Annotated in this window: 54 protein-coding genes and 1 riboswitch (2 of these 55 only partly in view); of the genes, 27 read left to right on the forward strand and 27 right to left on the reverse strand. The window is 62.5% G+C overall.

The features are described 5' to 3' along the window. The 4 genes from CVS27_RS14680 to CVS27_RS14695 form a co-directional block, all read left to right on the forward strand. Positions 1–202, forward strand: partial view of an 8-amino-7-oxononanoate synthase gene (locus tag CVS27_RS14680; protein WP_243400203.1) — the final stretch only. Its footprint begins 944 nt before the window's first position; 202 of the gene's 1,146 nt are visible here — the last part of the coding sequence; its start codon lies beyond the left edge, outside the window; its stop codon occupies positions 200–202. Continuing rightward, positions 199–1,287: a cytochrome P450 gene (locus CVS27_RS14685; protein ID WP_103466580.1), complete on the forward strand. Its 1,089-nt coding sequence runs from the start codon at positions 199–201 to the stop codon at positions 1,285–1,287. Before CVS27_RS14680 ends, CVS27_RS14685 begins: the two co-directional genes overlap by 4 nt. Continuing rightward, positions 1,284–1,970, forward strand: a complete 687-nt coding sequence (bioD, locus tag CVS27_RS14690; protein ID WP_103466582.1) for a dethiobiotin synthase — start codon at positions 1,284–1,286, stop codon at positions 1,968–1,970. Before CVS27_RS14685 ends, bioD begins: the two co-directional genes overlap by 4 nt. 169 nt (positions 1,971–2,139) lie before the next feature. Next, positions 2,140–2,721, forward strand: coding sequence for a dihydrofolate reductase family protein (locus CVS27_RS14695; protein WP_103466584.1), 582 nt, complete (start codon positions 2,140–2,142; stop codon positions 2,719–2,721). A 128-nt stretch (positions 2,722–2,849) separates the two neighbouring features. Here the strand turns inward: CVS27_RS14695 and thiC are convergent, their stop codons facing one another. From thiC to CVS27_RS14710, 3 genes are all read right to left on the reverse strand, one after another. After that, positions 2,850–4,631, reverse strand: a complete 1,782-nt coding sequence (gene thiC / locus CVS27_RS14700; protein ID WP_103466586.1) for a phosphomethylpyrimidine synthase ThiC — start codon at positions 4,629–4,631, stop codon at positions 2,850–2,852. A 15-nt stretch (positions 4,632–4,646) separates the two neighbouring features. Further along, positions 4,647–4,754: riboswitch (TPP riboswitch) on the reverse strand. Positions 4,755–4,826: 72 nt separating this feature from the next. Then, positions 4,827–6,419 (reverse strand): glycerol-3-phosphate dehydrogenase/oxidase, encoded by a 1,593-nt coding sequence (locus tag CVS27_RS14705; protein ID WP_243400204.1) that lies wholly within the window; start codon positions 6,417–6,419, stop codon positions 4,827–4,829. Beyond that, positions 6,416–7,024, reverse strand: coding sequence for a TetR/AcrR family transcriptional regulator (locus CVS27_RS14710; RefSeq protein WP_103466590.1), 609 nt, complete (start codon positions 7,022–7,024; stop codon positions 6,416–6,418). Before CVS27_RS14710 ends, CVS27_RS14705 begins: the two co-directional genes overlap by 4 nt. Before the next feature lie 17 nt (positions 7,025–7,041). Here CVS27_RS14710 and CVS27_RS14715 point away from each other — a divergent pair, with 17 nt between their 5' ends. Together CVS27_RS14715 and CVS27_RS14720 are read left to right on the forward strand one after the other, a co-directional pair. Next, complete coding sequence (locus tag CVS27_RS14715; protein ID WP_103466665.1) at positions 7,042–8,718, forward strand: FAD-binding oxidoreductase; 1,677 nt, start codon at positions 7,042–7,044, stop codon at positions 8,716–8,718. Continuing rightward, positions 8,715–9,548, forward strand: a complete 834-nt coding sequence (locus CVS27_RS14720) for an SDR family oxidoreductase (protein WP_103466592.1) — start codon at positions 8,715–8,717, stop codon at positions 9,546–9,548. Before CVS27_RS14715 ends, CVS27_RS14720 begins: the two co-directional genes overlap by 4 nt. Positions 9,549–9,577: 29 nt before the next feature. Here the strand turns inward: CVS27_RS14720 and CVS27_RS14725 are convergent, their stop codons facing one another. The 5 genes from CVS27_RS14725 to CVS27_RS14745 all read right to left on the reverse strand — a co-directional run bounded on the left by CVS27_RS14725 (position 9,578) and on the right by CVS27_RS14745 (position 13,494). Further along, complete coding sequence (locus CVS27_RS14725) at positions 9,578–9,934, reverse strand: GntR family transcriptional regulator (protein ID WP_103466594.1); 357 nt, start codon at positions 9,932–9,934, stop codon at positions 9,578–9,580. After that, positions 9,931–10,647 (reverse strand): hypothetical protein, encoded by a 717-nt coding sequence (locus CVS27_RS14730; RefSeq protein ID WP_133162941.1) that lies wholly within the window; start codon positions 10,645–10,647, stop codon positions 9,931–9,933. The genes CVS27_RS14725 and CVS27_RS14730 overlap by 4 nt, the downstream gene beginning before the upstream one ends. Positions 10,648–10,943: 296 nt before the next feature. Continuing rightward, positions 10,944–12,140, reverse strand: a complete 1,197-nt coding sequence (locus CVS27_RS14735; RefSeq protein WP_103466598.1) for a Fic family protein — start codon at positions 12,138–12,140, stop codon at positions 10,944–10,946. A 60-nt stretch (positions 12,141–12,200) separates the two neighbouring features. Continuing rightward, positions 12,201–12,749: an FAD-dependent monooxygenase gene (locus CVS27_RS14740; protein WP_103466666.1), complete on the reverse strand. Its 549-nt coding sequence runs from the start codon at positions 12,747–12,749 to the stop codon at positions 12,201–12,203. Positions 12,750–12,849: 100 nt separating this feature from the next. Then, on the reverse strand, positions 12,850–13,494 hold the full coding sequence (locus CVS27_RS14745; protein ID WP_103466599.1) for a dihydrofolate reductase family protein: 645 nt from the start codon (positions 13,492–13,494) through the stop codon (positions 12,850–12,852). Positions 13,495–13,706: 212 nt separating this feature from the next. Here CVS27_RS14745 and CVS27_RS14750 point away from each other — a divergent pair, with 212 nt between their 5' ends. Both CVS27_RS14750 and CVS27_RS14755 read left to right on the forward strand, forming a co-directional pair. Next, positions 13,707–14,717, forward strand: a complete 1,011-nt coding sequence (locus tag CVS27_RS14750; RefSeq protein WP_133162942.1) for a hypothetical protein — start codon at positions 13,707–13,709, stop codon at positions 14,715–14,717. Further along, complete coding sequence (locus CVS27_RS14755) at positions 14,639–15,058, forward strand: LPXTG cell wall anchor domain-containing protein (RefSeq protein WP_370739517.1); 420 nt, start codon at positions 14,639–14,641, stop codon at positions 15,056–15,058. The genes CVS27_RS14750 and CVS27_RS14755 overlap by 79 nt, the downstream gene beginning before the upstream one ends. A gap of 112 nt (positions 15,059–15,170) precedes the next feature. On the opposite strand, the gene CVS27_RS14760 is transcribed toward CVS27_RS14755, so the two are convergent. After that, positions 15,171–15,632, reverse strand: coding sequence for a hypothetical protein (locus tag CVS27_RS14760; RefSeq protein WP_243400205.1), 462 nt, complete (start codon positions 15,630–15,632; stop codon positions 15,171–15,173). A 260-nt stretch (positions 15,633–15,892) separates the two neighbouring features. Further along, a complete protein-coding gene (locus CVS27_RS14765; protein WP_103466606.1) occupies positions 15,893–16,864 on the reverse strand; it encodes a DNA topoisomerase IB in 972 nt (323 codons plus the stop codon). A 671-nt stretch (positions 16,865–17,535) separates the two neighbouring features. Here CVS27_RS14765 and CVS27_RS14770 point away from each other — a divergent pair. The 4 genes from CVS27_RS14770 (at position 17,536) to CVS27_RS14785 (ending at position 20,327) form a co-directional block, all read left to right on the forward strand. Next, on the forward strand, positions 17,536–18,099 hold the full coding sequence (locus CVS27_RS14770) for a Dps family protein (protein WP_103466608.1): 564 nt from the start codon (positions 17,536–17,538) through the stop codon (positions 18,097–18,099). Positions 18,100–18,254: 155 nt separating this feature from the next. Next, positions 18,255–18,596 (forward strand): hypothetical protein, encoded by a 342-nt coding sequence (locus tag CVS27_RS14775; RefSeq protein ID WP_103466609.1) that lies wholly within the window; start codon positions 18,255–18,257, stop codon positions 18,594–18,596. A 56-nt stretch (positions 18,597–18,652) separates the two neighbouring features. Further along, a complete protein-coding gene (locus CVS27_RS14780) occupies positions 18,653–19,549 on the forward strand; it encodes an SDR family oxidoreductase (protein WP_103466611.1) in 897 nt (298 codons plus the stop codon). Between the two features lie 241 nt (positions 19,550–19,790). Next, a complete protein-coding gene (locus CVS27_RS14785) occupies positions 19,791–20,327 on the forward strand; it encodes a DUF6328 family protein (protein ID WP_103466613.1) in 537 nt (178 codons plus the stop codon). Here the strand turns inward: CVS27_RS14785 and CVS27_RS14790 are convergent. Then, on the reverse strand, positions 20,298–21,446 hold the full coding sequence (locus CVS27_RS14790) for a carboxylate-amine ligase (protein WP_165788161.1): 1,149 nt from the start codon (positions 21,444–21,446) through the stop codon (positions 20,298–20,300). The genes CVS27_RS14785 and CVS27_RS14790 overlap by 30 nt on opposite strands. Positions 21,447–21,675: 229 nt before the next feature. On the opposite strand from CVS27_RS14790, the gene CVS27_RS21305 reads away from it, so the two are divergent. Continuing rightward, positions 21,676–22,152 carry a hypothetical protein gene (locus tag CVS27_RS21305; protein ID WP_243400207.1) on the forward strand — a complete coding sequence of 159 codons (477 nt, stop codon included), beginning with the start codon at positions 21,676–21,678 and terminating at the stop codon, positions 22,150–22,152. A 54-nt stretch (positions 22,153–22,206) separates the two neighbouring features. On the opposite strand, the gene CVS27_RS14800 is transcribed toward CVS27_RS21305, so the two are convergent. From CVS27_RS14800 to CVS27_RS14810, 3 genes are read right to left on the reverse strand one after another with little or no spacing between them, the layout of a single operon-like run. After that, positions 22,207–23,613: an alanine racemase gene (locus tag CVS27_RS14800; RefSeq protein ID WP_207767538.1), complete on the reverse strand. Its 1,407-nt coding sequence runs from the start codon at positions 23,611–23,613 to the stop codon at positions 22,207–22,209. Between the two features lie 10 nt (positions 23,614–23,623). Beyond that, on the reverse strand, positions 23,624–25,258 hold the full coding sequence (locus CVS27_RS14805) for an FAD/NAD(P)-binding protein (protein ID WP_103466615.1): 1,635 nt from the start codon (positions 25,256–25,258) through the stop codon (positions 23,624–23,626). Further along, positions 25,255–26,217, reverse strand: coding sequence for a pyridoxal-phosphate dependent enzyme (locus CVS27_RS14810; RefSeq protein ID WP_165788318.1), 963 nt, complete (start codon positions 26,215–26,217; stop codon positions 25,255–25,257). Before CVS27_RS14810 ends, CVS27_RS14805 begins: the two co-directional genes overlap by 4 nt. A 331-nt stretch (positions 26,218–26,548) precedes the next feature. On the opposite strand from CVS27_RS14810, the gene CVS27_RS14815 reads away from it, so the two are divergent. The 13 genes from CVS27_RS14815 (at position 26,549) to CVS27_RS14870 (ending at position 40,034) form a co-directional block, all read left to right on the forward strand. After that, positions 26,549–27,625, forward strand: a complete 1,077-nt coding sequence (locus tag CVS27_RS14815) for an App1 family protein phosphatidate phosphatase (RefSeq protein ID WP_103466617.1) — start codon at positions 26,549–26,551, stop codon at positions 27,623–27,625. A gap of 48 nt (positions 27,626–27,673) precedes the next feature. Beyond that, entirely contained in the window at positions 27,674–28,609 is a 936-nt protein-coding gene (locus CVS27_RS14820) for a diacylglycerol/lipid kinase family protein (protein ID WP_103466618.1), read from the forward strand. Between the two features lie 133 nt (positions 28,610–28,742). Continuing rightward, complete coding sequence (locus CVS27_RS14825; RefSeq protein WP_103466619.1) at positions 28,743–29,543, forward strand: phosphatase PAP2 family protein; 801 nt, start codon at positions 28,743–28,745, stop codon at positions 29,541–29,543. Next, positions 29,540–30,349: a DUF1206 domain-containing protein gene (locus tag CVS27_RS14830; protein ID WP_103466620.1), complete on the forward strand. Its 810-nt coding sequence runs from the start codon at positions 29,540–29,542 to the stop codon at positions 30,347–30,349. Before CVS27_RS14825 ends, CVS27_RS14830 begins: the two co-directional genes overlap by 4 nt. Before the next feature lie 191 nt (positions 30,350–30,540). After that, positions 30,541–32,205 (forward strand): ABC transporter substrate-binding protein, encoded by a 1,665-nt coding sequence (locus CVS27_RS14835; protein ID WP_103466621.1) that lies wholly within the window; start codon positions 30,541–30,543, stop codon positions 32,203–32,205. Positions 32,206–32,230: 25 nt separating this feature from the next. Further along, positions 32,231–33,214: an ABC transporter permease gene (locus CVS27_RS14840; RefSeq protein WP_103466623.1), complete on the forward strand. Its 984-nt coding sequence runs from the start codon at positions 32,231–32,233 to the stop codon at positions 33,212–33,214. Then, on the forward strand, positions 33,211–34,104 hold the full coding sequence (locus CVS27_RS14845) for an ABC transporter permease (protein WP_103466624.1): 894 nt from the start codon (positions 33,211–33,213) through the stop codon (positions 34,102–34,104). The genes CVS27_RS14840 and CVS27_RS14845 overlap by 4 nt, the downstream gene beginning before the upstream one ends. Next, the gene (locus CVS27_RS14850) at positions 34,101–35,762 is read left to right on the forward strand and encodes a dipeptide ABC transporter ATP-binding protein (RefSeq protein ID WP_103466626.1); all 1,662 of its coding nucleotides are present in this window, start codon (positions 34,101–34,103) and stop codon (positions 35,760–35,762) included. Before CVS27_RS14845 ends, CVS27_RS14850 begins: the two co-directional genes overlap by 4 nt. A gap of 115 nt (positions 35,763–35,877) precedes the next feature. Then, complete coding sequence (locus CVS27_RS14855) at positions 35,878–36,564, forward strand: hypothetical protein (protein ID WP_103466628.1); 687 nt, start codon at positions 35,878–35,880, stop codon at positions 36,562–36,564. Between the two features lie 60 nt (positions 36,565–36,624). Continuing rightward, positions 36,625–36,840, forward strand: a complete 216-nt coding sequence (locus tag CVS27_RS21555; RefSeq protein ID WP_306418504.1) for an FAD-dependent oxidoreductase — start codon at positions 36,625–36,627, stop codon at positions 36,838–36,840. Between the two features lie 117 nt (positions 36,841–36,957). After that, positions 36,958–37,212 carry an FAD-dependent oxidoreductase gene (locus tag CVS27_RS21560; RefSeq protein ID WP_306418505.1) on the forward strand — a complete coding sequence of 85 codons (255 nt, stop codon included), beginning with the start codon at positions 36,958–36,960 and terminating at the stop codon, positions 37,210–37,212. A gap of 87 nt (positions 37,213–37,299) precedes the next feature. After that, the gene (locus tag CVS27_RS14865; protein ID WP_243400208.1) at positions 37,300–39,840 is read left to right on the forward strand and encodes an excinuclease ABC subunit UvrA; all 2,541 of its coding nucleotides are present in this window, start codon (positions 37,300–37,302) and stop codon (positions 39,838–39,840) included. Positions 39,841–39,854: 14 nt separating this feature from the next. Beyond that, positions 39,855–40,034 carry a hypothetical protein gene (locus tag CVS27_RS14870; RefSeq protein ID WP_103466631.1) on the forward strand — a complete coding sequence of 60 codons (180 nt, stop codon included), beginning with the start codon at positions 39,855–39,857 and terminating at the stop codon, positions 40,032–40,034. A gap of 5 nt (positions 40,035–40,039) precedes the next feature. Here the strand turns inward: CVS27_RS14870 and CVS27_RS14875 are convergent, their stop codons facing one another. The 11 genes from CVS27_RS14875 to CVS27_RS14920 all read right to left on the reverse strand — a co-directional run bounded on the left by CVS27_RS14875 (position 40,040) and on the right by CVS27_RS14920 (position 53,248). After that, entirely contained in the window at positions 40,040–41,116 is a 1,077-nt protein-coding gene (locus CVS27_RS14875; RefSeq protein ID WP_133162943.1) for an FUSC family protein, read from the reverse strand. A 134-nt stretch (positions 41,117–41,250) separates the two neighbouring features. Beyond that, positions 41,251–42,432 (reverse strand): glycoside hydrolase family 1 protein, encoded by a 1,182-nt coding sequence (locus CVS27_RS14880; RefSeq protein ID WP_103466633.1) that lies wholly within the window; start codon positions 42,430–42,432, stop codon positions 41,251–41,253. A gap of 33 nt (positions 42,433–42,465) precedes the next feature. Further along, positions 42,466–43,281 (reverse strand): alpha/beta fold hydrolase, encoded by an 816-nt coding sequence (locus CVS27_RS14885; RefSeq protein WP_165788319.1) that lies wholly within the window; start codon positions 43,279–43,281, stop codon positions 42,466–42,468. A gap of 53 nt (positions 43,282–43,334) precedes the next feature. Further along, positions 43,335–45,020: an ABC transporter ATP-binding protein gene (locus CVS27_RS14890; protein ID WP_103466635.1), complete on the reverse strand. Its 1,686-nt coding sequence runs from the start codon at positions 45,018–45,020 to the stop codon at positions 43,335–43,337. Then, complete coding sequence (locus tag CVS27_RS14895; protein WP_103466636.1) at positions 45,017–45,934, reverse strand: ABC transporter permease; 918 nt, start codon at positions 45,932–45,934, stop codon at positions 45,017–45,019. Before CVS27_RS14895 ends, CVS27_RS14890 begins: the two co-directional genes overlap by 4 nt. Continuing rightward, positions 45,931–46,911: an ABC transporter permease gene (locus tag CVS27_RS14900; protein ID WP_103466637.1), complete on the reverse strand. Its 981-nt coding sequence runs from the start codon at positions 46,909–46,911 to the stop codon at positions 45,931–45,933. Before CVS27_RS14900 ends, CVS27_RS14895 begins: the two co-directional genes overlap by 4 nt. A 3-nt stretch (positions 46,912–46,914) precedes the next feature. Beyond that, positions 46,915–48,546, reverse strand: a complete 1,632-nt coding sequence (locus CVS27_RS14905) for an ABC transporter substrate-binding protein (RefSeq protein WP_243400209.1) — start codon at positions 48,544–48,546, stop codon at positions 46,915–46,917. A 180-nt stretch (positions 48,547–48,726) separates the two neighbouring features. After that, positions 48,727–49,827: a LacI family DNA-binding transcriptional regulator gene (locus CVS27_RS14910; RefSeq protein ID WP_103466639.1), complete on the reverse strand. Its 1,101-nt coding sequence runs from the start codon at positions 49,825–49,827 to the stop codon at positions 48,727–48,729. A gap of 308 nt (positions 49,828–50,135) precedes the next feature. Further along, positions 50,136–50,267: a hypothetical protein gene (locus tag CVS27_RS21490; RefSeq protein WP_279325074.1), complete on the reverse strand. Its 132-nt coding sequence runs from the start codon at positions 50,265–50,267 to the stop codon at positions 50,136–50,138. Between the two features lie 1,065 nt (positions 50,268–51,332). Then, positions 51,333–52,364 carry an aldo/keto reductase gene (locus tag CVS27_RS14915; RefSeq protein WP_103466640.1) on the reverse strand — a complete coding sequence of 344 codons (1,032 nt, stop codon included), beginning with the start codon at positions 52,362–52,364 and terminating at the stop codon, positions 51,333–51,335. A 38-nt stretch (positions 52,365–52,402) separates the two neighbouring features. Then, the gene (locus CVS27_RS14920; protein WP_103466641.1) at positions 52,403–53,248 is read right to left on the reverse strand and encodes an NAD-dependent epimerase/dehydratase family protein; all 846 of its coding nucleotides are present in this window, start codon (positions 53,246–53,248) and stop codon (positions 52,403–52,405) included. Between the two features lie 302 nt (positions 53,249–53,550). On the opposite strand from CVS27_RS14920, the gene CVS27_RS14925 reads away from it, so the two are divergent. Next, the gene (locus CVS27_RS14925) at positions 53,551–54,654 is read left to right on the forward strand and encodes an FAD-dependent oxidoreductase (protein WP_103466642.1); all 1,104 of its coding nucleotides are present in this window, start codon (positions 53,551–53,553) and stop codon (positions 54,652–54,654) included. 18 nt (positions 54,655–54,672) lie between these two features. Here CVS27_RS14925 and CVS27_RS14930 read toward each other — a convergent pair whose 3' ends face one another. Both CVS27_RS14930 and araA read right to left on the reverse strand, forming a co-directional pair. Beyond that, positions 54,673–55,515, reverse strand: a complete 843-nt coding sequence (locus tag CVS27_RS14930) for an aldose 1-epimerase family protein (protein ID WP_103466643.1) — start codon at positions 55,513–55,515, stop codon at positions 54,673–54,675. 44 nt (positions 55,516–55,559) lie between these two features. After that, a protein-coding gene (gene araA / locus CVS27_RS14935; protein WP_103466644.1) for an L-arabinose isomerase crosses the window boundary here: on the reverse strand, positions 55,560–56,843 show its 3' portion. 243 nt of this gene lie beyond the right edge of the window; the window shows 1,284 of its 1,527 coding nt (coding positions 244–1,527); its start codon lies off the right edge, out of view — the gene reads right to left on this strand; its stop codon occupies positions 55,560–55,562.

Raw genomic sequence — 56,843 nt, forward strand, 5'->3', positions numbered from 1 at the left:
GGCCAGCCGGGCAGCCGAGTTGGCAGCGGAGCTGCGGGCACAGGGTGTCTCCGTGGGCTGCTTCCGCCCGCCCAGCGTGCCCGACGGCGTATCCCGGCTCCGACTGACGGCCCGCGCCAGCCTCACGGACACGGAATTGGAATGGGCTGCCAACACCGTGGCGCGTGCGCTGGCAGCCGGCAGGAACGGTGGTCCGTCTTGAGCTACACAGTCATTGGCGAGCCTGCCCAGGTGCGGGACATCATGCGCCGCACGGACGACTTTGCCCCGACCAACGCCCTGACCTCGGTGGTTCCGCTGGCCCCGGCCACTCTGCGCATTCTGAGCAAGGTCCGTTTTGCGCTGCCCCCGGTGCTGGCTTCTGCCACAGGGGCCCAGCACCGAGCAGTGCGCACCATGGTGGGCCGCTTTTTTACGCCCGCCAAGGTTGCCGCCATTGAACCGCGGGTCCGTGAGCTGGCACGGCACAGGCTCGCGGCCACCAGCATGGCGCTTGGGCAGGGCCCGGTGGATCTGGCGGAGCACGTGGGCAAGCACATCCCGCCCGTCGTCATGGCCGAGCTCACGGGGCAACCCACGCCGGAGCTGGACCTCTTGAAACGGTGGAGCAGGGATTCCCTGGAGCTGTTCTGGGGCTGGCCGGATCCCGAGCGGCAACTCCTCCTGGCCCACAGTGCCGCGGAATTCTACGTGTGGCTTCGGCAGGAGGCGGCAGCCGCCCGGGGCACTTCATCGCTGTTTGGTGTGCTCGACGCCGCAGGCCTCTCCAGCGCCGAGGTGTGTTCCCTGGGCTACTTCTTGGTCATTGCCGGCCAGGAAACCACCGCGCAGCTCATCAACACGGTGCTGTTCCGCGGGCTTGAATCCGCCGCCCGGGCAACCACCGGCAGCTGGGCCGCCCTGAGTGAACCGGAGGCCGCCCGCAACCATGTCCGCGCGGTGTTGGCCACCGAATCCTCCGTCCACACCTGGCGGCGCGCTGCCCTTCGCGACACCCAGGTGGCGGGGCAGGCCATCCCGGCCGGGGCGGAAATCTTGTTGGAATTGTCGGGACGGCACCCCGGGCAGGCGGCACCGACCGCCTATTCGCTGGCATTTGGCCACGGCCTGCACCGCTGCCTCGGCGCAAAACTGGCCGAACTGGAAACCGCGCTGGTCCTGGAGGAAACCGCCAGAGCCCTGCCCCTCCTTGAACCGGCCGGTGCCCCGCCGCAGTGGCTGCGGCTGCTTTCCTTTCAGGCCCCGCTCACTGTCACTGCCCAACTCTCCAGCAAGGAATTCCCATGAGCGTCACCTACATAACGGGCACCGACACCGAGGTTGGCAAAACGCTGACGACGGCGGCCCTGGCCGTGGCGCTGTCAGCCGCCGGGGCCGCCGTGGCCATCTACAAGCCGACCCAAACCGGAGTTTCCGGAAGCGAGCACGGCGACGTTGACGAGGTTTCCCGGCTCAGCGGCGTCCACTCGATTCATGAGGGCATCCGGCTCGGTGACCCCATGGCGCCACGTGCCGCCGCGGGCCGGGCCAATCGTGAATTGCCGGATCTGACTCACCATGTGGCCCGCATTGCGGAACTGGCCGCCAGCCATGACCACGTGCTGGTGGAGGGCGCCGGCGGATTGCTGGTGGAACTCGATGCCGACAGCCACACCCTGGCGGACCTCGCGGCGGCTGCCACGGGAGCCGCCCTGAGCCATTTCGTGGTGGTGTGCCGCAGTGGTTTGGGAACGCTGAATCACACCGCCCTGACAGTGGAGGCACTGCACCGCCGCGGCTTTGCCGGCCCGGCACTGGTGATCGGCTCCTGGCCGGCAACGCCGTCGGACGTTGAACTCAGCAACCGCGAAAGCCTGCGCGGAACTGAGGGAACGCAGTTTCTGGGCTGCCTGCCAGCCGGGGCATCCCGGCTGGCACCGCGGACATTCCGTGAACTGGCGACCCAGTGGCTGCACCTGCCTCACTGCTAAGAGATTGCGTTAGTTCTTCGCGGGCAGAACCAGTTCGCCTGTCTTGTCCGACGGCGACGATGGGCGAGGACGACGCGCTGACGACCGCCGCCGACAGCATCACACGTCGGCTATACCCTCACCTGTGGAGAGCTGCTAATGTGGGCAACCCAAAGCAAAGGAGGGCCCTGTGGGCAAGGTGGTCATGAACAGCTCGGTATCGGTGGACGGCTTCGTCGCGGACATGAACGACCAGCCCGGACCGCTGTTCGACTGGTTGCTCAGTGGTGACGTCCCGTTGGACGACAGCGGTGTGCTGATGGTCTCACAGACGTCCTATGACTACATCCGGCCGTACTGGGACCAGATCGGGGCGACAATCGTTGGCCGCCACGTCTTCGACATGACGGACGGCTGGGACGGGAAGCCTCCGGGAGGGGTCGACCACGTGGTCGTCGTGACGCACAGGCCCAAGCCCGAGGGCTGGGACCCCGAGGCGCCGTTTCACTTCGTCGACGGCGTCGAGGCAGCCGTGGCCAAGGCGCAGGAGCTCGCGGGCGACCGCATCGTCGAGGTCGCCGCTGGCGATGTCGGTGGCCAGGTGCTAGCCGCGGGCCTGGTCGAGGAGGTGCGCATGGACGTCGTACCCGTCGTGTTCGGGTCCGGCAAGCGCTACTTCGGGTCGGTCAACGCACAGCACCTGTTGGAGGATCCCGACGTGGTGATTCAGGGAAACCGGGTGCTTCACCTGCGCTATCGGGTGCGCCGTTGACCGATCTGAGCCGGTACGCGAAGCAGTCCGCCAGCCGACATCCCCCCATAAGGAAATAACCTCCCGTTTCCGAGAGGTTATTTCTTCACATCTGCAAACCGTTGCGCCCCGCCACCACTATCGTGGCTCTATGGCCGCAAAGGAACGGCGAGTTCCGGCAGGTACACCTTGCCCCCGGTTGCCAGAAACTCCTGACTCTTCTCACGCATGCCCGCGTACATATCGGCAATGGCCGCCTGCGACTCGGCCGAACCATACTCGTCCCTGATGTCCTGGCTGATGCGCATTGAACAGAACTTCGGGCCGCACATGGAACAAAAGTGGGCGGTCTTTGCCGGTTCGGCAGGCAGCGTTTCGTCGTGGAAGGACTCGGCAGTGACAGGATCCAACGACAATGCGAACTGGTCACGCCAACGGAACTCGAATCGGGCCTTGGACAAGGCGTCATCGCGCTCCCTCGCCCCGGGGTGCCCCTTGGCCAGGTCCGCAGCATGCGCGGCGATCTTGTAGGTGATCACCCCGGTCTTCACATCGTCCTTGTTGGGCAGGCCCAAATGCTCCTTGGGGGTCACGTAACAAAGCATGGCTGTGCCGTAGCGGGCAATCTCCGTCGCCCCGATGGCCGAGGTGATGTGGTCGTACCCAGGTGCTATGTCGGTAACCAGCGGCCCCAGTGTGTAGAAGGGGGCTCCCTTGCAAAGCTCCTGCTGGCGTTCAACATTTTCCCGGACCAGGTGGAACGGGATGTGTCCCGGGCCTTCAACCATGACCTGGACATCGTGTTCCCACGCCCGCTGCGTCAATTCGGCAAGGGTGTCCAGTTCTGCAAATTGGGCAGCGTCGTTGGCGTCGGCAATGGAGCCTGGGCGCAGGCCGTCGCCCAGCGAAAATGCCACGTCGTACTGGGCGAAGATCTCACACAGCTCGTCAAAGTGCGTGAACAGGAAATTCTCTTGGTGGTGGGCAAGACACCAACCCGCCATGATGGCCCCGCCGCGGGAAACAATGCCAGTCACACGATTGGCGCTCAAGGGGACGTAGCGAAGCAAGACACCCGCATGGATGGTCATGTAGTCAACGCCCTGCTCGCACTGTTCAATGACCGTGTCCCGGAAGATTTCCCAGGTCAGGGCGTTGGCTTCGCCGTTGACCTTTTCCAGGGCCTGGTAGATCGGCACGGTGCCGATCGGGACCGGGGCGTTGCGGATGAGCCATTCCCTGGTGGTGTGGATGTCATCGCCGGTGGACAGGTCCATGACAGTATCGGCACCCCACTGGGTTGCCCATTGCAGTTTGTCGACCTCCTCTGCGATGGAGCTGGTGACGGCCGAGTTGCCAATGTTGGCGTTGATCTTCACCAAAAAGGCCCGCCCAATGACCATGGGCTCGGACTCCGGGTGGTTGATGTTGTTGGGGATGATGGCCCGGCCGGCCGCCACCTCGCTGCGCACCAGTTCCACGTCGCAGTTTTCCCGGATTGCCACAAATTGCATTTCTGGGGTGATGATGCCGCGGCGGGCATAGTGCATTTGCGTAACGCGCTGACCGGCCCGTGCGCGGCGCGGCTCTGGAACCAATCCCTTCCACTCTGCTGAGGCAGCGCCCCGGCGCATCGCGGACTTGCCGTCGTCAAGCAAATTTCTGGTGCGCCCCCGGTAGATTTCCGTGTCCATGCGGGCACTGATCCAAGCACTTCGAAAGGGTTGAAGGCCCACTACCGGATCGCTGCCCGGCCCGGCCGTGCGGTAGACGCGAAACGGCGCGTTGGCCTGGCCGTTGGGAGACGGCTCCAGCGCGATTTCTGTGACTGGTACACGAATTCCTGACTCTGGATCCACATCAAAGGCCAGTGAATGTGATTTCAGGGATTGCGTTTCAGCCTGTTCCAAACCTTTGGGGGCAGGGGTCATTGTTATTGCTTTGGGGTTCACGGATTGCTCACTTCCTTCGCCGGCATTACCCGGACAGGTTCAACGGTCGCAGGCTGCTTCAGCCTGATCTCAGCCCCTGCAAGGGCTCCCGTGTGGTCGGAAGAAACGCTACCACGCACTACGGCCCACCGTTGGCCATGCAAGCTCAACCGGCGGCGGGGCCAGCGGCCAGGCTCACTCCCCCGCCTCGTTCCGTGCGCTTGTCTGCTCCCGGCTGGAAAATGACTCTGCCATGGCAAGGATCTGCTCCGCCCGCCCACGGGCCAGGGCCGCATCAGCGGGCACAAAGGCCAGACGGGTGCGCCGTTCCAACAGGTCCGCCATGCTGGCGGCCCCCTCAGCCTGAACGGCGAAAAACAGTTCCGCGCCGGTGATCTCGGTCCCGTCAAACAGCGGCTCCGCCAACCGCGGATCCTGCAGCTGGAGCGCCTGCACCGCAGCGGCTTCCGTGCCATATTTCGCCACGAGCCTGGCAGGTGCGTCAATGGTTCCGAGCACCGTGGCGGACGCGGCACCCACCAGCGGCAGGGTCTTGGTGCGGCAGGAGGCTTCGATCCCCAGCCGGGCCACCACTGCATCCACGGCGTCCTGGGCCATCCGGCGGTACGTGGTCATTTTTCCGCCCACCACCGTGATGGGCGCCCCGGGGACATCCCGGATCAGGTGCCGGCGTGAAATGTCGGCGGTACCGTCGGGACCGTCCCCGTGGGCGGCCTCCACCAAGGGCCGCAGTCCCGCGAAGGAACCCACCACATCCTCGCGTGTCAGCGGTACCGTCAAGGTGGCGTTGACAACGTCCAAGAGGAAGTCGACGTCGTGCTCCGGAACCTGGGGCCGGTGGCCGTCGGCGGTGTGGTCCGCCTCATCCGTGAGCCCGATGTACACCAGGCCGCAGGGCTGCGGCAGCACAAAGACGTAGCGGCCAAAGTGCCCGGGCACGCCAACCGTGTGCGCGGCATGGGGATTGCCCATCCGCTCCGCCCGTACCACCAGATGGGTGCCCCTGCTGGGGGTCACGCTCAGTTGCGGCTCGAAGTCGCCAGCCCACACACCAGTGGTGTTGACCACCGCGCGAGCCTGGATGGCAACGCGCGCCCCCGTGCGAGTGTCCACGGCCTCCACGGTTGTCGCGGTCAGGCTGCTGGCCTTGACGTCGCGCAGCACATGGGCCCCGTGCCGGGCTGCCGTGCGGACCACGCCGAGCACCAGCCGGGCGTCGTCCACGGCCTGTCCGTCCCAGTAGAGGTAGCCGCGGCGCAGTGCCGTGACGTCGAGTGCCGGCGCCAGTGCGGTCACCGCCTGGTTGGAGAGGAGCTGGGGCCGCGGCAGCGTTTTGCTGCCCAGTCCGGACAGTCTGCGCAGCACGTCGTAGATGACCACACCCAGCGCTGCAGCCGCGCCCTCCCAGGCCGGGGCGCTGCGGGCGTCCGGGATGACAAACCCCAGCGGGCGGACCAGGTGCGGGGCTATGTTGCTCATGAGCCAGCGTCGTTCCATGGCCGATTCCCAGGCCACGGCAAAGTCCATCCTGGCCAGATACCGCAGCCCGCCGTGGATGAGCTTGGAGCTGTAGCCGCTGGTTCCGGCGCCGAAGTCGTGGCTTTCAATGAGGGCCACGCTGAGTCCGCGGCTCACGGCGTCCAGGGCCACACCGGCGCCGGTGATGCCGCCGCCCACCACCACCACGTCTACCGTGTGGTGGGCCACGTGCTCGAGTGCCCGCTGGCGGCTTTCGCAGTTGATCCAGCTCGGGTTTTTCATGGTCATGCTCCGCTCTGCTGTGCACCGTTGTTCGACGGCGTGAGGTAGCGTTCCAGCATCTTGGCAAGTTCTGCCAGAGCGTCCTCGAAGGCGTCCGTTTTCAGGAGAACCCGTGAGGACAGGGCCACGCCCTGCAATGCCAGCAGCAGCGTGGTGGCTGTCCCCCCGGCCGCTTCGATGCTGCCGTCCGTCACGCCTGCGTCCAGAAGTGTGCGCAGCTGGTCGAGGATGAGCTGCTGGCTGGCACCAAATCGATCCGTCACATAGGGGATCAGGAATTCCGGGTCTCGCTCGGCGATGGACGCCAGCAGTTCTGAGGTGGCAAACACCCGGACGCTTTCCACCGCGAAGTGCACCAGCTCCTGGCGCCCGGTACCAGTGGGCGTGCCGATCCGTACGGTGTTCGCGTAGCTGCGGAACTCATGGGTGAGGGTTGCCAGCACCGCATTCTCCACCGAACCCATCCGGCGGTAGAAGGTCATGCGCGAAATGCCAGCCCGCTCGGCAATGTCGTTGGCAGTGGTTCGGCGGACACCGTGGAGCACCACTGAATCCCGGGTTGCGGAAAGGAGCGTGGCATCGGCCTGCACGTTGGTACGTTGTGACGTCATGTGTCACACTGTATCCCATGGTGACGAATCTCACAGAATCAGTTTCTCCCTCCGTGTGGCACGGCTGGGGGGACCCCAGCCACGCCCGGCCCCTGGGTGCAGGTGCACTGGAGTTTCTGCGCAGCACCCTCAAGCTCACCAGCATCGACGCCGGCCATCCACCCGTTGACCTGGCCGATGTTCGCGTGGGCCCGGTGGCGCTGGAGGAGGATGACCTGGACGAGATCCGGGCCATTGTTGGGACTCAACACGTCGCCACGGATGCCGTGGAACGCATCCTCCATGCAGGTGGCAAGAGCACCCCGGACCTGCTGCGACGCCGCAGCGGAGATGCACTCGAGGCCCCCGACGCCGTGGTGTTCCCCGGCAGAACCGAGGAAGTGGGGCAACTCTTGTCGCTGTGTGTGCGGCGGCAACTGGCTGTGGTGGCCTTTGGTGGCGGAACGTCGGTGGTGGGCGGGGTGGAACCACTGCGCGGCCGCTTTGCCGGCGTCGTCACCCTGGACATGCGGCGCATGAACCGGCTCCTGCAGGTGGATCCCGTCTCACGCACGGCTTCGTTTGAGGCCGGCATCCGGGGCCCTGCCATCGAAGCGGCACTCGCCCCGCACGGCTTCACGCTGGGGCACTTTCCGCAAAGCCACCAGGAAGCCACCCTGGGCGGATATGTGGCCACGCGCTCCGCCGGCCAGGCATCAACCGGCTACGGCCGGTCCGACGAGTTGGTCAAGACCGTCCACCTCGAGACCCCCGCAGGCCCGTTCGACGTCGGCTCCCTGGCACCGGGCACGGCTGCCGGGCCAAAGCTGCTCGACGTGGTGGTGGGCAGCGAAGGAACCCTTGGTGTCATCACCGCGGTCACCGTCAAGGTGTCCCCCACGCCCGAGGACAAGGTGTACGGATCCTGGTCCTTCCCGTCATTCGCCGCCGGGGCCGATGCCATGCGGCGCCTGCGCCACGACGGCCGCCTTGGCGACATGCCGCACGTCTGCCGCCTCAGCGACACTGATGAGACGGCGTCGACCTTCAAGCTGGGCGGCTGGAAGACAGGCCTGCTCTCCGGCTACCTGGCAATCCGAGGCCAGCAGACTCCCGCGCTGTCCCTCTTTGTCTGGGAGGGCGACCGTCGAGGGGCCAGTGCCCGGATGCGGCGCAGTGCGCGGATCCTGCGGCGCGCTGGCGGGATCCCGCTGGGTCCGGCGCCGGGGAAGTCGTGGGAGCATGGCCGCTTCAGTGGCCCCTACCTGCGTGACGAACTCCTGACCCGCGGCGTCTACGTGGAGACCCTCGAAACGGCGGCCACCTGGGGCCAGCTTGAGCCTACGTATCAAAGTGTCCGCCGGGCCATCCTGGACGCACTTGAGGCCCGCGGCGGCGCAGCCCATGTGCAGACGCATATTTCGCATGTTTACTCCGACGGCGCGTCCCTGTATTTCACTTTCCTGTCCGGGCTCGAGGAGGACTGGCTGGCCCAAAATGCGCGCGTCAAGGAAGCTGCCTCCAACGCCATCGTGGCGGCCGGGGCCACCATCACCCACCACCACGCCGTCGGCCTGGACCACGCACCTTACATGGGCGCCGAAATCGGGGACCTGGGCATCAAGGTCCTGGCCGGCATCAAAAACACCCTGGACCCTGCGGGCATCATGAACCCCGGCAAGCTCATCCCAACACCTTTGGAGACACAGCCATGAACAGCACTATTGGATCCCTCGCCCATGCAACCGTCCTCATTACCGGCGCCGCCATGGGCATGGGCAAAATGTACGCCCACCTTGCGGTCAAGGACCACGCCGCCCACGTGATTCTCTGGGACATCAATGCCGGGCTGTTGGAGGAGGCCGCCGCCGAGCTCAGGGGCAGGGGTTCGGAGATCCACAGCTACGTGGTGGACGTCAGCCAACTGGAGGACATTGAAGCTGCCGCGGAGAAGGTGCGCACCGACGTGGGCACCCCGGACATCCTGATCAACAATGCCGGCATTGTGCGCGGCAAGTACTTTTGGGAGCACGATCAGCGCAGCGACATCGCCGCCACCATGGCCATCAATGCCTTGGCCCTGATGCACGTCACCCGGGAGTTCCTGCCTGCCATGATCGACGGCGGACGGACGTCGCGGATCGTCAATGTGGCTTCGGCGGCCGGACTACTCGCCAACCCCCGCATGAGTGTCTACTCATCCTCCAAGTGGGCAGCAATTGGCTGGAGCGATTCCTTGCGGCTGGAACTAGCCCAAGCCGGACACCATCACATCAAGGTGACCACATTTTGCCCCTCCTACATCAAGACGGGCATGTTTGAAGGCGCCCGCGGCCCGCTCCTGACACCGCTGATGGAACCGGCCGCGGTGACGGAGCGCGTGTGGCGGGCCATGAAGGAAGGCACACCAATGCTGATGATGCCGTGGACAGTGAAACTGAGCACGGCACTGCGCGGAGTCCTGCCGGTCGCCGCCTGGGATGTGGTGGCCGGGCGAGTGTTTGGCGTTTACAAGTCCATGGAACACTTCACGGGACGCAAGTAGGGGTCCTGCGGCCCATGACCGGCTCATGGTCAATACTCGGGCCAGACGGCGCGTAGAACGCGAATAGCTTCATCCACGTCTACAGCTTCGCGCTTGCTCGCCTTGACGAGTTGCGTGGCTGCGGAGAGAACGTCGCGCGGTATGGCTGACGCTTTTGTGCTGACTCGTGTGCCACTGCCGATGCGCGTGACGAGGAAGTCTTCGCTTTCGAGTGTTCTATAGGCTTTTGCCACTGTGCCAGGTGCCACGCCGAGGTCGCTGGCCAATTGGCGCACGGAAGGAAGTCTTTGGCCGGCGGAAAGTAGGCCGGTCGTGATGAGCCCAAGAATTTGGTCCCGAATCTGGTCGACGAGTGGAGCGCCAGATTCGGTGAGAGTGATGATCATGCCAGCGCTGCCCTGCTGGTTTGTCGTGTACGGGCGGGTAGAACTGTCAGGAGAGTCGACCACCACATTGCCATGCCACAGATGAATGAGAGGAGAGAAGCAAGCTGAAGGGCGGGGCCGAGCGCCGCAAAGGAAGTGCCGAGCTCGAACCATCCTGCTTGCCCAGTGCGGAGGGAGGAGGTGTTGGAGAGTGATTGCAGCACCACACTGAGGTGGAGAAGGAGCCCTCCGGTGCTTACCGACAAGACGTTGCCAATGCGTGCAACTCTTACGGCAGTGTCGCGCTGTGAATCAACGGCAAGTGCTGGACGCGAGATCATTATCAGAGCGACCAATACGATCATGGCAATGACCGCGATCATGATCAAACACGGCGTCGAGAACCACCACCCGTAGATGGTTGTGCTGGCACTGGAGTTGGCGGAGGACCGCACCACGAACATCACATGCCTACCTCTCTCGTCGGGGCTCGAAGCCAATCCTGCGAAGAACGCAATCGAAGAGACCACAGCCATCACGCCGACCGCGGATCCCAGCCACGCCCGAGAAGTGAAGGTCATGAGTGTCCGAGGGGCAAGAGCGGCAGTGCCGCGCGGACCGGGAGCAGGCACCGGGACGATAAGTAAGACCAGCGCAACAACAGTCAGCACGAGCGGAGCAAGGTAACGGCCAAGCTGAAGAAACAGTACTGTGTCCTCGCTGACGTGTGGCATCCACCATGGAAAGACAGACCACGCGGTGAAGGTGATCATGAACCCGAGGGCGAGGACAATCCCAACGGACGTGAATTGCCGTACGGTTTTCGGCAGGACCACGTGTGATCGCCGACGGATGAAGGATACGCCGCACGCAAGAAGCAGTGCGACGACAGTAGGACCGAACTGGTACAGAAAAATGACCATGAACTCTAACCCCCAAAAGTGTAACAACCCAATGACACAAAGTGTGCCATATGAGTGGGACACTTTCCAGTATCTTGATCGCGTCGCCAAGAAAGAAAAGCGTTCCCCTAGCGGCGTCTCTTGGCGCGGGCGCCGAACTCGTCAAGAACCCGCACAACATCCTTCGCCAGCCAGATGCGGTTGCGTCTTCCCGTTGAAATTTGGATCAGTATGTCTGAATCAACCAGGCGGTTGATAGCGACTTGGGCATTGACAGCCGAAATGCCAAGCTCAGTTGCAGCGGCGGCACTGTCAATAACTGGCTGGCGAAGGAGGATGTCCACGAGTCGGTGGGCCGCGGAGTCTCGTCTGGCTTTAACGCGGTCGCGCCACTCTATCCGGACGGTTTCCAAGTCCTCTACGAGGATGCGACCATTGTGCACAGCCGCGAACGATGCCTCAGCAATGGAGCGGACTATCGGCGCGATGTCCCCGGAGCGGTATGCACCGAGGGCCTCAAAATAGCGACCCGTGTCGTGGAGCAAACCCGCAGAGACCGGAACGGCTACATTGCGCGTTAGCTGCCCCCCACGCAGCATGGCCTGGATGAGTGCTCTCCCGACTCGGCCATTGCCATCGGGGAATGGATGGATTGTTTCGAATTGGGCGTGGGCAATCGCGGTCTGCACAAGAACGGGAAGGTCGACTCGACTGGCGAAAGCGACCAGATCGTCCATGAGTGCGGTGACCCGCTCGTGATGGGGCGGGACGAACTGTGCAGTGTGGGGCCCCAGGTTCCCTCCTCCGATCCACACCTGCTGATCTCGCCAATGGCCGACGATGTCGGGGTTGCTTTGCTCGAGTAGCGCCCGGTGCATTTCCAGGATGGCGTGGACATCAATGGAGTCGGACAGTGCCAGAGCTGCTTGCATGGCTCTGACGTTGCCTACGATCAGCTGCGCATTCTTCGAGGCGTGCTCACCGAGTTCCGCCAAGGCGATTTGTCGCGCGCCGCTGCTTAGGTTCTCAATCTCAGAGCTGGAGGCACTTTCGGTGCGCAAGAGAATGGATGCGAAGGGTGCTGCAATCTGCCCTACTTCGGCATCGAAACGAGCGAGTTCACTGGCTGCTTCTTCAGTCAGTGCTTGCAGTTCGCCATCGAGGTGGATTTCCAGACCGGAAATGAAGGGGGGCACCGCCGCCAGATACGGTCCGGCGGCCCGGCGCCTTTGCGTGCGTGAGCCATACTCGTCTTGAACATTGCGCCAGGGCAGCTCTTCATAGCCGAGTGGTGGCCAGGCCACGTCCTGCTCAAACATTGACATGACACAAGCATACCAATGGTTATTTAATTAAGCATTGGTATGGGCCGTCGTTATTCTGATTTACGCCAGCGCCGCCGTCCGGCGGACGAATCGGGATTCTGGTGTCCCGCAAGCCGTTCCCCTGACGGGATCGATCCGGTCCGCCCATCCTGCAACGGACAGCTTGCTCCCCTGATCCAGCAAGATCCCGCGCCTGCCGTGCATGCGCTCGTAGAGGCGGCCGCTTGACAGCGGGATGTTGCGCAACCGACGCCCCAGCGGCTCCGGCCCCTCCCCGAAGTCGTAGCGGATCCCGGTGCCGCTGATCTTCTCGGCCAGAAATCTGCTGACGTCCGGAATTCGTCGAGGGTCGGTGGTCTCCACATCCACCCCATCCTGGTCTTGCTCAACAGCGCTCACCCGCGTGCCCCGGCGGATCTGGGCGCCGGGTTCGGCAGCGCGTTCGGCCAGGAGGCGGTCGGTGACAGGTTGCGGAATACCCAGGACGTAGCCGTGGGCGGTGTCCAGGACCGGTGGCACGGGCTTTTCGATTACGGCGAAGCGGCCCACACCATCGGGGTATTGCTGCCCCAGGGCCAGGAACCTTTCCAACAGACCCCGCTGGTCCATGATTTCGATGCTGCGGGGTGGAGGCCCAGCGAGCGTACTGTCTGGCTCGGCTCCTCCGCCGGAAATGATCACGTCAACCGCCAATCCATGCCGCTCACAGTCAGCTTGCGGAATTCAGGCGGTCATCACCGGACATGTCCCCCACCCCGGGCATTCCGTCTGCGAGCGCGTAGCGAAGCGTGACGGTGCCCGTTGGTGAGGTCACTGCCGGCTCCACCAGCACCAGGTTGCTCGGGACCACACCATCGGCGAAGACTTGCTTCCCGCTGCCTAGGAGTATTGGGTACACCCAGAGTGTGAGCCTGTCGAAGAGTCGTTCGGCGAACAGGGTTTGGACAAGGTTGAGGCTGCCGATGACGTGGATGTTTTGGTGCCGCTCGCGCAATTCGCGGATGGCGGCGGCAGTGTCCGGGCCCAAGTGGGTGGAATTGGCCCACTGAGGAGTCAGCAATTGGCGTGAGGCCACGTATTTGGGCAGGCTGTTGAAGAGCCGCGCAATGCTCCAATCCACGCCTTCCTCCTGGAAGGGCCAATATGCGGCGAAGATGCTGTAGGTACGGCGTCCCAGCAGGAGTGCGTCCATCCCAGCCATACCGGCGTTGATCTGTTCGCCCACAAGCTCGTCCAGTAGCGGCGCCTGCCAGCCGCCATAGGCGAAGCCGCCGTCGTTGTCTTCCTCTGGTCCGCCGGGTGCCTGGGCTACGCCGTCGAGGGTGGTGAACAGGTCTATGTGTATGAGTCCCATACCGCGCTCCGTCCGAGTTGACCGCCGTCGCCCCGGCTGCGGGACTACCCTCAAGGCTGGCACAGTGCCCCCCGCAAATCAATGGCCCCAAGTCGTCAAGGCGTTGATAAGTTTGCCGCAACGTCAGCAGCACCGTGCCTCGGCAGTGATCCCGCTAGAATTTGGGCCGGACACCAATGGGGCGTGCCATGTTCACACCCTTGGAGGGTTTCTTGTCCCCTATCAGTACACGCCAGCGCTCAGTCATGCTGGCGGCCTCCATCGCAGCTCTCGGCGCCGTTGCCCTGGTGGCGGGCTCCGCCTTGGCCGCTCCCGCCGTGGGCAGTGCACCAACGCCCTACGTTCCGGTGACCCACAGCGTTGATTTCGCCGCGGGAGCTGCGTCCACGTGGACGGTCCCGGCCAACATCTCTTCTATCAAGGTCACACTGTGGGGCGGCAACGGTGGAACCAACCGGGGCATGACCAAACCCAACGGCATCCCGGATGACAACGGCATCCCGGGCGGCACGGGGGCCGCGTTGGCACTGGATCTGTCTGTACAACCCGGTGAAGTGCTCAACCTTTCGGTGGGCTTTGCCGGCAACGATGCCAGCAACGTTGCGGCCGGCTCCACCGGTACCCAGCAGGCACCAGATGGCGCCGGCGGCTTCACAGCCTTGCGCGCCAATCCGGCCGGTGACATCTTCAGCCACGGCGGCGCAGGTGGCAGTGCAACGCTGTTGTTCACGTCCCCCTCCGGCTCGGGCACCCAGTCATTGATTGCCATCGCCGGTGGCGGCGGCGGGGCTGGCGGAAACATCGGCGGCAGCTCGGTGTCCCAAGGCGGCATGGGCGGCTCCTCCACTTTGGCAACTGCCAATGATGGGGATCCCGGTCCCAGCGGCGATGAAGGTTGCCCGCCAGTGGCCGGCGGCTTGGGTGGCCAGGCTGCAACCATGGCAGGCGGCACAGGCCAGTCGGTGGCGGCGGCGCTGGTTCAAGTTGGATCGCCGCTGGCACGGTGGCCACGGATACGGCGCGGCCGGCCGAACTGTTTAACGGCCAGGCAACCATCAGCTGGACTGAGCCCACACCCGTTGCCACCCTCACGGCAACCCCGGCCACTGTGGAAGCAGGTGGAACCGTCACCCTCAAGGCGGCAGTGTCCCTGCTCCCTGCGGTCACCTCCCCCATGGCCATCTTCTCCGACGGCAGCACAGTTCTTGGCCAGGCTCCCGTAGCCGCCAACGGCACCGCCACCTTGCCCGTGGCTGGTTTGGTCCCCGGACTGCACACCGCAACCGTTTCCATCGAGGCGGCGAACATTGCCTACGCAGTCTCACCACCTGTGAACGTCACGGTCAATGCCGCAGTGGTACTGAGCACTCCTGCGGCCCCTGTGGCACCGTCCACTTCATCGGTTCCGTCTCCCTCCGCCTCAGCTACGGCAACCGCCGCAGCTGAGGTGCCCGGTCTGGCACAGACAGGGGTCAACGGCGCGTTGTTGCTGGTGGGGTCCGCTGTTGTCCTCCTCGCGGCGGGCGGCATCTTGTTGGTTGTTCGACGCCGGGGCTGCGGGTAGCGGGCACCGGCCTGCCGACTCAACCCGGGGGTCTTTTGGATGTCCCCACGGTGCCGTTGGCCACCGGCCGGCCGTGCCGCCAATTCACACCGGTCTTCAGAATTTCACACTTCTATTGGCCATCCAGTTCTCGCGGCAGGGCCTGATGATGAGCCAGGCCATGGGACCGTCTGTCTTCTTTCATCTCGGCTTCAAACAGGTGGCGTTTCCCCTCCACCAGTTCAAGGCGTGCCTGCCTCTCAGCCTCCTTGAACTCCGCGTAGTAGCCGTCGTCGTAATCTTCAACTATTTGAAACGTCCAACGGCCGCTGATGACGTTCCTGCCCACCATTCGCTGCTCTAGGGAGTCCGCCAGTGACTCGTGCCCAGCCGTTCGGAGCAGATCAACCGCCTCTCCCAACGCCAGATCGGCCGTACCCGTCAGTCGATGAAACCCGTACAGGTATCCGCGGGCATGCTCAACCACCTCCAAAGCCTCAGAAAGTTTCCCCACGGCCAGCACGGTTGCATCGCTCACCCCGGCACCCCGTCGGTGATTGGCATCCGGACCGTCATCCCGCATTGAAGTCTCCATGATGGACAGCCTATGCCTCCACCACCCAGCAGCCGGGGAAATCATGGCCTCGGACACTGGATGCAATGCCACGGTGCACCTAGAGCAGGGGCCAGTCCGACGATCGCAATGTCTTCAGCGTCTGGTACCGAATTTCAGTTGTCCGGGTGTTCGTCCGCGCGCGAGGGCTCGTTTAAGCATCTCAGGCGCTTTATGCAGCAGTGAACAGCCAGGATTTCATAAAAGCTGCGGGCTGATGGCGCCAACCTCTGCACGCCAAATCAATCCATCAGGAGCGCCAGCACGGCGCTGTCCGGTTGCCGCTTAAGGTTGGCCACCACACCTTGCTCGAACAAGAGAAGGATGCGGGGGTTGATGTAGGACCCTCGGGCAATGGCCGGAGTGTTGTGAAGCCATGTCGCAGCTGCATCAACTGCCTCACTAATCGCTTCAGGCTCGGGGACTCCGGAACGATGGGACCGGGACAGGGATAGTGCCGCCACAGCGGTGCCTTGCCAGGTGCGGAAGTCCTTGGCAGTAAAGCCGTGTCCCGCAATGTCACCAAGATAGTTGTTGATCTCCGCGTCGGAAATGGGCTCCCAGCGGGTGCGTCTTCCCTCGCGCACAGCTCTGCAGATGGCTGGACCAGTTCTTGGGGTGCGCGGGATCGAGGTGAAGTAGTCCCGCAGCAATTCATCCGTGACGCGGACTTTCCATGCGCCGCCCGACTTTCCCCGGAACGCGAGCTCGAGGGCACGGCCATGGACAGCAACGTGGCGTCGTTGCAAGGTCGCCACCCCAAAGGAGCCGTTTTCCTGGGCATACGCGGCACCCCCAACACGCAACCCCGCCCGATCCATCAGGCGTACCCCTGCGGCCATCGCGCGGCGCCGCCCGTCCACGGTCTGTTTCAAGTCAAGGGAGACACGACGCCGAATGGTTGGCAACCGCTGTGCGAAGGCGAGGGAGCGCACGAATTTTTCCTCGTCACGAGCATCTCGCCAGCGCGGATGATAAATGTATTGAGTGCGGCCCGCATCGTCAACCCCCGTCGCCTGGATGTGGGCATTCGTTTGGGAAGCGATCCACACCTCTGACCAGGCAGGCGGTATGGCGAGATCACGAACGCGCCCCAGCATGTGCTCGGATTTGATGGCGCGGCCGTTTGCCGACCAGTAGCTAAAGCCATGTCCGGACCGCCGCCGAGTAATTCCACCCCGGCCGGGTTCAACGCGTCTCAACTCTTCGATCATTTATGTGCCCTTCGGAACCGGATATTCCTGCATCCAGACGGCGAATTCGGTTTTTGTTCCGTGTGCCGTGGCTCGATATTACGCGCCAAAACCTCATTCGCGCCAACCAGTGGCAGGCTCCGGCCGAAGGCCCCAGCGCTTCGGGAAGGGTTGACGGCAAAGCGTCAAAGTGACAGGGTGAAGAAAGGCGCAGCTGAGTATTCCTACATCAATAATCCTTACAATTCATCGAATTAAGGAGGAACCATGAGCACGAACTCTTCTCCCGCATCTTCCGCTTCAAAGAGTCCAGAAGGCGGGTACGGGTCGCCGGCTCCTGAGGATGAAATGCCCAATCCAGAAACAACAAATTCCGAGCCAAACAACCCGCCTGGAACTGACCGATCCACCACCGACTCTTTGCCTGACGGTTCAGGAAATTCCAGGCGTGGTTCACTCGAGGGGTCAGGGGAGGATGAACCGGGCGATCGATTTGATGCCGGATAGCCGCCCTGAAAACTATGCCATTGCACAAGGGCAACAGAGCATTCAGCAGTACGCATCCGCAAATTCACCAACGCCTTAGCGCTGCCGGGAAACCCGGTTCGAAAAGTTTAGGAATCGGCAGCGTTACTGGCCGTGAGTGATACACGACGGTCGTCTATGATCGACCGGCTTCGACAGGAGTTCTCATGGTTTCCAAAAAGACGTCAAAAGCGAAATTTACGGTCCCCGGCTTGACCCTCAAGAACGGGCACAAGATTGCCGCCGTTTTGCAGGCACGACTTCATGCACTCAACGATCTCCAACTCACACTCAAGCACGCCCACTGGAACGTCGTGGGACGGGACTTCATTGGTGTTCACGAAATGTTGGACCCACAGATCGATCTGGTCCGGGCGATGGTCGATGAAACAGCAGAGCGCATTGCCACGCTCGGGGTATCACCCAACGGTTTGCCAGGCGCTCTCGTTCAGGCCCGAGACTGGAATGACTACTCAATAGCTCGGGCCGCGACTACTGAGCATCTAGCCGCCTTGGACCTTGTGTACGAGGGAATCATTTCAAGCCATCGGGACGCCATCACAGCCACCGGTGAACTGGACCCCATCACCGAGGACATCCTCATCGGACAATGCGGCAAGCTGGAGCTCTTCCAATGGTTCCTGCGGGCACACTTGGAAAGCAACACAGGGGAACTCGTCCATGCAAACGCGGCAACTGAAAAAGCCGCCGCAAAGTCGGCAAAGCAGTAGCAACCCACCCACTCGCGGGTGAGCAACGCCCAAAGAGGCGGTGTGCAATTCATCAGGATTCATCCAGCTGGCGGCAAGTCCCGGAACCAGTCCGGGACTTGCCGTCTAGCTTTCCAGCGACCGTTGCACCTAAACAAGAAAGTAAGGAGTAAGACATGAAGGGGAAACTGATATTTACAGCAGGAGTTCTCACCGGCTACATCTTGGGTTCCAGAGCCGGGCGAACAAGCTATGAAAACCTGAAAAAGTCTGTGAAGTCATTGTGGGCAAAAGACAGTGTGCAAGATGTGGTGACCGGCGTCGAGCACCAACTCAAAAACGTTGCAGATGAATTCGGACATAAAGTCAAAGACACCATTGCAAGCTCTGCGGCACACCAAGATGGTCCCAGCCTGGCCACAACGCCCACGCTTCCGGATGTCACCTCTGACCCGGCACTCAACGACAAGGTAGGCCAAGACTGGGCTGATGAAGGCGGTGCCGCTCCCGCCAAGTAATAGTCAGGTGGCAGAGGAGATCAATAATTCTGCCGGCTCAACGAGAGGAATAGCTCATGACGAAGGACCAGTACACATTTCAAAACCCGGTCACGCGCTACCCGAGCATCAGTCCGCCGGAACAAGACCAGCCCGAGCCTGGACTGGACCGGGATCTTGTGCCCCAAACAGACCGCGGAGAACATTCCTACCGCGGTACGGGACGTCTGACCGGCCGGAAAGCACTTATCACGGGCGCCGACTCCGGTATTGGCGCCGCAGTGGCCATTGCCTACGCCCGTGAGGGGGCCGACGTCGCACTGTCCTACCTTCCTGAGGAGGAAGTCGATGCGCAAGACGTTGTACGGATTATCCGTGCATGCGGGCAGATCGCCGTGCCACTCCCCGGTGATATTGCCAGTGCAGAAGCCGCCCGGTCCCTCGTGGCTGCAGCGGCGCAGCAACTCGGCGGCTTGGACATTGTGGTTAACAATGCTGGCAAGCAGATTTCCGTGGACAATCTTGAAGACCTCAGTGACGAACAATTCGAATCGACGTTCACCACCAACATTTTCGCGATCTTTTGGATCACCAAGGCGGCCCTGCCACACCTGCCAGTCGGCGCCACCATCATCAACACCACCTCTGTTCAGGCCTACAACCCGTCCCCCAACCTCATCGACTATGCGGCCACCAAGGCTGCGATCAACAACCTCACCAAAGGCCTCGCCCAGCAGCTGGCTCCGCGTGGCATCCGCGTCAACGCCGTCGCGCCCGGACCATTCTGGACACCCCTGCAAGTCAGTGACGGCCAGCCGAAGGAAAAGTTACCTACGTTCGGGAAGAACACGCCACTTGGCCGTGCCGGACAACCCACTGAGCTTGCGCCTGCCTATGTCTTCCTTGCGTCACCAGAATCCAGCTATGTGCTCGGCGAAACCTTGAACGTCAATGGCGGAACACCCACACCGTAGAGTCTTGGCCCCCATGAGAACGTTCGCGGTCATTGAGCCTATCGGCCCCGTGCCTAGAGGCGTAGGCTCACAATCAACGCTACAAAGCTTCAGCGGCCATGGGAATTGGGGCGCTTGGATCCGTTCACTGGGCCAGAAAGGACTCAAGGGTTACTCCACGCTGCACAAAGCAGCGCTGATTGAGTCACTGCGGAATTCCTAGTCCGTCCACACCGATCCCAGCAAGGAGACCACGCGAGTCATGGACACCGATTCGGCAGCTGCCAACCCGGGCGGCCAAGAGGCTGTCAGCGGGCGAAACGAAACCCTCGACGAACAGCGTGATCGCCAGTGGATTGACCTGCTGCAGGAGCTGAGAGTCATGCAGACAGGTACACAAATAATTGCCGGCTTCCTACTGACGCTTCCTTTTCAATCCCGGTTCACTGAATTGGATGCCCTGGCCACCGGACTGTACTTGGGCAACGTGATTTTGGCCGCCCTGGCAACGTGTTTGATGCTGGTTCCAGTGGCGATGCACCGCGAACTCTTTGCCCGGCGGATGAAGGACCGCCTAGTTTCCTCCGGCCACCGTGTGGTCCGCATAGCGTTATGGCTCATTGGCCTGCTGGTGGTCGGCACCATTGCCCTGGTCTTTGACATGGTTCTAGGAAGATTCCAGGCTGGCGTGGTTTCGGTGCTGTTCGGCTGCACCTTGTTGGCGATGCTGGGCATCTATCCACTATGGATCCGGTCCCGGAGCACCTCCTCACCCGGCCAGCGACGGAGGGGCGCCTAGGCCAAGATGCCCAGCCACTGGTTGATGGGCTGAGGACTCATTTTTGATGGCGTTGCTCAGAAATGCACTCAATCCTTCCATGCCGCCCATGACAAACGCCTGACGCTGGCGGTCGGCCCCCGTGCCGAGTAAAAGGAGTTGCTCGGCCAAGGCCGTGACAATGGCGAGATCACCGGACTCATCCAGTGCCTGGCGGGTTTCCCTCAGCAAGCAACGAACCACCTCCGAGGCTGGCGCCAGCTTGTTGTTCAGGGGGTGCACCAATTGGGCGCCGAGTCCGTGGCGAGCAGAGTGCCACAACGCCGCATCCAACATTTCCGGCCCGGTTGCCAGCGGCGGCGGCAGTGGCTGGGTCATTGATGTAGCCACCAAAGCACGGCCCAACAAGGCCAACAAGAGGGTCGTGGAGGGCTCCAGTTGGGCATCGGCGACTCGTATTTCCACCGTAGGTTGTTGATCTGACAACCTGGCGGACCACGAAACAGACCCCATGTCCGGGGTAATACCAATACCGATTAAAGCTTGGGTTCTCTTGTCGTAGTCGGCTGCGTCAATGAACGTTGGTGGACACCCGGCTGTAGTCCACCGCCGATACTCAATGGCACGCCAGCTGGCGAAGGTGGTGTCCTTCCCGCACCAAAAAGGGGAGTTTGCCGACATCGCCAGCAGGGTGGGAAGCCAGTGGCGCAGATAATTCAAGGCATTTGTGGCGACATCCCGGTCCGGGATCCCCACGTGTACATGCAGACCGTTGATGTGGTGCTCGAGCGCCAATGTGCCCATGCTGGTGGCAATATCCTGGTACCGCCTGTCCGCTGTCACCATGGGCCCCGCAGGGTTGTTGAACGGCGTACCAACGCCGGCTACCAGCACCCCATGATCCTCGGCGCAGTCAACGAGCGCTGTGCGGAAGCTCCACAGCGCGTGGGCTGCCTCTTCAAACGTTGTGAACACGGGGGATACAAATTCCACCTGCGAGCGCAGAAACTCGGATTGAACAACTTCGCTGCCAAAATTACGCTCGGCGAGATCCCGTTGAACATCCGCCGAAAGGGGTACGGGCGTCAAGGATGTGCGGTCAAGCAGGACAAACTCTTCCTCAATCCCAAAAGTTAACACCTTCGGTGCCTCTTTCCACTCGGCCCTGCCTTGCTCATCGATGGGCCCTGGCAGACCCAGCAGCGGGTGATGAGGAGAACGTTAGTCCTGATTCCAAGGACTGTCCACAAATTTCGCCGCGGGAACCCGAACGCCCAGTCGGCGTTTTGCCCCGGCCCACACAGGTGGTTGACAACGCAGCCTATTGCCCTAGCGTGGAGGGAAGAGCCACATCTAATTGGAGGTTGTCATGACGCAGATCAACGGAGAACCAGTAGAAATCTCAACCCGGATCAGGCCAGGTGAATGGACTCCTGAAAGCTTGTCAGAGCTCGTTGCCTCCTACCAGCACAAGCTGCTGGAGATGGGTGCGCCGGAGAGTGAGATCAGGACCGAGCTACAGCAGCCAGAGGACGGCTCAGCTAGTGTCCGCGTGAGCTGGGACCGCCACGGAGTGCGAACATTTGCCGACATGGGGCAGCGCCTCCCGCCTGAATCGGAGGTTGCACGGGGGTATGGAGAGTCCATCCCCGCTGATGAAGCAACCGCTGACTCACAAGGACTTGGTGCTGTTCTGGGCGACGCCGAGTGGTCCGCCATTGACGCCCCTCCCACTCCACGGGCGATGAAAGCGGGCGAGAACAGCTCGGTTCCCGACGTCATCATCTACACGGATGAAGACGGAAAGACCTATGTGGAAGACGCCAGCAGCCCCAAGGAACAGTGAAACCTGCCCCACAAGACGCTGCCTGCACGGGGAAGACACCACGACTGGTGCGGCTTACAGTTGCATCCGATCGATATCGTCAGCCACCCACTGGTCGCCGTTCCACAGCACGTTGGCCGCGAGTGGCAATTGATGTGAGGCGCTCTCGACAATGTGCATAAGATATCCGGCGGTGTTTGGAAACGCCACAAGATCTCCAGCGGCCACTCCCGCCGGAAATTCGAAGCGGCGGCGCAGCAAAAGCTCCTCCTCGATGCAATAGGCTCCCACGAGGAAGGCGCTGTCGAAAGTTCGCTTCCGTTGGGGCTGCCCCTGGTGCACCAGTAGTGGATCCACCAGGAAATCCGCTGACGTGGAACGGCATTGGGTCCGGTTCATGTGCAACCCCACCAGTGGCACGCCGTCGCTGCGATTCTTCGTGAACGCGACCTCGGCGATGGTCATGCCGCAACCATCCAGCAACGACCTGCCGGGTTCGCAACGAAGCTGGATCTGCGCACGACGCAGCGAGGAGGCGATCGACACCGAACCAGGTTCTGTCGCGGAGCCGAGTATTTCATCCAGCCAGGCACCCCGTACGAGTTCTTGGTGGTACGGGTACACCCCCGCAACAGGAGCGCCCCCGGTTGCGCCGAGCCTGTCAGATTTCCACGTCAATGTCTCATCGCCAGCGGGCAACGGTTCCAACGTGGACCAGAAATTTTCCCATTGCTCGGCACTATCCACATAGGACATGGGGATGCCGCCACCCATGTCCACGAACGTTGGCTCGTGGCCCATGGTTCGCAACTGGCCGATAAGGCTGAGCGCCTCACTGATTCCAAGAGCGCGGGCGGACGCGTCGTAACCGTTGAGGTGGAAGTGAATGCCGGCCACTGTGACGCGGGAGGCAAGTTCGGTGTCCCCCAGGACTTCCAGCCAGCGGGCAGCGAGGAGGCCAAAACGGGTGGGCGGGATCGCGGGGTGGGCAACTGCCAGCCGCAGAGCCACTTCGACGTTCTCCCCGCGCTCATCCGCCAATTCACTGACCTCTAGCAGCTCATCCTTGTTATCCACACTGATAGTCACCCGGGACGCGATGGCCAGCTGCAACAAAGCCCTGGATTTCACTGCAGCAGTGACGATGATCCGTTCCGCCGGCACACCGCGGTCCAGACACTGGCGCAACTCATTGAGACTTGCCACGTCGACGCCGCATCCCGCACGGATTGCCTGATCGATGGCCCCCATCGTTTTGTTCGCTTTGCGGGCAAAATAGATTTGAAAATCGATGCTGTGGGCGGCTGCCACTGTGCGCAACTCTTGGGCATTGCTCCCAAGTGCTGCGAACTCATGAACATTGACGGGGGAACCGTAAGCGTCGATCAGCTCCCGGCAGCGAGCAGGACTGTTCAGTAGATCCTCCATCCAAGGTTCGAGTCGGGCAGTCAACCGGGCAGTTCCGTACATTTTTTCGTTCATCAGCATTTCCCTATGAGTCGAATTGGTCGATGACACGGTCCGCGACGCGCTGGGCCCACAGACCGTATTCCCCATGCAGACCCCGATTCAGGGTGTCGTGGCCCAGCGTCGGATCCTCGGTGGGACGGCCCAGCGCGGCCAGCGACTCAGTCCTGGACCCGTCGCGGGCCAGGGCGGTGCCATCCACATCGGTCAGCAAGCCGCGGTCGCCATCGCCGACCGAGACATGCCCACTGTGCAAGAGGCCAGCGATAATGTCACTGCTGGGGCGGCCACCAGGTGCCGCAGTGTGGAGCGCACCTGGCCCCGGCGTCACGGCGTCCACCAACACTGCCCCGTGGGGCGGGCTCTCCCCCGGTGTGGCCAGGCGAAGAATTCCACTGTCGAACAGCGCCACCAGCTTAAGTGCGGTTAGCTCCGGCGGGCCAAAGGCGAACCGTTCCAGGTTGTGGGCGACCCGGACAAACTCTTTCCGCGCCTGGTTGCTCCTGGGCAACCGGTCCATCACCAACACCAGGTCCGCATAGAGCCCTGACCAGACCCTGGCCCAAAGCCACGCTGTGGTGATCGGTGCCGCATAGTGATTGACGGCCAGGCTGCCCCGCAAGCCTGCGGCGGTCGTCACCGCTGACGCCAATGTCCCGGCATCCAGTCCCGGATCTGCGGATCGTCCAGTCATGGCTGTTCGCCACAGCGAGAGGGCGCTCGCCGTTGACCCCATGAGGTGGGCACACTCTTGAGCACAGTCAAGCAGAATCGACCACATCCCGGAGAGGCCAACACCGCAGTCGGGCACTTCGTCACGGACCTGCCTGCCCCACTCGCGCAGCGGCTGCTTGTAGTGCGACACGCAGGCGGAAACCCGCTCAGGGACTGATTCGCTCTTCGGGTACATGAGTGACCCGCTGCGAGACGATAAAACGATGTGCAAGGGCTCACCTCCGCTGGCAAGGTAGTGCACCCCTGCTCCGTCATGACAGTCGCCGTCGGGCCACTGCCATGAGCCCCCACGGCCTTCGGTCAACAGAAGCGCCACATCGTAGGCGGTCAGGGCGGCGCCGCGAATCCACACGGTTGACTCCGCAGGGATGTTCTCCGTGGTTAGAGTCGAGTAGTCCCCAATCAGAGCGTGTTGATTTGCGGCTCCGGGAAACGGCGTGAAAGGAACGGCGTCGGCTAGGCCATGCCCTGTAGCCAGCAGAACTTCGTCGTAGTGATGTGACCCGAAGGGGCCGCTCACCCGCCACGTCGAGCCTGCTCGTTCCACCCCCGTAACAACAAAAGGGGCGTGAACTACTGCCATGTTTCCGTGCTGGGAAAGCAACTGAAACTGCTCCCGCAAATACCTGCCCACCAACACTCGCTGCGGGTATTTCTCCGCAGGTGATTCCGGGGCAACCCGCCTCACCCAAGCGGAGAAATTCTCACTGCTGAGTGAGGAGGAAGCATCCACAATGCCCATGTTCACGTTCAATCGCAGCACATCGGGTTGCTCTCCTCGCCACACGCTGCCGGAGCCGGGAGGAAAGGGGTCGAACACATCGACAGTGATCTGGCGGGAGGAAGCTGAAGTGAGCCGGTCGTGAAGCGCGAGCAGGGCAAAGAGACTCTTAGGTCCGCCGCCGATCACGGCCAGGCGGATCATTTGCCCCAAAGATCGTCGGATTCGGCCGTGGTCCCCTGATCTGGTTCCGTATTGAGCGTGGAGCGAACCCAATCATCGTTGTAGACCGTTTGCAGGTAGGGCACCCCTGTGTCATGGACCATGAACGCAATGCGTGCACCTGCCGCCAGTGTGGGCACCAGCGTTTGCATGGCGGCAACTATTGCCCCCGTGGACGCACCGGCCAGAATGCCCTCCCGGCGTGCAAGTAGTCTGCAACCTCTGACCATGTCGATTTCTTCGATCTGGAAGACCAGGTCCGGATCGGCTCCGGATGCCAACTCCGGCACTATGCCAGCGCCCAGCCCCGGCAGTCGGCGCGTGCCGGACTTCCCGCCGAAGAGAACGGATCCTACGGAGTCCACAGCAACAATTTTGGTGTCAAGGTTGTGCGCCTGAATGTACTGCTGGCAGCCAAGGAGAGTCCCGGTGGTGCTGGTGGCAACGAACAAGTAGTCCAGGTTCCCGCCGGATCCGGCGATGATTTCCGGCATGGTGGTGGTGAAGTGCGCGCGCGGGTTGGCCACGGACCCATATTGATTGGTGGTCACCGAGCCCGGGTTCTTATCCAGCAATTCCCTGACTCGACGCCGTCGAGCGGACAACTTGTTGCCATCTGCGGGAGTCTCTACACGATCCACCGTTGCCCCGTACGCCTCCATGAGCTTTAGGGCAAGAGGATTGGCATTTTCATCGACAACGGCCGTGAACTTGACGCCGCGAACCACACACTGTCGCGCCAAAGCTATGCCCAGATTCCCCGAAGTTGACTCGACAATCGTGCCCCCGGCAAGGAGTTGGCCTGAGCCCAGCAGTTCCTCAACGAGCCCATTCGCAGTCCGTTCCTTGGTGCTGCCGGCAAGTTGAAGCAGGTCAAGCTTGGCGTAAATCTCAACATCGTGTGACCCGAAGAGCCGGCTGAGCTTCACCGTCGGAGTCACAAATGGCTGTAGCGTTCCCAGACTATCCAAAACTGCTCGTCCCATTTCTACTATGCGCACATTTACTTCGGGGCCTCCGGTGCCAGTGCAGCGGGGCCAAGGTTATGCATTACAACCGCGAACTGGTCAAACCGCCATTTTGTTGGCGTCTGGCTAGTCTAGATGCCAATCCAACCATCCCGGTGAGTCTTCGGGGGCGTGTTTCACGGCCTTTGGTACTCCTTCTTGTTCGCGGCACGGGAAATCGGGAACTCGGGAAGTCACCCGGGTGTATCCGGCAAGTCTGCTGTCGAAGCAGTCTCGGGCCACCGGTTTGTGGGACAGTAGAGTCATGACCCGGCCCACACGCAAAGTCCAGCTCGACAGTTCCGATCGGAAAGACGGTGGTGCCGTGGATCAACCCCCGGCGCTGGCTCTTCTGTCCTCGGTCATGCACGTTGCCGACGCAGTCCATGGGGCTCGCACCCGGATTGCTCACGCCACCGGCGCTGTGCCTACCATCGTCGCCTACCCAGGATACGGCGGCGCCGGTTGGGTGCGAGTTCTGGCCCGCATGGTCCTGATGAGGAAGTCCGGTGCCACCAAGGCCACGTTGCGCGGCTGGCGTGCTTTCACGAGCGTGCCGATCCGGAACAGCGAAGTTGAGGTGGAGGTTGGCGGAGTCACCCATACTGTGCACGCAGACTCGGGTGGACTCGTGGACGTGGTCTTGGACGCTGACTTGTCCCCCGGCTGGCACACGTTCACCCTCCGCAGCCCGGTTGCCGACCAGGCCGAAGGACGGCTTCTGGTTCTGGCACCGGAAACCACCTTCGGCATAGTCTCCGATATTGACGACACCGTGATGGTGACGGCGCTGCCCCGGCCGCTGCTGGCTCTGTGGAACACGCTGGTGGTCAGCGAGCGGGCCCGGACGCCTACTCCGGGCATGGCGGTTTTGTACGATCGGATTGTTGCCGAGCACCCTGCGGCGCCCATGGTCTACCTTTCCACGGGCCCTTGGAACGTGGCACCGGCCCTGGCGCGGTTCCTAGCCCGGAATTTGTACCCCGACGGCGTCCTGCTGCTCACCGATTGGGGTCCCACTCGTCAGCGCTGGTTTAGAAGCGGACCCGAACACAAACGCCGAAATCTGGAGCGGCTTGCACAGGAATTCCCCGGGATTCAGTGGCTGCTGGTGGGCGACGACGGCCAGCACGATCCGGAAATTTATGCCAATTTTGCCCGTACTCATGCTGCGCAAACGGCAGCGATTGCCATCCGCCAGCTGTCTCCCGGTGAAGCACTGCTTGCCGGCGGCCGCACACCGGAGGATGCTGCCCACACTGAACATGGCACCGTGACGTGGGTTTCCGCGCCGGATGGGGCCGGGCTGGCACAACAATTGAAAACCCACGGTTTTCTCTAGATTCGGTTTCATTCCCCGTCCACCATCCACTCCAATGAGAAGGTCACCATGACAGATAGCCACCTCCGGATCGGCACACGTGCCGCCGTGGTCATCAACCCGATGAAGTCCCCTGACGGAAACTTCAAGTCGAACTTCTTCCAGCTGTGCGCGGATGCTGGCTGGGCCGAGCCCTTGTGGCTGGAAACCACCGAGGAAGACCCAGGCGGCGGTCAGGCGCGGGAGGCACTCTCGGCAGGGGTCGACGTCGTCATTGCCGCGGGCGGTGATGGCACCGTCCGCTCAGTCGCGGAAGTCCTGGCAGGCACGGGCACAGCGATGGGTTTGTTGCCGCTGGGGACAGGCAACTTGCTGGCCCGAAACTTGGGCATCGACGTCACGGATCCCCTGAACGCGGGCCGGGGTGTTTTGGCTGGAACCGAGACAGCTATGGACGTCGCCCGGGCGGTGGTGGACCACGGGATGCATGAACAGCTGTTCCTGGTCGCCGCCGGGCTTGGATACGACGCATCGATCATGGGCGACACCGTCGACGGGCTCAAGGACAAAGTGGGTTGGCTGGCCTACGTTGAATCCGGCATCCGGCATCTGCCCGGGAAATCCGTCACGGCCACGGTGACGATTGACGGACACTCCACCGTCCACCGCAGGGTTCGCAGCGTGATGGTGGGCAATTGTGGAAAATTGATGGGTGGCTTGGAAATCTTCGAGGACGCATCGGTGAGCGACGGCATCCTGGACCTGCTGGTACTGGCACCCCGCGGCCGGTTTGGCTGGCTTCGCGTCATCGCGGGAATCTTTGGCAGGGGCAGCAACAGCTCCGCGCAAACCCACTCCGGCAAGTCGGTGGAAATAGCTTTGGACCGTCCACAGGAATTCCAAGTCGACGGTGACCATGTGGGTACGGCAACACATCTGTTGGTCACGGTTGAACCGTTGGCGCTGACCATCAGAATGACTGGCTCACCGGTGGAGGGGCAGTAAAACGGCCACTTCCACATAGATGAGGCTCTTCCGCGAAATACGCACTTCCCGCCGCAGCAGAACGGGACGATACTAGGGTCAGGAGCCCGGCACGACAGATTTCGTGTGCCTGACGGGTCGGAAGGCGGATCGCATGAGTCACAAGGAGAAATCCAAGCAGAGCGCTCCGGCTCTGAGCGGGCGGCAACACTCAAGTTGGTCTGAGAAGTTCATGGTGGAGGAGCGGTTGGTTCCTGCCTCCACCCAACGGGGGATCTACCTGACATCGCTCGCGCTGGCGGCTGTGGGCTTGGGATTGTTCCTCGTTCTCCTGGTTGGCGTCCTTTCGCAATCGGGGCTTCAACGATTTGACCAGCCGGTCGCAACATGGTTCATCTCTCAGCGCTCGGACACGCTGACTGACATGGCGATCGTGCTGGCCGTGGCCTTCGGCCCTGTGGCACTTCCCATCATCGTCTTGCTGGTCATCTTGGGCTGGACGCTGCTGGCAAAGCATGCCTGGCGGCCAGTCCTGCTGGCCGCGGGCATGGCCACTGGATTGCTCCTGGCCCAAACCATCCCACGACTTGTCCAACATCCCCGCCCACCCGTTGACCTCATGCTCTTCGGGGCCGACAGCACCTTTTCCTTCCCTTCCGGCCATGTCCTGGGAACCTCAAATTTCCTGTTGATCCTGGCTTTTCTGATCGCCAGTCGACGCCAGCAAACGTCCCTCACGGTGCTCCTGTTCACGATTGCCGCCGTGGTGATCCTGGCCCAGGTGGCCAGCCGGTTGTACCTCGGCTACCACTGGCTCAGTGATACTGCTGCCTCCATCGCCCTCTCGCTTCTCATCCTTGGAGTCCTCATGTCCATCGACACTGCCAGGACGGTTCGAGTCCCCGGCGAACAGATCCACGGCGCCCACTCACAGCCCCAGGTGGACGGCACATGAACGCCGGCCAGAAAGCGCGCCGGGTGGCTAGGGAGGCCGGGGACAACCGCGTGCTGACCACAGTCGCCAGGGTTGGCTTCGCGGCCAGCGGACTCATGCACCTGCTCATGGGTTACCTGGCCATCCAGATAGCACTCCACCGAGGCGGTGAGTCGGACCAGTCCGGCGCATTTGCTCAGATGAATAAGTTGCCCGGCGGTATGCTCCTTCTGTGGACCGCCGTCATAGGCCTCACAGCTCTGGCATTGTGGCTCCTCCTTCAGGCAGCGCTAGGCATCGGTTCAACGTCGAAGAAGCGTTGGGTTCGCAGCCTGGTTTCATGTGGCAAGGCTGTTGCGTACCTCGCCCTGGCCGCCACCGCGCTCTCGGCTGCTCTCCGGCAACCCACGAACTCCGCGACCAGCACCCGCCAAGCCAGCGGGAGCATCCTCACGCTGCCTGGCGGGCAGGCCCTGCTGATAGTTCTGGGAATCGCCACGGTCGGCATTGGCGGCTACTTTGTCTACAAGGGTGCCCGGAAGAAGTTCCACGAGGACATCGCCCTGCCTGCCGGCGGTTCAGGGAAGGCCATTGATGTACTGGGGGTGACAGGCTATATCGCCAAGGGCATCGCCATCATTGCCATCGGCATCCTGTTCGTGGTGGCCGCCATTAAACTCGACCCCAAGGATGCCTCCGGCCTTGACGGCGCATTAAAAGCCCTTGCCGCCTTGCCCTACGGAGAGGCCATCTTGATTCTTATCGGGGTGGGACTCAGCGCGTATGGTGTCTACAGCTTTGCACGGGCCCGGCTGGCCCGACTTTGACCAACCGTGCCAGGCGGCAATAGCCCTGAACTCCTATGATCTGCCCCACATTTCACTGGGTCAACTCCGCCACAACAGTTATGGTTGATGGCGGTGCCCGCCGACGCGTGCCTCATGGCTGCAGGCCGTGGGGGAACGGACGGCTGGGACCCATGCGTCGCTCCACGTCACCGGTTTGCAGGAAGAAGTTCATGACTCACGTTCGCCCCTTGGCCAACAAACTAGTTCCGGCCGCCGCGGCCTTGGCCGCAGCGCTTGTTCTCGCTGGCTGCACACCCGGCACGACGACGTCGGACGCCAGCGGCGATGCCGGCACCCCTGTCACCGGAGGAACTTTGGTGTACGCCTCCGGCGATGCCGAACCCAGCTGCCTGGATCCGCACGTTGGCGGCAACTATCCGCAGGCCCTCGTTGCCTCGCAGTATCTGGAGACGCTGTACACCAAGGACGCAGACGGCACGTTGATCCCCTGGCTGGCTAAGGACTCGACCGTGTCCGAGGACGGGCTGACCCGTACTGTGACCATCCGTGAGGGGATCAGCTTCACCGACGGCACCACCCTTGACGCTGCGGCGGTCAAGGCCAACTTTGAGCACTTGTTGAATCCTGACACCGCTTCATCCACCGGCTACCTGGCCCTGGGCAAGATCGATTCCATGCAGGCCGTCGACGCCAACACCCTGGAGCTGAAGCTCAAGTCCCCGGACAACTCACTGCTGGAATCCTTCTCTATGCCGTGGGTTGCCATCGAATCCCCCACCGCACTCAAGCGCAGCCAGGCCGAGAACTGTGCAGCCCCCGTGGGCACCGGGCCGTTCAAGGTTGAGTCCTGGAAGAAGCAGGATGCCGTGAATCTGGTGCGCAACACCGAATATGTTCTCCCGGACCCCAAGGCCGGACATGCCGGGGCAGCGTACCTGGACGCCATCACCTGGCGCTTCATCCCCGAGGCAGCAACCCGCTATGCAGCCCTGCAGGCCGGCGAGGTGCAGCTGATCGACAACGCCCAGCCGGACGCCATTGCCGCCGCTGAGAAGAACACTGCCATCAAGCACCTGGACGCACCGCGCCCCGGCGCCTCGAACCGTGTTGAGCTGAATTCCTCCAAGGCACCGTTCAATGACGCCAAGGTCCGGGAGGCCTTCGTCCACGCGGTGAACGTCAACGCCAGCATTGACTCCCTCTTCTTCGGCACTGCCAAGCGTTCCTACTCCCCCCTCTCCAGCGTGGAACCGCTGGCCCACTCCGAGGAATCCCTCTTCGGCTATGACCCGGCCAAGGCTGGCCAGCTTTTGGATGCAGCGGGCTGGAGTGAGCGCGATTCCGCCGGCTACCGTGTCAAGGACGGAGCCCGGCTCTCCCTCACCTTCCCGGTAAGCACCAGCCAGTCCATTCCCGCGGAGCAGTCGCTCTTTGAGCAGATGCAGGCCACCGCCAAGGAATCGGGCATCGAGATCAAGATCAAGCTCCTGGATCTCTCCAGTTGGTACGGCGAATTGTTCACCAACAACTACAACCTGGTCTCGGCCCCCTACACCAAGGTTGGACCGGGGGTCCTGTCCATCCTCTTCCACTCCGATTCCACCATTCCTGCCCCGTCGGGCTATTTCGCCAACCTTTCCCAGGTCAAGGACCCCAGCCTTGATGTCTTGCTTGACACCGCCGGATCCACCAAGGACCAGGCTGAGCGCAAGAACCTCTATGCCCAGGCACAGCAGAAGGTTCTCGAGGGCTACTACCTGCTGCCGCTGTACAACCAGCAGAACCACTTCCTGTACTCGGAGAAGCTGAAGAACGTGGGAACCACCACAGCTGTGGCATCCCCCACCTTCTTTGGCACCTGGCTGAGCAACTAAAGCCCTTCGCAAGACGCCCCCGCCCATGAGCACATCCACAGCCACAGCCACCCCCACACGGTCCCCCGGTTTTCCCTGGTCAACCGTTCGCTGGCTGCTGGGCAAGCTAGGCGGGGGCATCTTTGTGCTGTGGGCGGTTGCCACGGCCATCTTCTTCGGTATCCGGATGATTCCAGGAGATCCGGCAGAGGCCATCATGGGCGGTCCTGGCTCGCAGGCCTCGGCCGAGGCCCTTGCGGCGGCCCGCGCCCAATATGGTCTGGACCAGCCACTGTACGTCCAGTACTTTGGCCAGCTGTGGCGGCTGGCCACCGGCGACATGGGCACCTCGTATGCGCTGAAAACACCGGTTGCCGAGGTACTTGGCGAACTGATTCCGCCCACTCTCATCCTCGCCGTGTTGGCATTGCTGGTGGCCTGGGCCATGGCCCTGCTCCTGGCCGTGCTGTCCACCCGGAGCGGTGGATTGGGTACGGCGCTGGGCTCAGGACTGGAGATCGTCTCCGCCGCTGTGCCGCACTTTTGGCTGGCCAGCGTGCTGATCCTGGTTTTTTCCACCATGCTGGGGTGGCTTCCGCCGGTGAGTACCAATACCCCTGCCGGGCTGGTATTGCCGGTCATCACTTTGGCACTGCCACTGGCAGGCTTCCTGGGCCAAGTCATGCGGGACACCATGCTCGAAGCCCAGCGTTCCGCCTTTGCCCTGTCAGCCCGGGCCCGCGGAGAATCGGAGGTGGGCGTGCTGCTGCGTCATTCCCTCCGCCATGCAGCCCTGCCGGCCATCGCACTCTCGGGGTGGGCTTTCGGCTCGCTGCTCTCCGGCGCGGTGGTGGTTGAGTCCATTTTTGCCCGTCCTGGTCTGGGCCGTTCACTGCTGGCCGCCGTGACGTCCAGGGACATCCCCATGGTCACTGGCGTGGCCCTGCTCTCCGCTGCTGCCTACGTGGTGATCATGGCCGGATCCGAGCTTGCCGAACGCATCGCGGACCCACGGATTGGTCCATCATGAGCATCTTCCAGCAGAGTAAGCCGGTGGGAGATCCGCTGTTGAACCCGCAGAAAACCCATGCACGACGGCGTGAGGCCACCTTGGTGCGACGGCTCGCGGTGCGTCTGCCCCTCCTTGCCTCTGCCGCCGTGCTGCTGTTTTTTGTCCTTGCAGCGATTGCACCGAACCTCCTGGCACCGTTTGACCCGCTGGCAATCAACCCTGCCCAAGCATTCTCCGCACCCGGGGCCGGGCATCTGCTGGGCACCGACGAATCGGGGCGCGACATCTATTCGCGCATCATCCACGGCGCCAGACCCTCGCTGCTCATTGGGGCAGCGGCCACCGCCATAGGGCTCGGCCTGGCATTGGTGCTGGGCACCATCGCCGGCTTTGGCGGGCGGTGGCTGGACTTTGGTGTTGCTCGCATCCTGGAGGTGCTGTTTGCCCTGCCCGGGTTGCTGCTGGCCTTGGTGTTCATCGCCCTGGCGGGACCCGGCGTGGCAACAACTGTCATAGCTGTGGGACTGACCAGCGCGCCCGGCTACGCGCGGATAATCCGTGCCCAGATCATTGCCCTGCGAACCTCCCCCATGGTGGAGGCCGCCACCGTGTTGGGGCGCAGCCGGTCGAGAATCCTGACCGCACATATCCTGCCCAACGCCCTGGCTCCCATTACAGTGCTGGCAACCTTGGGTCTGGGACAGGCAATTCTCTGGGCGGCTGCACTGAGTTTCCTGGGACTTGGGGCACCTCCGCCTGCGCCGGAATGGGGCACCATGCTTTCGGCCGGACGCACCTACCTCTCACTGGCCTGGTGGATGACGTTCTTCCCGGGCCTGGCTATTGTGCTGGTTGCCGCAGCATCCACTGTCCTCTCCCGGTCGCTGAAGTCCGGAGGCGGACAGTGAGCGCGGCCGAGCCCATTCTGCGGGTCACCGATCTCAACGTCTCCTTTGGCGGGCGCAGCGTGGTGCAGGGCGTTTCCGTCACGGTCAACCCTGGAGAATGTTTGGCTCTGGTGGGCGAATCGGGGTCGGGCAAATCGGTGACTGCCAGGTCCCTGATCGGCTTGGCCGGATCCGGATCGTTGGTGCGAGCCGAAACTCTGGAGGTTGCAGGCCATGATGCCCGGAACCTTTCACAGCGCCGCTGGCGCACCGTCCGTGGCAGGCAGGTGGGGTTCATTCTGCAGGATGCCCTGACCTCGCTGGATCCACTGCGAACCGTCGGCAAGGAGATTGACGACGCGCTGCGCGTGCACTCGAAAGGATCCGGGGCCGAACGTGCCGCACGCGTGATTGAGCTGCTGGAGGCGGTGGGGCTCGATGACCCGGTCCGCAGGGCCGCCCAACGCTCCGGGGAACTCTCCGGAGGCATGCGCCAGCGGGCGCTGATTGCCTCAGCCATCGCCTTGGACCCGGTGCTCATCATTGCCGATGAACCTACCACTGCCCTCGATGCCACCATCGCCGCATCCGTGATGGAGCTACTTGGTGGTTTGCGCCAAAGCGGCTCCGGCATGCTCCTTATCAGCCACGATCTTGCAGCCGTGGCAACTGTGGCCGATTCGATTGCCGTCATGCAGGGCGGGCGCATCGTGGAACGCGGACCGCGTGAACAGATCTTCGAGGACCCCCAGCACCCGTACACCCGCGCGCTGTTGGCTGCCGTCCCCGCTGGCAAGCCCCGCTTCACACGGCTCTCCCCCACCGCCCAAGCCACGGCAGCCACAAGCAGTCACAGTCAGCCCGGCGAGGCTGCGGCACCAAACGGTCTGCCGGGCGCCGTCGTGCGGCCTTTGCTCAGGGCTCGTGGACTTGCCAAGACCTTCCCCCTGGGCAAGTCCGCCGATTTGACGGCCGTGCGGAACGTTGACTTCGAGCTGTTGCCCGGCCGCACCTTGGGGGTGGTGGGCGAATCCGGATCCGGGAAGACCACCACCGCGCGCATGGCATTGGGCCTGCTTGCCCCAAGCGCAGGAACAGTCGAGTTCCTCGGTGAACCCTGGAGCTCCGTCCCCGAATCCGCGCGCAGGCCCCGGCGCGCATTGCTGGGCGCCATCTATCAGGACCCGCTGTCGTCCTTCGACCCGCGCCTGTCCACCGGTGCGATGCTGGCCGACGCACTCAGCGGTGGTGCCACACGGAATCCACGTGCCCATGTTGGGGAGATCACCGAGTTGCTGGCGCAGGTGGGCTTGGATGCCGGGTTGGCAGCACGCAATCCCGGCACGCTTTCGGGCGGGCAACGCCAGCGGCTGGCCATCGCCCGAGCCCTTGCGCCGAAGCCGAGGGTGCTGATCTGTGATGAGCCAGTCTCGGCCCTGGACGTCTCCATTCAGGCCCAGGTGCTTGACCTGCTGGATGACTTGCAGCGCCAGCTTGGGCTCGGCTACCTGTTCATCTCGCACGATCTCGCGGTGATCAGGCACATGAGTGATGAGGTGCTGGTCATGCGTGCCGGGGAAGTTGTTGAATCCGGTGCAACCGAGCAGCTATTCACGGCTCCACAGCATGAATACACCCGCACCCTGCTGGCCGCTGCGCCAACACTGCTCGGCCGCTAGCAGCGCGCAACAACTCAGTCTTGCGTACTGCGGCGAGTATCACTGGAAATCATGCGTGCAAAGCTCCCTTGAGGCTGGGAAGATGGTAGGGCCGCTTTAACCGATGGAGAACCACATGAACGCCATGATCCAAAAATTCCTTGCCCTCTTTTCCACCACCCAGCACGGGCAGCCTGAGTCGGTTGAAACTCAGCACCCGCACAGTGGAATGCCCCTAGCCAGTGGCGCCTACTTGCGCGAATTCGCCCAACGGCTCGGTCTCGAGGTGGACGACCTCTCACCCGCAGAGCAGACCGAATTGAAGGTACGCCTGGACAAGTCCATGGACTTCCGTGAAGAAAATTATGGCTTCTTGTACCACGAGGTCTACCAGCTGGGACATGGCTATTCCCTGGCTGACGCCAGCCGCGTCAGCGCCCAGATTAACAGCATCACCGAGGATCCGGCCGCAAGGGCATTTCTGGATTACCGCGAGAATGCTGTAGCCGCCGAGGCCCTGATGGCCGCCGGTTCCCTCCTGGAGAAGGATGGCGACGATGTTGCGGCAGCACGGCTTTTCAAGCTGGCTGAGGCCCGCCGCCACCGCAGCTCAGTACTCGAGACCAACGGAACTGACGTTCCTGTAACGGAAATCGTGCACGAGGACGCAGAGGTTACGGAAACGGTGGCCCTCGACGTCGTCGCCGAAGGACCGGCTGCGCCGGACCGTGCCCCTGAGTCCGGGCTGGCCGGTCTCATGGAAGGCCCGGCCCAGCCCGCCAAGCCTACCCAGCCCACCAAGGCCGCCAAGCCCGCCAAGTAGTACGGCGGCGCAGCTCCCCCTGAGAGGACAGCCTGTTTCAGGGTTGTTAAAGTTGATGTTGTGGTCGTTGGCGGCGGCGCCATGGGCAGCGCCGCCGCGTTGACTGTGGCTCGCAACGGCAAGTCCGTGGCGTTGTTGAAACAGCATCCAGGCCACAGCCTGGGTGCGTCCCACGGAGCCACCCGCAACTTCAACACCGCCTACCAGCAGGCCGAATACCTGAGCCTGGTCAGCGAAGCCCTAAGGTTGCGGGACGGACTGGCAGAAGAAACTTGAATGCAGCTGCTGGATCGGGTGGGCCTGGTTCGGGCCGCCGACGCCCTGATCGCGCTGCGGACGGCGGCACAAGGCCGCGGCGCAGTTTCGCCATGACACGGCAGGAGCCTGGACCCGATGCTGGATCCCGATACCCGGGATTTCACTGCCGAGCCATTGCAGATGGATGCTCTTCGTCGCTACGTCCGGGACTGGTTTCCCGGTTTGGATGCGGATTCTTTTGATCCCATCAGCTGCACCTACACATCCACCGATTCCGGCGACTGCACCCTTGCCAGGCTTGGTCCGGTGGTGGTGGGTGCAGGGTTCTCCGGCCACGGTTTCAAGTTCACGCCCGCCATTGGCCGCGTGCCAAGGGCCGGCAAGACCTAGAGCGCCACGCCCCGGCGCAGCTGGATCCCTGTCAGCCAGCGGCGTAGAGATTCCCGTTCCCAGGAACTCATGGCCTAGTGTCGAATGATGGCAACTATACTTGGCTCAGCCCCGCACCATCCCGCCTTCGGAAGCCAGGGCCAAGGGTTTGTCCAAGTGCGCGGTGCCCGGGAGAACAACCTCAAAAACGTCGATGTGGACGTCCCCCGCGATGCGATTGTGGCCTTCACCGGGATCTCCGGGAGCGGAAAATCCTCGTTGGCGTTTGGCACCATCTTCGCGGAAGCCCAGCGCCGATACTTTGAGTCGGTGGCACCCTATGCGCGCCGCCTGATCCAACAAGGCAACAATCCGCGTGTGGAATCCATCTCAGGACTTCCACCGGCCGTGGCCATGCAGCAGCAGCGCGGCACGCCGAGCACCCGTTCCTCGGTGGGGACCGTCACAACCCTGTCAAACTCCCTGCGCATGCTGTTCTCGCGGGCGGGGGCCTACCCCGATGGCGCAGACATCTTGTACTCAGATTCGTTCTCCCCCAACACAGCGGCAGGGGCCTGCCTTGTGTGCCACGGCTTGGGCACAGCCCACACCGTCACCGAACAGCTGCTGGTCCCTGATCCCAGCCTCACCGTCAGGGAAGGTGCCGTTGCCGCCTGGCCGGGAGCATGGCAGGGAAAAAACCTTCGAGACATCCTCACCCACCTGGGTTACGACGTCGACACGCCCTGGCAGAAGCTGCCGCTGAAGGAGCGCGAATGGATTCTCTTTACCGACGAGCAGCCGGTCGTGGAAGTGACGCCACAGCGGGACCGAGTGGCAAAACCGTATAAGGGCAAGTTTTGGAGTGCACGCCGCCATGTGCTTCACACCCTCGCAGACTCCAAAAGTGAGCCCATGCGCGAGCGCGCCCGAACGTTCATGCAGTCCGGACCCTGCCCCGAGTGTGAAGGCAGCGGCCTGAAACCCGAAGCTCTGGCGGTGACGGTGGACGGCCGCAACATCTCCACTATGAACGCCTTGCCCTTAAGCAATCTCGCCGCGGTCCTCCGCGCCCTCGCCGCTGAGCGGGCTGGGGATGATGGCAGCAGGGAGGCTGTTGCCGCAGCGATTTCTCAGGATCTGCTTCAGCGCATTACGGTCCTATTGGATCTGGGCCTTGGCTACCTGAGCCTTGGCCGAAGCACCCCGACGCTCTCGCCGGGCGAGATGCAACGGCTGCGGATAGCCACTCAGCTGCGTTCCGGGCTCTTCGGGGTCATCTACGTCTTGGATGAGCCATCCGCAGGTCTGCACCCGGCGGACGCCGAACCGCTGCTGGAAGTCTTGGGGCAGCTGAAGAAATCAGGTAACACCGTTTTCATTGTTGAACACAACATGGACATGGTCCGCAAAGCCGACTGGCTTGTGGATGTGGGGCCCCGGGCCGGCGAACAAGGTGGACAGGTACTCTATAGCGGACCCATCGAGGGCCTGGCCGACGTGCCGGAATCGCTCACGCGCCCATATTTGCTGGGCAACGCCTCGCCGTCGTCCCCGCTGGACCGCCTGGTGTCGGAGAATTATTTCGCGCAGGCACAGCCCGGCACCACAGGCGGACCCCAGCCAGCGTCGTCTTCGCTTGGAACTTCAGGCCTCAGGCGGACCCACCAAGGCTGGATGCACCTTGCCGGGATGACCAAGCACAACTTGCAGGACATCACTGTCCAGATACCGCGGGCAGTCTTGTCTGCCGTCACCGGGGTGTCCGGTTCAGGCAAGTCCACCCTGTTGGAAATGCTCAGCAGCGCTGCAGCTGGGCACGGCATCCAAGGCGCCAGTCAAACATCTGGGTTTAGACATGGGGAAAGGGTTGTCCAAGTGGACCAGCGGCCCATTGGCCGGACGCCGCGGTCAAATCTTGCGACCTACACGGGGTTGTTCGACGCCGTCCGGCGTGAGTTCGCTGCCACCAAAGATGCGCGGGCACGGGGTTTCACGGCCGGACGGTTCTCGTTCAATGTTCCTGGTGGACGCTGTGAAACGTGTCTCGGTGAAGGTGCGGTGGCTGTGGAGCTGTTATTTCTGCCGGGGAGCTACGGGCCTTGCTCGAAGTGCCACGGTTCCCGTTTCAACGACGACACCCTGGCTGTTGAATTTCAAGGGAAAAACATCGCGCAAATCCTTGAGCTAAGCGTGGACGCTGCGGCGGAAGTGCTCGGCACCATCCCCTCCGCTGCACGAAGCTTGTCGACTCTGCGTGAGGTTGGCTTGGGCTACCTCCGGCTTGGCCAGCCCGCAACGGAACTCTCCGGAGGGGAAGCCCAACGCATCAAATTAGCTACTGAACTCCAACGCCCTGCGCGGGGTCACAGCCTGTATCTGCTCGATGAGCCCACGACAGGGCTGCACCCCGCCGATGTGAGATTGCTGGTGCATCAGCTCAACCGCCTCGTGGAGGCCGGAAACACCGTGGTGGTGGTCGAACACGACATGGACGTAGTAGCTGCAGCCGACTGGGTCATCGATCTTGGCCCCTCCGGCGGAGCGGACGGCGGACGCATCATGGCCGCCGGCACGCCGGAAGATGTTGCCGCCGCAGGGATGGGCCGCACCGCGGCCTACCTTTCATTGGCATTGGCGCGACGCTGACAAGAGGTGCCGCCATGAACGCCAAACCCATAAAGTCCTCGCTCAAGCGGATCTTCTTCACGCCCGTGGACCAGCAAAAGTTCAACCAGCTGCGCGATCGCCAGTATCGTGAGATCGTGCGCGTGGATCTGGTCAACATCCGCCAAGCTTCCGCGGCTGCGGTCCGGGTCGGGGCCGGCCCTTCCTGCCCCTGAGGGACTCAAACAGCCTCACCTGCGCTGTTGTCCGGCAGGAGCCGTCGCCGCAGGGCGGTGAGTATGCGTCTGACATCAAGGGCCACTGTGGCACCAGGCGCCAGTGATGCACTGTCAGACGCCGGAGTGGCGGCGACCGCATCGGTGAGACTGGACAGGCTCTTGGCGGCCTCGTCGAAAACATCAGGCCCGGCGTTGCCGTCATCCCAGGCTCGAAGCACGTCTGCCGTCGCGGACAGGCAGCTCCCCAACGGCTCCCGCAGCCCATCCCTGAGCCGGACCTCCAGGGGCCCTTCCCAGATTGCACCGGCCAAGACTTCGGAAAGGTCCCGAACATGGAAGGTGATGTTCTCCAGAAGCGCCAAATCCTCATAGCTGTCCGAAAGGATCCGGTGGCGGGAGCGGAGCCGGGCCCGCGGGTTGGCGCGTTGGCTCTCTGCTGCCTCATGCACGGCTGCACGGACTTCTCCGACGGCGTCCTCCAGCAGGCGCCCCCGGCTGGCCCACTCTTCATGGTCGGGCGGCCACAGCTCACGAAGGGCAGCCGCGGCGTCATCGAGCTGTTCAATCAAAATGGTCCGTGCCCGGCGGATTCGCGCCTGTGGTGCGTCGAGGGCCAGCGGCGGGAAAATCGTTACGTTGACCATCAAGCCCACCAGCACCCCGAGCACCATTTGGAAGCCGTAGCCCAGAGAGAATGCCTGGCCCTGGCTTCCCCCGATAATGAGAACCAGCAGAGTCGCCACCGGGATGTAGTCCCGCCCGGCACCGAGGAGCGGCAAGCCGGCCAGCAGTACTCCCGCTCCCACTGCAAGAGAAAGAGAGATAACGTTTGGGGTTCCAAACGCCAGCACCCCGGCGCCGAGGAGGATTCCCAGCATCAAGCCATAAAGCGTTTGCAATCCCGTCCGCACGGACCCCATGAACGTGGGATACATGCTGACCAGAACACCCAGGGGGGCGTAGTACGGGTAGTCGTCCACCACGCCGGGCATCAGGGGCGCCAACCACCAGGCAATCCCCACTGCCAGGGCAGTCTTGGCCGCGAGCAGCACACGTTGCCCAGTTACGGTGGATCTCATTCCAGTTCCGAACGCTCCCACGATGCTCCTGCCTTCCAGCCCACCGGTCCATGCCCTCCGTGCTACCTCCAACCAATCACCTTTTCGGAATTTTCTCCATGTCTGTGACTGGGCTGTGCAGCGGGCAGTTCGAGCTAGGCGTCCGGCAGTCCGTTCGCCTTGGCCACGTCTCCCAGCCAGCCGAGGCTGGGCTTCGGTGTGCGCACAAACGTCTCCCGATCAACGGCGATGAGCCCGAAGGTAGGGCGGAAGCCACTGGCCCACTCGTAATTGTCCAGGGCGCTCCAGTGCTGGTAGCCGAGCACTTCGACGCCGTCGGACATCGCGGCATGCAAGCCGCGCAGCGCACCATCGGTGTAGGCGATGCGGCGGGTGTCATCGGCCGTCGCTATGCCGTTCTCCGTCACGATCACAGGCACTCCCCCGCTGAGTTCCCACGCGCTGCGCACACCGAGTTCGAGCGCCTGTGGAAAGAACTCCCAGCCTGTAAGCGTCGTTTCGACGTCGTCGGCGACGGGCAGCGGGCCGTTCGGTCCGATGAAGGTGCGCGTGTAAGCCTGCACGCCCACGAAGTCATCACCTGCCGACTGCTCAAGGTACCAGTCGTCACGCGGATAGCCGTATTCGTGCAGCTTGTCATCGGCACCGGGCTCGCCGGTGGAATGGAATGCCTGCGTCGCAACGGTCCACCCCGTTTTGAGGCCCGAAACACTGGAGAGAACCTCGCGGGAGCGCTTGTGCGACTCGAGGAGTGCATCCGCCACGGCCAGGTCGGGGTTGGGCAGCCCGAAGGCCACGAGGTTGGCCGCGTCCTCTCCCCCGGCCAGCATCGCCGCGATATTGGGCTCGTTGATGGTGCAGACGTAGTCAACACCATCAGAAACGATCGGCAGGATCGATTCCGTGTAGCGGGCGAAGAGGTCGGCGGCGTCGCCAGCACGCCAGAAGCCGTCGTTGTACATCCATCGCGGCACGGTGAAGTGCATGAGCGTCACCGTCGGATTGAGTCCAAACTCGTGGGCGGCGTCGACCATGCGGCGATAATGGTCAATCTCCGCGCGCGACACAAATCCGCGCTCGGGCTCGATGCGTGCCCATTCAATGCTGAATCGGTAGGAGTTGAGCCCGGCGTCGGCCAGCAGCCGCATGTCTTCGCGGTAGCGATGGTAGCTGTCCATGGCGTCGCCGCTTGGCTCCACGATGGTCGAGCCTGCGGCATGCTCCATCATCCACCAGTTGCTGTTGACGTTATTGCCCTCGATCTGGTGGGCCGCTGTAGCTGCGCCCCACAAAAAGCCGTTGGGAAAGGTGAGCATGTTACTCCTGAAGTTGCGGTGTGAATGAAGTTGTTAACTACCGGCGGCTATTGGATGCTGCGCCCAGAACTGGTCAAGCAGGACGGCAGTTGCCCCCGGTGCTTCCAGCTGCGGCGAGTGCGCCCCGGCGGCAATCACCTGATAGTCCGCGTCGATGCGCCGGGCCATGGCGTGCTGCCACTCGATCGGCCACGCGTCGTCGTGCTCGCCGTGGGCGATGAACACGGGAAGTCCGGTTGCGGCGATCTCGGTGCTCCTGTCAACGTGGGTGCGCAGTATCTGGGCTCCTGCCAGCAGGTTGTCGCTCGAGGTGCGCACCGCACGCAGCCGAAGGAATGCCTCCTCCGGCGTCAACAAACCGTCGGCCAGCCCGATCGTATGCGGGTTGTGCCGGTTCCAGAGCCCAACGCTGCCGCCTTGGGCAAGTGCCTCGATCGTATCGGCGAGCCGGCCGGGCCAGCCGTGCGGACCGGAACAAAGCAGCGTGAGACTCAGAAATACCTCGGGGCGGGCGATTGCGGCCTCCGGTGCGACGATGCCGCCAAAGCTGTGGCCAAGCAGATGCACGGGAGCGCCGTTGCCAATGATCGCGGCCACCTCGAGCAGATCCGCGGCAAAGAGGTCCAGGGCGTAGTTGCCAATGCCCTCCGGCCCAGCAGAATCGCCCTGGCCACGCTGGCTGTACGCCCACACGTCCCATCCCAGTGCGGACAGCCGCGGCAGGAACTCGCGGAAGTCCTCTTTGGACCCGGTGAAGCCGGGAACGATGAGAACGGTTCCCCGCGATTCTCCCACCGGCTCGGCGTGGTAGGCGCTGAGCCGGCCGACGCCGGCCTGTATGCCGACCACCGACACGCCGTCGGGCACGGCGGGCGCCCCGAACGCGTCTATCCTGGCCAGGCTCATACGGCAGCCCCCCTTGCCCGGGCAGGATTGGGCACGGCGTCCAGCAAGCGGATGGTGTACTCATCCTCGGGATGCTGCAGCACTTGGGCCGTGTTGCCGCGCTCTACCACCCGGCCGCCATTGAGCACCATGATGTTCTCGGTCACGAGCCGGGCGCTGAGCAGGTCGTGGGTGATGTACAGCATGCTGACGCCCCACTGCGCACGCAAATCCTCAAGAAGTGCCAGCACGCCTGCGCGCAGTGACACGTCAAGCATGGACACCGGCTCGTCTGCGATGAGCACCTGCGGGTTGCTGGCGAGGGCACGGGCAATGACCACGCGCTGACGCTGTCCGCCAGAGAGCTGGTGTGGCAGCTTGGCGGCAAACTGTTCCACAGGGGCCAGTCCAACGGTCTCGAGCAGTTCGAGGACCCGCTTTCTGGCTGCCGGGCCGCGAAGCCCGCCAAAGTTCACCACCGGACGCGTCAGCGTGTATTCGACGGTATGCAGCGGGTTCAGTGCGGAGTAGGGGTCCTGGAAGATCATCTGCACATTTTTGTGCAGTTCGCGAATCTGGCGCCTGCCAAGTTGCGCAACATCGAGCCGACCAAACTCAACAGTGCCGGCAGTTGGCTTCTCAATGCCGGTGATCAGCTTGGCGATGGTCGATTTCCCACTGCCGGAGGCGCCCACGAGCGCAAGTGACTGGCCCGGTTCGAGTGTGAAGGACACATCATCGACCGCTGTGACGGCTTGTTCGCCCCTGCGCGGCGGCGGGTACACCTTTGACACGTGGTCGACCACGATCGCGGAGTCGGACGAACGGCCATCCCTCGCAGTGGCGCCCGCCGTCCTGGCGGCACCGCCCGTGTCCCGGCCGGCCCGATCGGGGAAGCCGGGCAGCTCCACGACCTCGGCACGCGGGTCGGCGTAGTGGCTCAGCAGCATCCGCGTGTACTCGTCTTGCGGGTTCTCAAGAATGTCGCGGCTTGGCGCATCTTCGACGATGCGGCCCTCGTGCATGACCAGGACCCGCTGCGTCGATTCCAGCACAACGCCCAGGTCATGGCTGATGAGGACGGCGGTGAATCCCTCGGATTTCTGCAGCGACTTGATGGTGTCCATGATGGCCTGCTGCACCAGCACGTCCAGGGCGGTGGTGGGCTCGTCAAAAACCATCAGCTGCGGTTCAAGCGAGAGCGCGAGGGCTATGGACACCCGCTGGCGCATGCCGCCGGACAGCTCGCCCGGGAACCGGGCGAGGGTCTCCTTCGGGAGCCCCACCTTCTCCATGAGCTCGATTTGGCGGGCGTCCCACCCGGACTTCCCGACGTGCCCGTGGGCACGGAAGATGTCAATGAAATGGTTGCGGATGGTGCGCACCGGGTTGAGCGCGTTCATGCCCGACTGCAACACCATCGCGAAGCCGCCCTGACGCTGCTGGCGCAACGTCTCGGCGTCGAGCTCGCGAATGTCCTTTCCCCGGAAGAAGATCTGTCCGCCGTTGGTGCGGGCGGGCGGTTTCTGCAGCCGGGTGATCGCCAGCCCGAGCGTTGACTTGCCCGAGCCTGACTCGCCGACCAGGCCGACGAATTCGCCGGCCTCGAGCGCAAATGACACATGGTCCACGGCCTGCAAGGCATTGAAACCGCTTGACTCATAGACCACAGAGAGATTCTTGACCTCAAGAATGGGGTTCATCGTGACTTCCCTTCACGTAGGCGGGGGTTGCTGATCGCGTCAACACCGAAGTTGATGAGCGTGAGGCTCAGGGCGAGCAGGGCGATGCAGAGACCGGGAGCGAACAGCAGTATCCATTGCCCGGTCAGGAGGGCGTTGGAGTTTTGTGCCCAGTACAGGATGGTGCCCCAGCTGACGATGCTGGAGTCGCCCAGGCCAAGAAATTCGAGCCCGGCCTCGGCGAGGATTGCGCTTGTTGCTGCCCCGAAGAATCCGCCGGCGATGATCGAGGTCATGTTGGGCAGGATCTCCTTGAACACGATCCGCCAGGCCGGCTCCCCCGAGAAGCGCGCCGCCGTGACAAAGTCGCGGGATCGCAGCGTCTGCGTTTGGGCACGCAGCACGCGTGCGCCCCACGCCCACCCGGTGATGACGATGACGGCGACGATCATGACGAGTCCGCCGTTTTGCAGGTAGGCGGCGATCACGATCATCAGCGGCAGCCCGGGGATGACCAGGAACAAGTTGACGATGAAGTTGATGACGTCGGCGCCGAATCCGCGGATGTATCCCCAGCTCAGGCCGATGACCATGGCAACGATGGTGGAGAGCAGCCCCGCAATGAAGCCGACAGCAACGCTGATCTGCGATCCGTAGATCAGTTGGCTGAGCACGTCCTCGCCCGCCGCCGTCGTACCAAACCAGTGCTCCGGGCTGGCGTCCGCGTTGCGTTCGAAACCATCCTGTGAGGCGCCGTAGGGAGCCAGAAGGGGCGCGAAGATGGCAACAAGGATGAAGCAGGCGAGAATGATGAGCCCGAGCCGTGACTTCCAGTTGGCCCACAGGGTTGCAGCCGATCGGGTGATGAAGGCGAATCTGCGCGGCGGCTTTATTGCTGCTTCCGTGGCGCTCGTGAGGTTCTGTGTGGTTGTCATCGTCGTGTCCTTGGGTCGAGTACCCCGTACATGATGTCAACGAGGAAGTTTGCGATGAGCACGCTGACGGTGATCATCAGAAACAGTGCCTGCATGAGCGGGTAGTCCTGGCCGATCACGGCGTTGAACAGCAGGTAGCCGATGCCCGGGTAGCCAAACACCTGCTCCACGAGCACCGAGCCGCCGACGACGCCGCCGAGGGCCAGGCCGAAGCCCGTGAGGTTCGGCAGGATCGCGTTGCGGGCCGCATAGCGGATGGCGACGGTGCGTCCCTTCAGGCCGTTGGCCTCGGCAAACGTCACGTAGTCGTCGCCAAGCGTGTTGATCATGGCGTTGCGCATGCCGATGATCCACCCGCCGAGCGAGGTAATGAGGATCGTGAGGGCCGGAAGAGCCGCGTGGTACAGCACGTCCGTGAAGAAATCCCACGTTAACGCCGGGGTGGCGGTTGGTCCGAAGGCGCCGGAGGTGGGGAACAGGTGCAGGACATAGCCCAGGAAGAACAACAGCAGCAGCGCCGTCCAGAAGTACGGGAAGGTGCTGGCAAAGCTGCCGGTCAGGGTGGGCAGGGCGTCGAGCCAGGTGTTGCGCTTCCATGCGGTGAGCACCCCGATGAGGGTTCCGAGCACGAAGGCGATGATCGTGACGAACCCGACAAGTATGACGGTATAGGGGAAAGCCTGCCAGACCATTTCAGAGACCGACTGCGGATAGAAGGTGTACGAGACACCGAAGTCGAGGGTGATGACCTGGTGCAGGTATCCGAGATATTGTTCGAAGATGTTGCCGTCCGGCACCCCAAGCTGGGCCTCGATGGCTTTGCGTGTCGCGTCAGTCACCGGCCCGTTCTGGGCGAGTTTGGCAATCGCCGCGTCCGTTGGGGAGCCAGGCATCATGCGCGGGAGCAGGAAGTTCAGGGTGACGGCCGCCCACAGGGTGAGCAGGAAGAAGCCGATTCGCCGAAGTACGTACATCATGGACTATTCACCGTCCTTGGTGGCAAGCTTGAGCTTCGTGAAGATGAGCAGCGGGCTCGAATCGTAGGTCTGCGGTGGAGCGTATGGATCGTCCGCGGTGGGCCAGCCCGTGAACTTGGAGGTGTTGTACAGTCCCCAGAGCCCCCCGTAATAAAGGCCGATCACCGGCAGCTGGTCGTACACGATTTGCTGGAGCTGGTGGCTGATCTCCAGCTGTTTGGCCGGGTCGACTGTTTCCTTGTACTGGGCCAGCAAGGCGTCGGTCTGCGGGTTGCTGTAACGCTGGAAGTTGCTCGGTGCCAGCTCGCCGACTTTAACGTGGAACTCGCTCGAGAGCAGGCTGTTGTAGGCCTGGAAGATGTCGCCGCCGCCCATGCCGCCCATCGCCACCTCATAGTCACCGTTCTGTATCGACTGCTGGTAGCCGGCAGGTTGGGGTTGCTTGATGGTCATGTTGATTCCGATCGCGGTGAGTTGCTTGCGCACCTCTTGGATTGCACGCAGCCAGTCGGTGTAGCCATTGGCCGTCATCACCGAAAAGGTGAACGGGGCGCCTTTGGCATCGACCAGGGTGCCGTCGACCAGGGTGTATCCGGCCTTTGCCAGCGAGGCGAGCGCCGCATCGGTGTCCTGCTCGATGACACCGTCGTTGGGAATGTCGGGGTTGAGCTCCGATTCCTGGTTGGGCAGCATGAGCCCGGTCTGGCCGGCTTTGCTCATGTACTCCTCCGTGGCAGCGTCGGCGATCTTGTCCCGATCCAGGGCCAGGGCAATACCCCGCCTCAGATCGGCGTTGTCCCAGGGCGCCTTGGCCAGATTGGGCACCAGGCTGATCACGCCGCCTGGCGGAAACCAGTTCTTGTTGTCCGGATTAGCAGCACCCCAGGTGCCCTCGACGTTGCTCATGTACGAGTAGGCCCAATCGAAGCCCTTGGTCACGATGTCGAGCTCGCTTGTGGCCGCCGGCAGTACGAGGTGTTCGATCTCCACCTTGTCCGCCTGCCAGTAGTCCTGATTCTTGTTCATCGTGTATTGCTGGGAGGAGAAGTTGCCCACCGTGAACGGGCCCGTGCCCACCGGGCTCTCATCCCGCCAGGTGTCTGGATCCTTTACGTCTTTCCAGATATGTTCCGGCACGATCAGAGTCAGCGAGATAACATCAGCGGCCGGCGCATCGTCGTCCTTGAGATGCACCACGACGTGGTCGCCGTCGATCTCGACGCTCTCGATGTGCTGCCATGCCCCTTTGATGTCCAGCGTTGGGTATTTCTTGATGAGGTTGAAGGTGAACACCACGTCTTCGGGTGTGAACTTCTCACCGTCAGACCAGGTGACGCCTTGGCGAATCGTGTAGTCGATGGTGCGCGCATCCGGAAGCGTCACCTTTTCGGCCAGCCAGGGCGTTTGCGTCCCGTCAAGGACGTTGACTGCTGTAAGCGGCTCGTAGATGTAGCTCGCCGCAACCCGCTTGTTGAAGAGATACGGGTTGAAAATCTTCTCGAACATGGGCGAACCCTTATCCGCGGCAATGAGCATGGTGTCATCGGGGATCGAGGGGTCCGGCTCGCTCTGTATCTGAATGCTGCACGCCGAGATCAGCATGACTGCAACGGAGATTCCGGCGATCACCGACATTCGTTTAGTTCGCGTTTTCGAGTTCGTCATTGACACTCTTGCTTCCTCATGTCTTCACTGTCACGAGGCAGTCCGTGAAGGCTGCGCTGCGCCGGGATGCCTTGAGCATCCACTGATCTCCAAGAGTGTATGCGCATACATTGCCGTTCCGCAAGACCCCCACAGCCCAATCACGCAGTGTTACGAGCCCTCCGAGCTCTCCCGCAAAAGCACCTTTACCGGCAGCCGAATGCTGGCCGGTTCGGCTTCTGGATCGTCCAGCCTGCGCTGCATGAGCTGTATGGCGGCACGGCCCACAAGCTCCATGGGCTGGTGCACAGTGGTAAGCCGCGGCGACGAAAGATTGGCGGCCTCGATGCCATCAAATCCCGTTACGACAACCTCTTGGGGCACGCGGATGCCGGCCTCGTTCAGGGCGTCAAGGACGCCTAGCCCCATCTGGTCATTGGCGCAGATGACGGCCTTGGGCATGGCATCGGAAGCGAGAAGATACGCTCCGGCAAGGCGGCCGGAGGCCCTCGTGAATTCACCTCGGCGCAACCGCACCCTTCCAGGATCCATGCCGCGCTCCAGCAGCGCAGACTCGAAGCCAGCCCAGCGGTCGTTGTCGTCAGGCGAATCGAGCGGTCCCGCTACATAGGCGATGTCACGGATGCCCAGGTCGTCGATCACGTGCGCGGTGAGGGCGTGCATTCCCTCGTGGTTGCTCACCGTCACGCTGTCGAAGGCTCCACTGTGCGCCGCGCTTGCGAGCACCACGATGGGGATGCGCCGGGCCAACTGCTCCAGCGCTGCGTCAGGAACACTTTGGGCAAGCACCAGCAGGCCATCGACGCGACCAGCCATGTCTCGTGCGGCATCGGCAGCGAGCCCACCCCGGCCGACGGCGACTGTGAGCGCGAACCCGCGGCGCCATGCTTCAAGTTCCGCGCCACGCAACACTTCATCGAAGTACAGGTTGAACTGGTGCGATTCTGGGGCGGCGCCAACATCGTCAACAAACGAGTAGCTTGGCGACGCGTCGGCCAAAAGGTCGCTGAGCTCCCCCATGTCGTCCATGGCGTCAAAGCCAGGAAAGTAGAGCCCGAGGGCGCCGGTGCGACGTGCTGCGAGACCTCTGGCCGAGCCACTGGGGACGTAACCGAGGTCCCGGACCGAGTCCATGACTCGTTCGCGAGTCGATGCACGGACGTCTTCCGGACGCCTCAGCACCCTCGAAACCGTTGCTATCGAAACTCCGGCGTCAGCGGCGACGTCGTAGACCGTTGGGGCCTTAGTCACTGGTACTCCCCTCGCTTGATCATGGGCGAACTCCGGACCCGTGTGCCACGGAGAGGGAAAGCGCCAGCTTCAATACTAGAGGAGTGAGTCCTACGGGCAGGCAGGTGTCACCACCAAACTGGGTTCTTCACCGGGCGCAAAACAGCCCGTGCTGGCCAGCACGGGCTGTTTTGCTGTGTACGGTCCGGCGCGAGGTGCACCGTAGCGTACGCAGTGCTGGAGCGGGATGAACGAAATGTGTAATGGTCATTTCGGCTCCTCCTTTCAAGGGGGTGCCGTCAACGGCACGGCTGCGATGGCAGGGGAACCTACCGGATGTTGAACAGGTCAACACGCACGATCTCGCGATACTGGCGGTCTCGAAGCTGATCGAACTTTTGCTGATCCACGGGCGTGAAGAAGATCCTCTTAATCGTCGACTTTATGGGTTTGGGGTTCATGGCGGCACCTCCTTTCAAGGCTCGGAGTGAATTGTTGGACATATTGTGGCGCGACAAATAAAGCCCTTCCAGATATTTCAGAAAGAATTAGAAAACGGCATTATGAGAGCACAAAAGAGCGCGAGTGGTTTTGTGCGTGTTATCAGGCCGGCGAACAATGCTCTTGTGCAGCAGCCGGCCACAACTCGTCAATCTCAAAAAGGAGTCGCGAGTTGTGGAGCTGTATCAGCTTTGGGTGCGGCGAATGACCAGAGAAAGTCGGTCTGAAAGTGGCTGCATGAGCGCAGCCCGGGCCGGGCAGCCTTGCGGCGGCGGCCCTACGCGGTCATGGTTTTAGATATGACGGCGATTGACAGGCGTGCCGGGCAGGGCATGACGGGAGCCGATAACTCCGGACTTGATAAGTGTAAACATCATTGCCTCCCTTCGATTGCACGCGAACATCCCGGACAGAATCGTCGGGGACTAATACATAAGCTACAGCACAAAGCGCGCATAAATCCAGTCCCCCGAGAAATATTCTTGAATATTAATTAATAGTCATCGGCGCGGCATGATTCCCGTTCGGTTGCTGCACATTCCCGGCAGCTCCATGACGGTTGCAGTACCAACCCATGGCCCATTGCTCGGGCAATGCGGAAGGGTCCCGGTCCCGAGCGGTGACCCAAGTTGAGTATCCCTGCTGGTTCCAGTGATCAGAGCTGGGTGAGTGGCATGACTCGACGGTGTGAAACCTTGTCCGCCGCCGTCGCGCTAGCTCTGGTCCAGCGTCAGCGACTCCTCCTGTGATTGGACGGTGGGATGAATCCGGATTATTACTTCTCTTCAAGGAGCGCCGACATTGACTGGACAAAGGTGCACCAGTGGCTCATCGAAGAAAGTGTCTGGGCGAAGGGAAGATCCCGCGCATCGCAAGATGTGGCGATGGGCGGATTCCGAAACTTTGGCATGTACCGGACGTGTTCGGGTTCGATCCGCTCGAGCGCCCCTCAATGTGGATGCAAAGATCGGCACAGCCCGTCGAGTCCCAGGCAATCCACTGACAGTAGGCGGCGGCCACAGTGTCTACCGGCCGCCTTGGATCTTGCGGGATCGCTGCTCCTGGGCCTTGGGGCCGTAAGGATAGACACCCACGCGGGGCTGACTAATGTCGGTAAGGTGCAAGGACTCCTCCGCGGAAAGTTCCAGAGCCGTCGCGGCAAGGTTGTCTGCTAGCTGTTCAGTAGTTCGTGCACCGAGGATCACAGACGTTACAGCGGGGCGGTCTGCCAGCCAGGCCAGCGCCACCTGCGAGGCGTTCACGCCATGGTCTGCGGCGATCCCTTCCACGGCTCCGATCACGTCCCACGTACGGGGATCGTCATTGCGTTCCTGCCACGCCTCCATGCCACGCTGCGGATTCTCACCCAAGCGCGTGGCGCCGGCGGGCGGCGCGTTCCTCTTGTATTTGCCGGAGAGCCAGCCGCCGCCCAACGGGGACCACGGCAACAGGCCGATCCCGGCATCCAGGGAGGCCGGGACAATCTCCAACTCGATCTCCCGGACCAACAGGCTGTACTGGGGCTGCAGAGTAACCGGCGCGCTCCAGCCATGGGCCTTGGCCAGGTGGACAGCCTTCGTCAGCTGCCAACCCAGGAAATTGGAAAAACCGTAGTACGCGATTTTTCCTTGGCTGACTGAATCGTGCAGGAAGCGCAGCGTCTCCTCAAGGGGTGTGATGGGGTCCCAGGCATGCATTTGGTACAGGTCGATCTGTTCCACCCCCAAGCGTCGCAGGGAATCATCCAAGGCGCGCGTCAGATGGCGGCGGGAGGTGCCGACGTCGTTCGGGGCACTTCCCATGGGAAAACGGCCCTTGGAAGCAACAACCATCTGCCCTCGCATTCCCGGCCGTTGAGCCAGCCAGCGGCCAATGATTTCCTCGGACAATCCGGCACTGTACACGTCGGCGGTGTCGATGAAGTTGCCGCCGGCTGCCACATAGTTGTCAAGGATGGCGTGGGAGGTTTCCTCAGTGGCCTCCGCCCCAAACGTCATGGTGCCCAGCGCATAGTGGGAAACCACTGCGCCGCTGTTGCCCAATGTGCGGTATTGCATGATGCTCCTGTAATTGTCGATCGGGATGGTGGGTGGTGCTACTGGTGGTCACGCCAGCTGTGCTCCGGGGCAAATCCCAGCAGTCGCTGTGCCTTGTCGATGGACAGCAGGGTCTGGTGTTCACTGAGTTCCATGCGCACCTCCACCGTCGGGAACACCTCGGCGGCAAGGGCGGCACTTGAACGGAGCATGACGGTGTCGGCGTTGGCAATGATGAAGGCCTGAAATCCTGGCTGGCCATTGTCAAGCGCCCGCGCCACAGCCTGCGCGCCGTCCCGGCCATCGATGTACCCCCACAGGTTCCATTTGCGCGCCCTGGCATCTGCGTCAAAGGCCGGGAAGGCAGCATAGTCCTGGACATCCATGACGTTGGAGAAGCGAAGCGCAACAATGCTCAACTCCGGATCCCAGCGTGTCAGCTCCATGGCCATCTGCTCCTCCAGGTGTTTCACCAGTGAGTAGGTGCTTTCCGGTCGGGCCGGGTATCCCTCATCGACCGGCAGGTAGGGAGGGACGACGTCGAACGGCAGTCCCAGCACCGTCTCACTGGAGGCGTACACCACCTTCTTGATCCCCGCCCTCCTGGCCGCCTGGAACACGTTGTAGGTGGAGAGCATGTTGTTCTCGAAGGTGGCAGCATCCGGGAGGATGCCGGGTGCTGGGATGGCACCCAGGTGCACCACGGCGTCGAAGCCGCTGTGCCTGTCATCCAGTCCCAAAAGGACGTCCAGAACCTGGCCGTAGTTGCGCAGGTCCACGACGACCAGCTGCGGGCTCCGCTCCCCGGCGAGGTCCAGATTCATCACCTGGTGCCCGTCCTGAGTCAGCCTGCGCACCACGTGGCGACCCAGCTTTCCGCTTCCGCCTGTTACTGCAATTCTCATCGGGACTCCTTAAACTAGATCATTGCATCTCTGCTCTGCCGGCCACCCTACGGTCTCCGCAAGCTACGCTATCCACTTCCAGGTGCCGTGTCAGCAACTGTGCCACACCCTGTTCTTCCTAGGACTGATAAGCCCACCCCTAGGCCGGGATTGGGTACGGCGGTGTACTCCCAAATTCAGAGGTGTCGGCTTGCGACCGCACCAGGCACACTCGTGGTGCCTCGTGAGGGAGCTTCAGCCGGTGTGTGAAAGGATTGGCACCGACACATTCACCATTCGCTATCACAATTGGAGCAGGACCGATGGTTACGCAGGTCGACGTCGTGGTTGTTGGTGGAGGAGTCATGGGCTCAGCCGCCGCTCGGGCTGTTGCCCAATCCGGCAAGTCAGTTGCCCTGCTCGAGCAGTTTGCCGCGGGACACCAACTCGGCGCCTCCCATGGCACAACCCGCAACTTCAACACTGCCTACCGGGAGCCTGAATACTTGGCCTTGGTCACCGAAGCTCGCGCCTTATGGGACGGGCTTTCCCATGAGACGGGCACTCAGTTGCTGGACCTGGTGGGTCTGGTCCACCACGGCAATGTGGAACCACTGCTGGGGATCAAGCAGTCCCACGAGTCCCTCGGCATCGACAGCGAATTCCTCTCTGCCGAACAGGCCTCGGAGCGATGGGCTGGAATGACGTTCCGCAGTGACGTGCTCTTTGTCCCGGAATCCGGGCGTGTCCGCGCCGCCGAGGCACTTGCCGCCTTGCGCACTTCCGCCGAAACCGGTGGTGCACAGTTCCACTACGAGTCCCCCGTCCGGGACATTATTGTCCACGGCGACCATAGCGTGAGAGTCATTACCGACACCACTGAGTTCCTCGCCGAACGGGTCATCGTCACCGCCGGAGCCTGGACCCACAAGGTTCTTTCGCAACTGATGGAGCTTCCCCCACTGGTTGTCACCCAAGAACAACCAGCACATTTTCAACCACTGGACGCCTCCGTGGACTGGCCCAGCTTCAACCACAGTCCCGATCCGCGATCAACTGCGGATGACTACTGGTACAGCCCCACATATGGCATGTTCACGCCGGGTGAAGGGGTGAAGATCGGCTGGCACGGAGTGGGTCCGGTGGTGGACCCGGACTCCCGCGATTTCCTCCCCGAAGCTGTCCAGTTGGCGGCCCTGCAACGCTACGCCAACGAATGGTTCCCCGGGCTCGACGCCACCGCTTGCGAGCCGATCAGCTGCACCTACACCTCAACGGAATCAGAGAACTTCATACTGGACAGATTTGGTCCCGTGGTTGTTGGTGCCGGGTTCTCCGGCCACGGCTACAAGTTCGCCCCGGCCATTGGGCGCGTCCTGGCCGACCTTGCCGACGGAAAACCGGCCCCGGCACTCTTCCGGGCTTAGCTTCACCGGATCAAGCGGCTAGCCGCCGAAAATGCGCCACCGCACCGAATGCGTGGCGCCTGGTTCCAACACCACCACGTCGGTTCCTGAGTTGAAGGCGTCCGGCGGGCAAGTCATTGGTTCTACCGCCAGTCCCAGTCGGTGGGCTGAGCCGTCGGCCTTGTCTGCGGTGTGGATTTGCAGCCACGGACAGCCTTCATCCCAGCTCATGCCCACGTGCGTACCGGCCGGGTCGCTCAGGAGCAGTTGGGGTGCAGTCCCCAGACCTGTAAATGCGTGGTCAATCTGTGTTGCCCCAATGACCCGGGAAGTCCTGTAGTCGAATGCATGGCCTTCTACAGCGTGCAGGTCCAAAGGCAACAACCTGTCAGGGGTGACAGCCAAATAGGATGTTGCCGGGAATGACAGCATCCAATCATCCATCGGAAAGTCACCGGCGATGAGATACGGGTGCGGGCACACCCCATACGGTGCTGTGGCCGCTCCAGTGTTTGTAGCTGTCACTGAGCAGTGGAGCCCGTCAGAGGCAAGGCGATAGTTGACTACCAGCTCAAGTGACGTGGGGTAACCCTTGGACGCCTCCACGGTGCATCTCATGGTGAGGGCATCCACCCCGTGGGCATCCACCTCCCACAGCACATCAAAAACGAGCCCATGAAGCGCGGTGCCGCGATCCGCCTCATTCAGGGGCAGGTGTTGGATCACCCCGTTCCAGTTGTAGGCGCCGTCGGCGATACGGTTGGGCCAGGGCGCGGCGATGATTCCCCTGTAGTCCGGGATGGGAGCTCCCAGATCGAATGGCACCACCAGGTCGCGCCCGTTGTGTTGGAGTTCGCGCAGGGCTGCCCCGTGCGCTGTGATCCGTGCCTAGTAGTCGCCGGACTTGATCAGGTAGTCGATCTCGTTCACAGCCCACCGGCCAGTTTGTAGTAGGCCTGGTTCCACCGGATTTCCTTCTTGAACGCAGAGATGGTGGTGCCTTCGTCAATGGTGAGCAGTTCAGTCTGAGCCATTTCGGCAAAGTCCTCGAAGGTTTCCACCCCAACCTGGGTGGAAAGGACTGTGTGGTGTGCGGCGCCAGCCGTCAGCCAGGCAGCTGCGGACGTGGCAAAGTCCGGTTTCGGGCTCCACAACGCACGGGCAACAGGCAGGTTGGGCAATGGCTGCTCCAGCGGCACAACCTCCACGGCGTTGGCAACGAGCCTGAACCTGTCACGCATGTCGGAGAGCGCTACAACGACGCCGGCCCCCGGGTCGGTGTCGAAAACCAGACGTACGGGGTCTTCCTTGCCGCCAATGCCCAACGGGTGGATTTCCAGGCGTGGCTTTGACGTAGTCAATGACGGGCAGACCTCCAGCATGTGTGCCCCCAAAATCTTTTCAGCACCCGGGACCAAGTGGTAGGTGTAGTCCTCCATCAAGGAGGCCCCGCCGGGCAGGCCCGCGCCCATGACCTTTGCTGCACGGACCAGCAGGGCCGTCTTCCAGTCGCCCTCGGCGCCGAAACCATAGCCGTCGGCCATGAGCCGTTGCACTGCCAGGCCCGGGAGTTGCCGCAACTCCCCCAAGTCTTCAAAGGAGGTGGTGAAGGCGGCCGAGCCGTTGGTCTCCAGGAAACGGCGCAAGCCGAGCTCGATCTTGGCCCCGTACCTCAGGGATTCGTGGCGTGCCCCGCCGCGCCCGAGTTCTGTGGCGACGTCGTAGAGTTCCTCATATTCGGCGACCAGCACATCCACGTCGCTTTCGGAGGTGGCGTGCACTGCGTCCGCGAGTTCGTTCACGCTCCACGTATTAACGGAAACGCCCAAACGCAATTCGGCTTCGGTTTTATCGCCCTCGGTGACGGCCACGTTGCGCATATTGTCGCCAAATCGGGTCAGCTTCAGCCCACGAATGGCTGCCCATCCGGCAGCAGCCCGCTGCCAGATGCCCACTTGGCGCAGCACCTCCGGGTTGGAGACATGCCCCACCACGGTCTTGCGCGGAATGCCTAGCCGGGATTGGATATAGCCAAATTCCCTGTCACCGTGGGCGGCCTGGTTCAGGTTCATGAAGTCAAAGTCGATGTCTTCCCACGGAAGCTCAACATTCGCTTGCGTATGCAGGTGGAGGAGCGGCTTGCGCAAAGCGTCCAGGCCTTGAATCCACATTTTGGCCGGCGAGAAGGTGTGCATCCATGCGCTCACGCC

Origin of the sequence: Arthrobacter glacialis, assembly GCF_002909445.1 — a bacterium.
GTDB classification, from domain to species: Bacteria; Actinomycetota; Actinomycetes; order Actinomycetales; family Micrococcaceae; genus Specibacter; species Specibacter glacialis.

Bases quoted from the DNA above. Each gene is read 5' to 3' on its own strand.
- bioD (WP_103466582.1), top strand. From the start codon at position 1,284: ATGAGCGTCACCTACATAACGGGCACCGACACCGAGGTTGGCAAAACG.
- thiC (WP_103466586.1), bottom strand. From the start codon at position 4,631: ATGACCCCTGCCCCCAAAGGTTTGGAACAGGCTGAAACGCAATCCCTG.
- CVS27_RS14705 (WP_243400204.1), bottom strand. From the start codon at position 6,419: ATGACCATGAAAAACCCGAGCTGGATCAACTGCGAAAGCCGCCAGCGG.
- CVS27_RS14710 (WP_103466590.1), bottom strand. From the start codon at position 7,024: ATGACGTCACAACGTACCAACGTGCAGGCCGATGCCACGCTCCTTTCC.
- CVS27_RS14715 (WP_103466665.1), top strand. From the start codon at position 7,042: ATGGTGACGAATCTCACAGAATCAGTTTCTCCCTCCGTGTGGCACGGC.
- CVS27_RS14720 (WP_103466592.1), top strand. From the start codon at position 8,715: ATGAACAGCACTATTGGATCCCTCGCCCATGCAACCGTCCTCATTACC.
- CVS27_RS14725 (WP_103466594.1), bottom strand. From the start codon at position 9,934: ATGATCATCACTCTCACCGAATCTGGCGCTCCACTCGTCGACCAGATT.
- CVS27_RS14730 (WP_133162941.1), bottom strand. From the start codon at position 10,647: ATGCCACACGTCAGCGAGGACACAGTACTGTTTCTTCAGCTTGGCCGT.
- CVS27_RS14735 (WP_103466598.1), bottom strand. From the start codon at position 12,140: ATGTCAATGTTTGAGCAGGACGTGGCCTGGCCACCACTCGGCTATGAA.
- CVS27_RS14740 (WP_103466666.1), bottom strand. From the start codon at position 12,749: ATGGACCAGCGGGGTCTGTTGGAAAGGTTCCTGGCCCTGGGGCAGCAA.
- CVS27_RS14745 (WP_103466599.1), bottom strand. From the start codon at position 13,494: ATGGGACTCATACACATAGACCTGTTCACCACCCTCGACGGCGTAGCC.
- CVS27_RS14760 (WP_243400205.1), bottom strand. From the start codon at position 15,632: ATGGAGACTTCAATGCGGGATGACGGTCCGGATGCCAATCACCGACGG.
- CVS27_RS14765 (WP_103466606.1), bottom strand. From the start codon at position 16,864: ATGATCGAAGAGTTGAGACGCGTTGAACCCGGCCGGGGTGGAATTACT.
- CVS27_RS14770 (WP_103466608.1), top strand. From the start codon at position 17,536: ATGGTTTCCAAAAAGACGTCAAAAGCGAAATTTACGGTCCCCGGCTTG.
- CVS27_RS14775 (WP_103466609.1), top strand. From the start codon at position 18,255: ATGAAGGGGAAACTGATATTTACAGCAGGAGTTCTCACCGGCTACATC.
- CVS27_RS14780 (WP_103466611.1), top strand. From the start codon at position 18,653: ATGACGAAGGACCAGTACACATTTCAAAACCCGGTCACGCGCTACCCG.
- CVS27_RS14785 (WP_103466613.1), top strand. From the start codon at position 19,791: ATGGACACCGATTCGGCAGCTGCCAACCCGGGCGGCCAAGAGGCTGTC.
- CVS27_RS21305 (WP_243400207.1), top strand. From the start codon at position 21,676: ATGACGCAGATCAACGGAGAACCAGTAGAAATCTCAACCCGGATCAGG.
- CVS27_RS14800 (WP_207767538.1), bottom strand. From the start codon at position 23,613: ATGAACGAAAAAATGTACGGAACTGCCCGGTTGACTGCCCGACTCGAA.
- CVS27_RS14805 (WP_103466615.1), bottom strand. From the start codon at position 25,258: ATGATCCGCCTGGCCGTGATCGGCGGCGGACCTAAGAGTCTCTTTGCC.
- CVS27_RS14815 (WP_103466617.1), top strand. From the start codon at position 26,549: ATGACCCGGCCCACACGCAAAGTCCAGCTCGACAGTTCCGATCGGAAA.
- CVS27_RS14820 (WP_103466618.1), top strand. From the start codon at position 27,674: ATGACAGATAGCCACCTCCGGATCGGCACACGTGCCGCCGTGGTCATC.
- CVS27_RS14825 (WP_103466619.1), top strand. From the start codon at position 28,743: ATGAGTCACAAGGAGAAATCCAAGCAGAGCGCTCCGGCTCTGAGCGGG.
- CVS27_RS14830 (WP_103466620.1), top strand. From the start codon at position 29,540: ATGAACGCCGGCCAGAAAGCGCGCCGGGTGGCTAGGGAGGCCGGGGAC.
- CVS27_RS14835 (WP_103466621.1), top strand. From the start codon at position 30,541: ATGACTCACGTTCGCCCCTTGGCCAACAAACTAGTTCCGGCCGCCGCG.
- CVS27_RS14840 (WP_103466623.1), top strand. From the start codon at position 32,231: ATGAGCACATCCACAGCCACAGCCACCCCCACACGGTCCCCCGGTTTT.
- CVS27_RS14845 (WP_103466624.1), top strand. From the start codon at position 33,211: ATGAGCATCTTCCAGCAGAGTAAGCCGGTGGGAGATCCGCTGTTGAAC.
- CVS27_RS14855 (WP_103466628.1), top strand. From the start codon at position 35,878: ATGAACGCCATGATCCAAAAATTCCTTGCCCTCTTTTCCACCACCCAG.
- CVS27_RS21560 (WP_306418505.1), top strand. From the start codon at position 36,958: ATGCTGGATCCCGATACCCGGGATTTCACTGCCGAGCCATTGCAGATG.
- CVS27_RS14865 (WP_243400208.1), top strand. From the start codon at position 37,300: ATGGCAACTATACTTGGCTCAGCCCCGCACCATCCCGCCTTCGGAAGC.
- CVS27_RS14870 (WP_103466631.1), top strand. From the start codon at position 39,855: ATGAACGCCAAACCCATAAAGTCCTCGCTCAAGCGGATCTTCTTCACG.
- CVS27_RS14875 (WP_133162943.1), bottom strand. From the start codon at position 41,116: ATGAGATCCACCGTAACTGGGCAACGTGTGCTGCTCGCGGCCAAGACT.
- CVS27_RS14880 (WP_103466633.1), bottom strand. From the start codon at position 42,432: ATGCTCACCTTTCCCAACGGCTTTTTGTGGGGCGCAGCTACAGCGGCC.
- CVS27_RS14890 (WP_103466635.1), bottom strand. From the start codon at position 45,020: ATGAACCCCATTCTTGAGGTCAAGAATCTCTCTGTGGTCTATGAGTCA.
- CVS27_RS14895 (WP_103466636.1), bottom strand. From the start codon at position 45,934: ATGACAACCACACAGAACCTCACGAGCGCCACGGAAGCAGCAATAAAG.
- CVS27_RS14900 (WP_103466637.1), bottom strand. From the start codon at position 46,911: ATGATGTACGTACTTCGGCGAATCGGCTTCTTCCTGCTCACCCTGTGG.
- CVS27_RS14905 (WP_243400209.1), bottom strand. From the start codon at position 48,546: ATGTCGGTGATCGCCGGAATCTCCGTTGCAGTCATGCTGATCTCGGCG.
- CVS27_RS21490 (WP_279325074.1), bottom strand. From the start codon at position 50,267: ATGAACCCCAAACCCATAAAGTCGACGATTAAGAGGATCTTCTTCACG.
- CVS27_RS14915 (WP_103466640.1), bottom strand. From the start codon at position 52,364: ATGCAATACCGCACATTGGGCAACAGCGGCGCAGTGGTTTCCCACTAT.
- CVS27_RS14920 (WP_103466641.1), bottom strand. From the start codon at position 53,248: ATGAGAATTGCAGTAACAGGCGGAAGCGGAAAGCTGGGTCGCCACGTG.
- CVS27_RS14925 (WP_103466642.1), top strand. From the start codon at position 53,551: ATGGTTACGCAGGTCGACGTCGTGGTTGTTGGTGGAGGAGTCATGGGC.